This window comes from Paenibacillus piri (assembly GCF_004354045.1).
In the GTDB taxonomy this organism is placed as follows: domain Bacteria; phylum Bacillota; class Bacilli; order Paenibacillales; family NBRC-103111; genus Paenibacillus_S; species Paenibacillus_S piri.
In genome coordinates this window covers 115,343-173,013 of sequence record NZ_SMRT01000013.1, presented here as the reverse complement: position 1 = coordinate 173,013, position 57,671 = coordinate 115,343, and the positions used below count along the sequence as shown (strand labels likewise).

The 57,671-nt window shown below is 52.0% G+C and carries 52 protein-coding genes and 1 pseudogene (2 of these 53 running past the window's edge); 12 read left to right on the top strand and 41 right to left on the bottom strand.

All coding sequences use genetic code 11. From position 1 onward, the window contains the following. Window positions 1–355 carry the beginning of an ATP-dependent DNA helicase gene (locus E1757_RS24020; RefSeq protein ID WP_133232899.1) on the bottom strand. 2,066 nt of this gene lie to the left of the window's left edge, so 355 of the gene's 2,421 nt are visible here — the first part of the coding sequence; the start codon lies at window positions 353–355; the stop codon falls past the left edge of the window. 231 nt (window positions 356–586) lie between these two features. Between E1757_RS24020 and E1757_RS24015 the strand changes: the two genes are divergently transcribed. Beyond that, window positions 587–1,468, top strand: coding sequence for a serine/threonine protein kinase (locus E1757_RS24015; RefSeq protein ID WP_133232897.1), 882 nt, complete (start codon window positions 587–589; stop codon window positions 1,466–1,468). Window positions 1,469–1,481: 13 nt separating this feature from the next. Here E1757_RS24015 and E1757_RS24010 read toward each other — a convergent pair whose 3' ends face one another. From E1757_RS24010 to E1757_RS24000, 3 genes are all read right to left on the bottom strand, one after another. Further along, window positions 1,482–1,676 (bottom strand): hypothetical protein, encoded by a 195-nt coding sequence (locus E1757_RS24010; RefSeq protein ID WP_133232895.1) that lies wholly within the window; start codon window positions 1,674–1,676, stop codon window positions 1,482–1,484. A 191-nt stretch (window positions 1,677–1,867) separates the two neighbouring features. Beyond that, window positions 1,868–3,850 carry a rhamnogalacturonan lyase family protein gene (locus tag E1757_RS24005; protein WP_133232893.1) on the bottom strand — a complete coding sequence of 661 codons (1,983 nt, stop codon included), beginning with the start codon at window positions 3,848–3,850 and terminating at the stop codon, window positions 1,868–1,870. A 95-nt stretch (window positions 3,851–3,945) separates the two neighbouring features. After that, window positions 3,946–4,422: an Lrp/AsnC family transcriptional regulator gene (locus tag E1757_RS24000; RefSeq protein ID WP_133232891.1), complete on the bottom strand. Its 477-nt coding sequence runs from the start codon at window positions 4,420–4,422 to the stop codon at window positions 3,946–3,948. Window positions 4,423–5,043: 621 nt separating this feature from the next. On the opposite strand from E1757_RS24000, the gene E1757_RS23995 reads away from it, so the two are divergent. Beyond that, window positions 5,044–6,279 (top strand): amidase, encoded by a 1,236-nt coding sequence (locus E1757_RS23995; protein ID WP_342774593.1) that lies wholly within the window; start codon window positions 5,044–5,046, stop codon window positions 6,277–6,279. A gap of 61 nt (window positions 6,280–6,340) precedes the next feature. Here the strand turns inward: E1757_RS23995 and E1757_RS35955 are convergent, their stop codons facing one another. From E1757_RS35955 to E1757_RS23985, 3 genes are all read right to left on the bottom strand, one after another. Further along, window positions 6,341–6,496: a hypothetical protein gene (locus E1757_RS35955; RefSeq protein WP_165972259.1), complete on the bottom strand. Its 156-nt coding sequence runs from the start codon at window positions 6,494–6,496 to the stop codon at window positions 6,341–6,343. Window positions 6,497–6,636: 140 nt separating this feature from the next. Continuing rightward, window positions 6,637–7,113, bottom strand: a complete 477-nt coding sequence (locus tag E1757_RS23990; protein WP_133232887.1) for a GyrI-like domain-containing protein — start codon at window positions 7,111–7,113, stop codon at window positions 6,637–6,639. Between the two features lie 79 nt (window positions 7,114–7,192). After that, window positions 7,193–8,161, bottom strand: a complete 969-nt coding sequence (locus tag E1757_RS23985; RefSeq protein WP_133232885.1) for a phosphotransferase — start codon at window positions 8,159–8,161, stop codon at window positions 7,193–7,195. 188 nt (window positions 8,162–8,349) lie between these two features. Between E1757_RS23985 and E1757_RS23980 the strand changes: the two genes are divergently transcribed. After that, entirely contained in the window at window positions 8,350–8,634 is a 285-nt protein-coding gene (locus E1757_RS23980) for a hypothetical protein (RefSeq protein WP_133232883.1), read from the top strand. A 199-nt stretch (window positions 8,635–8,833) separates the two neighbouring features. Here E1757_RS23980 and desA read toward each other — a convergent pair whose 3' ends face one another. Further along, window positions 8,834–9,877, bottom strand: a complete 1,044-nt coding sequence (gene desA, locus E1757_RS23975; protein WP_133232881.1) for a Delta(5) desaturase DesA — start codon at window positions 9,875–9,877, stop codon at window positions 8,834–8,836. A gap of 239 nt (window positions 9,878–10,116) precedes the next feature. On the opposite strand from desA, the gene E1757_RS23970 reads away from it, so the two are divergent. Continuing rightward, window positions 10,117–10,848, top strand: coding sequence for a DsbA family oxidoreductase (locus E1757_RS23970; protein ID WP_133232879.1), 732 nt, complete (start codon window positions 10,117–10,119; stop codon window positions 10,846–10,848). A 140-nt stretch (window positions 10,849–10,988) separates the two neighbouring features. Here E1757_RS23970 and E1757_RS23965 read toward each other — a convergent pair whose 3' ends face one another. Beyond that, complete coding sequence (locus E1757_RS23965) at window positions 10,989–12,296, bottom strand: uracil/xanthine transporter (RefSeq protein ID WP_133232877.1); 1,308 nt, start codon at window positions 12,294–12,296, stop codon at window positions 10,989–10,991. Continuing rightward, window positions 12,296–12,523, bottom strand: a complete 228-nt coding sequence (locus E1757_RS23960) for a hypothetical protein (protein WP_133232875.1) — start codon at window positions 12,521–12,523, stop codon at window positions 12,296–12,298. The genes E1757_RS23965 and E1757_RS23960 overlap by 1 nt, the downstream gene beginning before the upstream one ends. A gap of 214 nt (window positions 12,524–12,737) precedes the next feature. Here E1757_RS23960 and E1757_RS23955 point away from each other — a divergent pair, with 214 nt between their 5' ends. Further along, the gene (locus E1757_RS23955; RefSeq protein WP_133232873.1) at window positions 12,738–13,613 is read left to right on the top strand and encodes a LysR family transcriptional regulator; all 876 of its coding nucleotides are present in this window, start codon (window positions 12,738–12,740) and stop codon (window positions 13,611–13,613) included. A 201-nt stretch (window positions 13,614–13,814) separates the two neighbouring features. On the opposite strand, the gene E1757_RS23950 is transcribed toward E1757_RS23955, so the two are convergent. From E1757_RS23950 to E1757_RS23930, 5 genes are all read right to left on the bottom strand, one after another. After that, window positions 13,815–15,320, bottom strand: coding sequence for a tripartite tricarboxylate transporter permease (locus E1757_RS23950; protein WP_133232871.1), 1,506 nt, complete (start codon window positions 15,318–15,320; stop codon window positions 13,815–13,817). Between the two features lie 9 nt (window positions 15,321–15,329). Then, window positions 15,330–15,791 (bottom strand): tripartite tricarboxylate transporter TctB family protein, encoded by a 462-nt coding sequence (locus tag E1757_RS23945; protein ID WP_133232869.1) that lies wholly within the window; start codon window positions 15,789–15,791, stop codon window positions 15,330–15,332. A 131-nt stretch (window positions 15,792–15,922) separates the two neighbouring features. Beyond that, window positions 15,923–16,939, bottom strand: coding sequence for a tripartite tricarboxylate transporter substrate binding protein (locus E1757_RS23940; RefSeq protein ID WP_246079444.1), 1,017 nt, complete (start codon window positions 16,937–16,939; stop codon window positions 15,923–15,925). A 29-nt stretch (window positions 16,940–16,968) separates the two neighbouring features. After that, a complete protein-coding gene (locus E1757_RS23935; RefSeq protein WP_133232867.1) occupies window positions 16,969–17,169 on the bottom strand; it encodes a hypothetical protein in 201 nt (66 codons plus the stop codon). Between the two features lie 35 nt (window positions 17,170–17,204). Next, a complete protein-coding gene (locus tag E1757_RS23930; protein WP_165972258.1) occupies window positions 17,205–19,487 on the bottom strand; it encodes a helix-turn-helix domain-containing protein in 2,283 nt (760 codons plus the stop codon). 279 nt (window positions 19,488–19,766) lie between these two features. Here E1757_RS23930 and E1757_RS23925 point away from each other — a divergent pair, with 279 nt between their 5' ends. Beyond that, window positions 19,767–20,813, top strand: coding sequence for an LLM class flavin-dependent oxidoreductase (locus tag E1757_RS23925; RefSeq protein ID WP_133232863.1), 1,047 nt, complete (start codon window positions 19,767–19,769; stop codon window positions 20,811–20,813). Window positions 20,814–20,967: 154 nt separating this feature from the next. Here E1757_RS23925 and E1757_RS23920 read toward each other — a convergent pair whose 3' ends face one another. The 6 genes and pseudogenes from E1757_RS23920 to rlmN form a co-directional block, all read right to left on the bottom strand. Then, window positions 20,968–21,333, bottom strand: a complete 366-nt coding sequence (locus E1757_RS23920) for a response regulator (RefSeq protein WP_133232861.1) — start codon at window positions 21,331–21,333, stop codon at window positions 20,968–20,970. Between the two features lie 99 nt (window positions 21,334–21,432). Next, window positions 21,433–22,494, bottom strand: coding sequence for an HD domain-containing phosphohydrolase (locus E1757_RS23915; RefSeq protein WP_133232859.1), 1,062 nt, complete (start codon window positions 22,492–22,494; stop codon window positions 21,433–21,435). A 556-nt stretch (window positions 22,495–23,050) separates the two neighbouring features. Then, window positions 23,051–23,506: a hypothetical protein gene (locus E1757_RS36620; protein WP_246079442.1), complete on the bottom strand. Its 456-nt coding sequence runs from the start codon at window positions 23,504–23,506 to the stop codon at window positions 23,051–23,053. Between the two features lie 42 nt (window positions 23,507–23,548). Beyond that, window positions 23,549–24,745 carry a ParM/StbA family protein gene (locus tag E1757_RS23905; protein WP_133232857.1) on the bottom strand — a complete coding sequence of 399 codons (1,197 nt, stop codon included), beginning with the start codon at window positions 24,743–24,745 and terminating at the stop codon, window positions 23,549–23,551. A 379-nt stretch (window positions 24,746–25,124) separates the two neighbouring features. Beyond that, window positions 25,125–25,210, bottom strand: a pseudogene (locus tag E1757_RS37295) (oxidoreductase); the annotation flags it as partial. Next, on the bottom strand, window positions 25,211–26,272 hold the full coding sequence (rlmN, locus tag E1757_RS23895; RefSeq protein ID WP_133232855.1) for a dual-specificity RNA methyltransferase RlmN: 1,062 nt from the start codon (window positions 26,270–26,272) through the stop codon (window positions 25,211–25,213). Window positions 26,273–26,774: 502 nt separating this feature from the next. On the opposite strand from rlmN, the gene E1757_RS23890 reads away from it, so the two are divergent. Continuing rightward, window positions 26,775–27,641: an AraC family transcriptional regulator gene (locus E1757_RS23890; protein WP_133232853.1), complete on the top strand. Its 867-nt coding sequence runs from the start codon at window positions 26,775–26,777 to the stop codon at window positions 27,639–27,641. Between the two features lie 176 nt (window positions 27,642–27,817). Here E1757_RS23890 and E1757_RS23885 read toward each other — a convergent pair whose 3' ends face one another. From E1757_RS23885 to ggt, 8 genes are all read right to left on the bottom strand, one after another. After that, the gene (locus E1757_RS23885; RefSeq protein WP_165972257.1) at window positions 27,818–28,456 is read right to left on the bottom strand and encodes a DUF2306 domain-containing protein; all 639 of its coding nucleotides are present in this window, start codon (window positions 28,454–28,456) and stop codon (window positions 27,818–27,820) included. Window positions 28,457–28,699: 243 nt separating this feature from the next. Then, window positions 28,700–29,257, bottom strand: a complete 558-nt coding sequence (locus E1757_RS23880) for a GNAT family N-acetyltransferase (protein WP_133232849.1) — start codon at window positions 29,255–29,257, stop codon at window positions 28,700–28,702. Between the two features lie 7 nt (window positions 29,258–29,264). Next, window positions 29,265–29,642: an MGMT family protein gene (locus E1757_RS23875; protein WP_133232847.1), complete on the bottom strand. Its 378-nt coding sequence runs from the start codon at window positions 29,640–29,642 to the stop codon at window positions 29,265–29,267. A gap of 150 nt (window positions 29,643–29,792) precedes the next feature. Beyond that, window positions 29,793–30,056 (bottom strand): TM2 domain-containing protein, encoded by a 264-nt coding sequence (locus tag E1757_RS36245; RefSeq protein ID WP_220446529.1) that lies wholly within the window; start codon window positions 30,054–30,056, stop codon window positions 29,793–29,795. 270 nt (window positions 30,057–30,326) lie between these two features. After that, window positions 30,327–31,061, bottom strand: coding sequence for a hypothetical protein (locus E1757_RS23865; RefSeq protein ID WP_133232843.1), 735 nt, complete (start codon window positions 31,059–31,061; stop codon window positions 30,327–30,329). Window positions 31,062–31,063: 2 nt separating this feature from the next. After that, the gene (locus E1757_RS23860; RefSeq protein WP_133232841.1) at window positions 31,064–32,209 is read right to left on the bottom strand and encodes an SPFH domain-containing protein; all 1,146 of its coding nucleotides are present in this window, start codon (window positions 32,207–32,209) and stop codon (window positions 31,064–31,066) included. A 197-nt stretch (window positions 32,210–32,406) separates the two neighbouring features. Continuing rightward, window positions 32,407–32,961, bottom strand: a complete 555-nt coding sequence (locus tag E1757_RS23855) for a chromate transporter (RefSeq protein WP_133232839.1) — start codon at window positions 32,959–32,961, stop codon at window positions 32,407–32,409. A 35-nt stretch (window positions 32,962–32,996) separates the two neighbouring features. Next, window positions 32,997–34,595 carry a gamma-glutamyltransferase gene (gene ggt / locus E1757_RS23850; protein ID WP_133232837.1) on the bottom strand — a complete coding sequence of 533 codons (1,599 nt, stop codon included), beginning with the start codon at window positions 34,593–34,595 and terminating at the stop codon, window positions 32,997–32,999. A gap of 213 nt (window positions 34,596–34,808) precedes the next feature. Between ggt and E1757_RS23845 the strand changes: the two genes are divergently transcribed. After that, the gene (locus E1757_RS23845) at window positions 34,809–36,449 is read left to right on the top strand and encodes a PucR family transcriptional regulator (protein ID WP_133232835.1); all 1,641 of its coding nucleotides are present in this window, start codon (window positions 34,809–34,811) and stop codon (window positions 36,447–36,449) included. A gap of 90 nt (window positions 36,450–36,539) precedes the next feature. Here the strand turns inward: E1757_RS23845 and E1757_RS23840 are convergent, their stop codons facing one another. Together E1757_RS23840 and E1757_RS23835 are read right to left on the bottom strand one after the other, a co-directional pair. Next, entirely contained in the window at window positions 36,540–37,055 is a 516-nt protein-coding gene (locus E1757_RS23840; protein ID WP_133232833.1) for a PadR family transcriptional regulator, read from the bottom strand. Window positions 37,056–37,178: 123 nt separating this feature from the next. After that, window positions 37,179–37,478, bottom strand: coding sequence for a hypothetical protein (locus E1757_RS23835; RefSeq protein ID WP_133232831.1), 300 nt, complete (start codon window positions 37,476–37,478; stop codon window positions 37,179–37,181). Window positions 37,479–37,732: 254 nt separating this feature from the next. On the opposite strand from E1757_RS23835, the gene E1757_RS23830 reads away from it, so the two are divergent. Next, window positions 37,733–39,490, top strand: a complete 1,758-nt coding sequence (locus E1757_RS23830; RefSeq protein ID WP_133232829.1) for a sulfatase family protein — start codon at window positions 37,733–37,735, stop codon at window positions 39,488–39,490. A 105-nt stretch (window positions 39,491–39,595) separates the two neighbouring features. On the opposite strand, the gene E1757_RS23825 is transcribed toward E1757_RS23830, so the two are convergent. The 8 genes from E1757_RS23825 to E1757_RS23790 all read right to left on the bottom strand — a co-directional run bounded on the left by E1757_RS23825 (window position 39,596) and on the right by E1757_RS23790 (window position 52,632). After that, the gene (locus tag E1757_RS23825) at window positions 39,596–46,768 is read right to left on the bottom strand and encodes an S-layer homology domain-containing protein (protein ID WP_133232827.1); all 7,173 of its coding nucleotides are present in this window, start codon (window positions 46,766–46,768) and stop codon (window positions 39,596–39,598) included. Between the two features lie 356 nt (window positions 46,769–47,124). After that, the gene (locus tag E1757_RS23820) at window positions 47,125–47,406 is read right to left on the bottom strand and encodes a hypothetical protein (RefSeq protein WP_133232825.1); all 282 of its coding nucleotides are present in this window, start codon (window positions 47,404–47,406) and stop codon (window positions 47,125–47,127) included. 82 nt (window positions 47,407–47,488) lie between these two features. Then, the gene (locus E1757_RS23815; protein ID WP_246079441.1) at window positions 47,489–48,277 is read right to left on the bottom strand and encodes a sugar phosphate isomerase/epimerase family protein; all 789 of its coding nucleotides are present in this window, start codon (window positions 48,275–48,277) and stop codon (window positions 47,489–47,491) included. 206 nt (window positions 48,278–48,483) lie between these two features. Continuing rightward, the gene (locus tag E1757_RS23810; protein WP_133232821.1) at window positions 48,484–49,296 is read right to left on the bottom strand and encodes an RnfABCDGE type electron transport complex subunit D; all 813 of its coding nucleotides are present in this window, start codon (window positions 49,294–49,296) and stop codon (window positions 48,484–48,486) included. Next, a complete protein-coding gene (locus E1757_RS23805) occupies window positions 49,297–50,178 on the bottom strand; it encodes an FAD:protein FMN transferase (RefSeq protein ID WP_133232819.1) in 882 nt (293 codons plus the stop codon). A 13-nt stretch (window positions 50,179–50,191) separates the two neighbouring features. Continuing rightward, window positions 50,192–50,608 carry an FMN-binding protein gene (locus tag E1757_RS23800; RefSeq protein ID WP_246079456.1) on the bottom strand — a complete coding sequence of 139 codons (417 nt, stop codon included), beginning with the start codon at window positions 50,606–50,608 and terminating at the stop codon, window positions 50,192–50,194. Window positions 50,609–50,696: 88 nt separating this feature from the next. Then, complete coding sequence (locus tag E1757_RS23795) at window positions 50,697–51,956, bottom strand: sensor histidine kinase (RefSeq protein ID WP_133232815.1); 1,260 nt, start codon at window positions 51,954–51,956, stop codon at window positions 50,697–50,699. Beyond that, window positions 51,946–52,632, bottom strand: coding sequence for a response regulator transcription factor (locus tag E1757_RS23790; protein ID WP_133232813.1), 687 nt, complete (start codon window positions 52,630–52,632; stop codon window positions 51,946–51,948). Before E1757_RS23790 ends, E1757_RS23795 begins: the two co-directional genes overlap by 11 nt. A 206-nt stretch (window positions 52,633–52,838) precedes the next feature. On the opposite strand from E1757_RS23790, the gene E1757_RS23785 reads away from it, so the two are divergent. Both E1757_RS23785 and E1757_RS23780 read left to right on the top strand, forming a co-directional pair. Beyond that, window positions 52,839–53,888, top strand: coding sequence for an LLM class flavin-dependent oxidoreductase (locus E1757_RS23785; protein WP_133233020.1), 1,050 nt, complete (start codon window positions 52,839–52,841; stop codon window positions 53,886–53,888). A gap of 185 nt (window positions 53,889–54,073) precedes the next feature. Further along, window positions 54,074–55,189: an N-acetylmuramoyl-L-alanine amidase gene (locus E1757_RS23780; RefSeq protein WP_246079439.1), complete on the top strand. Its 1,116-nt coding sequence runs from the start codon at window positions 54,074–54,076 to the stop codon at window positions 55,187–55,189. Between the two features lie 179 nt (window positions 55,190–55,368). Here E1757_RS23780 and E1757_RS23775 read toward each other — a convergent pair whose 3' ends face one another. Further along, entirely contained in the window at window positions 55,369–55,653 is a 285-nt protein-coding gene (locus E1757_RS23775) for a hypothetical protein (protein ID WP_133232811.1), read from the bottom strand. Between the two features lie 396 nt (window positions 55,654–56,049). Here E1757_RS23775 and E1757_RS23770 point away from each other — a divergent pair, with 396 nt between their 5' ends. Beyond that, entirely contained in the window at window positions 56,050–56,967 is a 918-nt protein-coding gene (locus tag E1757_RS23770; protein WP_133232809.1) for an aldo/keto reductase, read from the top strand. A gap of 232 nt (window positions 56,968–57,199) precedes the next feature. Here E1757_RS23770 and E1757_RS23765 read toward each other — a convergent pair whose 3' ends face one another. Further along, a protein-coding gene (locus E1757_RS23765) for a class I SAM-dependent methyltransferase (protein ID WP_133232807.1) crosses the window boundary here: on the bottom strand, window positions 57,200–57,671 show its 3' portion. Its footprint extends 284 nt past the window's final position; the window shows 472 of its 756 coding nt (coding positions 285–756); its start codon lies off the right edge, out of view; it ends in the stop codon at window positions 57,200–57,202.

Below are 57,671 nucleotides of genomic sequence, written 5' to 3'. Positions count from 1 at the left end.
GCGCATACATATAGGCATAGCATTTAGCCTGTGCCCAGTGAACCGGAAACGTCTCTTCGGCAATAAGTCCGATATCGGCCGCCGTCGACTTGATCTCATCGATCGTGACGCCATCCTTCGAGAACAGCACGCCGTCGCAGCGTCCGTCCAGCACGAACAAAAGCCCGTCCACCTCAAGCTCGGCGCTCATATATACTTCCTTTTGGTCGCGCTCGCCATAACGCTTCTGCACTTTCTGATGCGCCCTGGTTCCTTCCGTCAGCGCTCCGGCCGACTGAAAGCCGGAATCGATACTCCCGCTCCGGTACGCATATTCAACTAAATACCTCACTGCTATCGGTATCGTATCCGGCATTTTTATTCACCCGCCCTCAGCGCTAAGAGAACATATGTTTGATTGTATCACGAGCCGAGGACAAAGGAAACCGGCAGCTCCCGGACCCGGCTTAAAGCGGATCGGTTGGCTTATCAGGCGGTTGATGATTTACAATAGAAGTATCGCAATCGCAAAACGGTTTCCCTAGACCGCCGCTGACCCGCTGTTCCCGTCTCAACTAACATCCGTAAACAAAGGAGCTGGCAGCTCATGGCCATCCGGTATGCCGGAAAGCATCTTTGGCGCAGGCTGAACAAAAAAATCCGCGAAGCGTTCCGCTTGTGGGGCGATTTCCGGCGATTTCGCGAAGGCTCCGTGATCAACGGCCGGTATACGATTGTGCGCAAGCTCGGCGGAGGCAGCTACGGCGTCGCCTATTTATGCCGCGATGTCCGTTCCGGCAAGTCATGTGTGCTGAAACGAATTTCCCCTCTCCGGGGCGGAGCCAAGCGAGCGCGGCTGATCTACGCCAAAGAAACCGGCACGCTGGAACGTCTGAACCATCCCGCGCTGCCGGCGCTGTACAGCAAATTCGAGTATGACGGTCATCTATGTTTCATCATGGAATATATGGAGGGAACCAGCCTGGATGCGCTCTTATTTGCGGACAATGCCGTCTTTACCGAGCGCGATTCGCTTATTTTGATTAAAAAGCTGCTGCATGTTGTCGACTATATGCACGCGGCCGGCATGCTGCACCGCGATATTAGCATAGGCAATGTCATCGTGGACGGGGACGCCGTCAAACTGATCGATTTGGGACTGTCCCGGGAGCTCGCCGGCGGGAATGCCGCCACGGACGATCCTCATGATATCGAGGCGGACGACCCTTCGGAAAAAATATTGCGCAGAAACATCCACGTTACCAGCGACTATTACGCGGTCGGCCATCTGCTGCTGTTTCTGCTGTACAGTACTTTCCACGCCGACGATTCGGCGAGCGCCGGTGTCGATTCGGGCTGGGAGCAGGAGCTCACGCTTCATCCGGACACCAAAAAGCTGCTCCGCCGCTTGCTTTTGACGGAACAGCCTTATAAGAACGTACAGGAGATCATCGATGATGCCGACCGGATTTTGTCTGTTTTAACATAAGGCCATATCCGGTCTAGCTGCTGTAGGAGCTGGAGGAACGTTTCTTTTTATAGTGGGTATGACCGTATTGCTGAAGCCGATTGTGCGATGTACCGCCGCCATCGGACCGCTTGACGTAATCATCGCTGCTGCGGTACGGACGGTGGCGGGATCCGCGCGTCTTATCATGGCTGTTACCAAGAAGCTTGCCTAACCATTTTCGTAACATAGTCGTACCTCCTTGAACCTTGTGGATGAACCGTTTGCAATGCGTGCGCGCCGGCGCCTTGTTTCAGGCTGCCGTAACCATGCGCTTCACAAAAGCCGGATACCCGAATGAGCCCGGACTTTGTGGTTTACTACGTTGCAAAAGGAGACAGGTTTCATCCGCCATCGGCTGCGCATACCGGTTGACGGCAGTCAAGGCGCTTTCGGGTAATGGAATTCTCCGCGGTAATTGGAGGCATTGTACAGCGGATACTTATCGGGAACAACAACAGATTCGACAGCCGGAGGCTGGTCCTGCGTATAAATAAACATGCGCTCCTGATCCCACAGCAATATTTCGTCCCTGCCGTCTCCGGTTACATCCAGCACTTCCGCGCACAGATCCGGATGTCCGTCATCCGGGAAGACGACGACACGCCGCCCGCAGCCGTCCACGAGCCCGCCAAACCTGGTATTGCCGTTCAACAGCACCAGATCGCGGCCGTCGCCCGTCCAGTTAACCGGCGTAATCATGTTCCCGTTGCAGCCGGGCTCAAACTGGTGGAGCAGCTCGCCCTTGCAGTTGAACAAATAAAGGATGCCCTGATATCCCCAAAAGGTCGTTACCCACAGCTCCAGCCCCTCGAGATCGGGGCGGTAGTTCCCGATGCTGACGCGCTGCGCATGGCCGATCATATGCTTATGCAGCAGTTTGCCCTGCAGGTCGGCAATCATGAACCCTTCGTCGCCGGAGGCGATAGCAATCTGCGGCTCTTTCACTGCCGGGTCCCAGCGGCCGATAAGAATCTCGTCCGTATGATCGGTTTCCACAGGCAGCGTCCACAGCAGCGTTCCGTCATGATCGACCAGATGATAGCCGATAAACATCTCCTCCTTACCGTCGCCGTCAATATCGACCGTATAAGGGAAATGGCCCGTAATGCCTTCGTGGAACGTCCACAGCAGAGTTAAATTATGATCGTACACCCACACCCGGCTATACCGGTCTTTGATCAAAATATCCGTAGGCGCGGCATTTCCGCTGAAATTGCATATACGGATCGAGTCGACGTTGATACGGTCGAAGGCGAATTTTTTGAACGGCACGCTATACAGCCGGTCATCCGACTCGGAGCGCGGCGTCGGGATCGATTTCTTGACCTTGCCCGTTCGGCCGTCCAATATCATCAATTCAAAATTGCGCGCCACAATCACTTCGCCGAAGCCGTCCATGTCGATATCGCAAATTTGAACCGGCAGATCGGCCGAGAGCAAGGAATGGTCGGCCAGCGTGCTCGGCTCGCCGATTTGCCACAAAATATGCCCGTCCAAATCGATTGCCGTCAAACAGCTGATATGCGCATACGAGTCTTTATGCCCGCGCTTTTGATGCTGCGCCAGGACGATGTGCAGCTCGTCCGTACCGGTCAAGTGGCCGAAGCGGATTTCCCGCGCGGTTCCGAAGTTTTTCAGATCGATCGTCTTCCACAGCCGGGGCTGGGGATATTCCTGGCGCAGACCCTCCAGCGCGAGGGCAGCTTCTTTGGCGCCGGACATCCATTGCGCATGCTGTTCATCGTCCATGGAGACGTTTACATCCGTATACTGCGCAGGCATTCTGGAGGATAGACCGATTTTTCCGTGCGTATAAGAATCGTCGTTCACAAGCATCATCAGCTCGCCGTTTACGTAACCGCTTATATGGGAGCCGGAGCATATGAGCTTCAGCTTGTAGCTGTGGTCGCAATCGTAGGCGTAATCGACGGCGGCCAATTCCGATACCTCTTCCTGATCGCGCTTGAGCAGGACGGCTTTGCCGTTTTCCAAGCCGAGGAAATAGTAACGCCGTCCATGCTGGTAGCGGAATACGATGCCGGTGTGGGAATAAGTCGAGAGCGGACGTACCGTTGCCTCGAACGTGTAGTCCTGCCAGCTCACATCTCCTTTGACAAGCAGCGGCCAAAAATCGTTCATCGCCGCCTGTATGCGGGTCTGCTCCATATATTTCGTCCCGTTATGTTCGGTGACGATCCATGTCGGCCCAAGCCACCCATACCATACGACCGGATCATGCCAATCGCCATGGTACCCCTGCGACGGATAATAATGGTACTCCCCGATGGCGGAATGCTTAGGATCGAATGGAAAAGGGCCTATCGGAAAATGGCGAAACGAATCATGCATTACGTTAATCATGCTTTCCCCTCCGTGTCATTAAATTACTGTCCCCTTACAAATTATAGCATTTGTTTCCGTGCCTGCCGACTCGCAAAGGCCGCCCGTTTCACGGCCTAGGTCCACTCCAGATCCTTGAATTTGCGAATCAAGATTTGGCAATCGACGCTAATAATCCCCTGCAGCACGTACAGCTTCTCCTTCATGAACGTCTCCATTTCACGATTGTCGACGAACAAGGCGTGCATATGCAGCTTGCTCGGCCCCGTCATTTGATACACGCTCGTCACGCACGGTTCCTCGGACAGCAGTTCGGCAATGCGGATCAAATGCTGGGGCTCCACATCGATATTAAAAAAGGCGGATACGTGAATGCCTATTTTTTCGGGATTGATAATGAGCGTAAACCGTTCGAACGTGCCGTTCTCAATCAAGGTGTTGATCCGGGCTTGAACCCCGACCCGCGACAGACCGACTTCTTTGGCGATGTCGGTGTAGGACGCGCGCGAATTATTGCGCAAAATCGTAATAATGTGCCGGTCAATCGCATCCACCTTGGATAGCGGAATGTCATACTGCGGCTTCGTCTTCATAACGGAAAACCCCTTTTGTCTATTTTAGCAAATCGCAAGTAAAATCAACCCGTCGCTTACTTTATGTTTAAATATAAACGGATTTATTAGCTCGATCAAGCATATAAGACGGCGAACCGATTTAACTTCTTTCCGATTGCCCTTATCCCGGTGGAAAAGCCCGCCCCTTCTAAAGGTACAGGGTATTCACAATTAATATGTCAGATTTTCTTACATTAAATATTGACAGCTTATATCGACACACATATAATAAAATCACGCCGAATTCATTTTGATTGTTTTTTAACGATAATATAACCATAATGAAAAAATTTGATCATTTTATCCTTCGTTATGAATGTAACCAGCTGCAGGACGCCTTGACCCTGTCATGTAATTGACATCGAATGACGGGGTGATACCGCGTAAAAATGTGGGAAGTCGCAATGGCTCCACTTGCGAAAGGCACGTATTTTGTCGTCCGCCGCGCTGCAGGCACGAGGTGCGCAATCCAGGAAAACCGGCTCTATGTTTAAACGACAATGGTGCCGGACGAGCAATTTTCCGGCTTGAACCGCTCCTGACCGTGGCCGAGCTGGATGAGGAAGACATCCGGGCGCTCCGTCATAACCGTTCGATCCTATGAAAGGGAGCTGCATACATATGACCTATGCACATGAAAATCTCGACAGCTGGGGCGCCCTTATCGGCGGTAGCCCCGCGTTGGAGCCGACCCCCGCCGCAGCAGGCGGCGGCAAGCTGGCCGGGATGTCGTACGCCGTCAAGGACGTCTATGACATCCAGGGGCACATTGCCGGCGCCGGATGCCCGGATTGGCGGCGGACACACGGCCCCGCCGCTCGGACGGCCCCGGCGGTCCGACAGCTGCTTCAGGACGGCGCGCAGCTGGTCGGACTCGCGCACACCGACGAATTGATGTTCAGCTTAAACGGCGAGAACGAGCATTACGGCACGCCGATTAATCCGAAGGCGCACGGCCGCATTCCCGGCGGCTCCTCCAGCGGCTCGGCCGTTGCCGTCGCCGGCGGGCTGGCCGACTTTGCGCTCGGCACCGACACGGCCGGTTCAATCCGGATTCCCGCCTCCTACTGCGGTATCTACGGCTTTCGTCCGACCCACGGCGCCGTCTCTCTGGAGGGCGTCATTCCGCTCGCCCCCAGCTTCGACACGGTGGGCTGGATGGCAAACGACGCACCGACCCTGTTCCGAGTCGGACAGTCGCTCTTGGCCGGGGCAGCGCCGACCCGGCGCAGCTTTACCCGGCTGCTGCTGCCTGAAGACGCTTGGCAGCTGGCGGACATCCCGTGCCGGGAACAGCTGGCGGCGCTCATTCCCCGGCTGGACGGCTTGCTCGATCGGCGCGAGCCGATCATGTTGGCCGAGAACGGGCTTCAACAATGGCTGACATCATTCCGGACCGTTCAAGGCTTTGAAATTTGGCAGACCCACGGCCCATGGATCGAGCAGTATCAGCCGAAGCTGGGCAGCCAGACGGCGGCGCGGTTTGCCTGGACGCGCACCGTGACGGAGGAAGCCTACCGGGAGCATCTGCTGCAATTGGAAGGCATCCGCCAGACGCTGCGCAGCCTGCTCGGCGGCGACACGCTGCTCATGCTGCCCACCGCTCCCGGCGTCGCACCGCTGTGCGGTCTGAGCGGGGAACAGATGGAGCCCCGCCGGGTCAGCACGATGCAGTTGACCTGCATCGCCGGGCTTGGCGGACTGCCGCAGATCACACTGCCCTGGGCGGTACAGGACGGCATACCCCTCGGCTTATCGGTGATAGCCGGACCGGGACAGGATCTGCAGCTGCTTGCGTGGGTGCAGGAATGGTCCGAACGCATCGGGATCGCTTAATGGTTAGCGGTACATATTTGCTCATTCGCGCCTGCACACCATCGAACGAATGTTCCATTCATCAGTCTGCACCGACCCGTGCCGTAACGTTTCGCACGCCAAGGCAAACACGGTCGGCCGAATCGGCCGTCTCTCTACCGTTCGATGCTTCATGTCCCGCCTGGCATAAGCTTTTCAACGAACCGCCGCTTTCCCGCTTCATTCTGCATGTCGACATGTTCCAATCGGCCTTACTTTTCTATCATCCGACAAGCTTCTGACATGACCTGATTCGCTATCATTTGTCCTTATATACAAAAAACCTCACTCTGCCTTAAGGTAGAATGAGGTGTTCGATCATTCACATCCTATTCGAGCTTACGCCTGTACCGGGATCATGATCGTAAATGCCGGCTCTTCCATGTAAAGGGTGTTACTCATCGGATATTGCTCAAAATGGGTGACAGGTCCTTTATGCAGCTCCAGGCCTTGCTCCTTGATCCATGCATATATGTTTTTGTAGGACGCATCGATATTTTGACCCCGCTTGTGTTCGTACATCGCGTAAGTCAGCTCAGGGATCGTCACGGCGATCATCCCCTCGGGAACTTCTTCCACCCTGCTCACTTCAAGCACCGCATCATGCGTGAACCTGCCTTCCGCCAGATGATGGGAAAGTCCAAGCAATAGCTCCGGGTCCGGCACATGCTTGATTTCATGCAGCCGATTCTTCACCTCGGCATGGACCGCTTGTATGTCACCGGCTGCCGCTTCGGCAAAGGTGCCCTCCCAACGAATGCCCACCGCCTGAAAAGACCGCTTCGTCACCAACGTTGCCTCATTGAATTGTCCCATTCCGCTACCCTCCGGATTACTCGAATTCGTACAACCTTAGTTTACACGATATCGATTGAAAAATCTTCCATATCTTCTGTCACGGGTAGTTCAAAGCCAGCCGCAGGCTGTCCTGGGCGGCTTCCACCAACGCAGCGTCCTGCCGGTCATTCCCGTACAGCAGCAAAAACAAGGTCGTATGAACCGCTCTGAACCTGGCAAGCATCCGGGTCTGCACATCGACTTCGCCATAGTCGGCGAAAAACAGCTTTCTGCCTTCCGGAGGCAAATAGCTGTAGACCAGCGCCAAATCAGCCGCCGGATTGCCGGTATGCACATCGCCCCAATCGACGATGCCTGTAATAATCCGCTCTTCGTTCACCAATATATTGCGGATGTGAAGATCGCCGTGCACAAGCGCTTCCGTAAAAGCACCGCCGTTTCCGACTCCGCCTTCAATACCGTCACCGCTTCCGTTACCGCTCTTCTTGGCTCTTTCGTCCAACCATGCGATAAGCTCGTCCCAGTCGTGCCGGTCCGACCATAGCCCCCGCTCGATCGCCTTGCTCATATTGCTGTCGGCTTGGTTCAGCCGGATCGACAAATCCAACCGGCCGATCCGGTCATTCGGCACGCCCAGCCGCTTCGCTTGCTCCACCGGAAACCCGTGCAGCCGACGCAAAAACGCGGCCAATGGCCGGGACGAGCGGATGCGCTCCTCGGCCGTAACCCGACCCGGCAAAGCGCCGGCGACATAGCGGTAGCCCGCGAACGGCCATGGATATTCAGCCGTGGGCTTCCCTTCAAAGACGGGCTCGGACACCTGCAGCGGGAGCTGCAAGCGGGCCAGATGCGGCAGCAGCGCGCACTCTACCCTCAACAGCTCAACGGCGATCGAGCGCCGCGGAAAACGAAACACATATCGCCCGTTGACGCGATAAACCGTATTGTCAAATCCTTCGCCGAGAAGCGTAATGGTCAAAGGCAGCAGCTCGGGAAATTGGCCGCCGATCAGCTCGGCAGCCCATACGAGCGATACCGTTCTTTCCGCCGTCCAAAGCTCACTCATTCGCTCCAGCTCCATTCTGCTTATCATTTCGCAGCTTTACGTCTGAAAAATAGTAAAAATTGCCGAATATTCGTCATACGCATCGTACTATTTTCGTATACATATAGCAATCACCCATTCAAATCACAGCCGAAAACCATGTTTTCCGTGCAACGGAAAGTCCAAATTCAAACAAGGCGGTGTTTTTCATGGTAATTTTGGTATTGGTGCTGATTGTCGCAGCGCTCATCCTATGGTGGGTTATCCGCAGCAACGCAAAGTGGAAAACCATTGAGACGGGCACCGGCCGCGCGGCGGCCGAGATTGAAGCCAAGCACGCTTTCCTCAAGTCGCATCAAATTAAAAGCCGGGTGCGTTCATCCGATACGATGGGCGCCGCGCAGGGAGCTGCGCACGGCTCGGTGAAGCTCGAGGTTCCGGAAAAATACGTCGAGCAAGCAACTGCGCTGCTTGCCAACGACTTTAAAGGATAACGGCAGAAGCCTCCGCAGGGGCAATCCCGCGGAGGCTTTTTTTTATAATGAAAGTATAAGTTTTCAGCGGAGCTGAAGCTTTCTATCATTTCAAGAAAACCTACATTTGAATCGCGGTCGCTCATCTTGGAATGGCCTCGATAGAGGTTTTCTTTTCGTATTAACCCAATCGCCGAGCTTGCTTGCCAATCACATGCTGTTAAATAACGCCTGGAGCTTCCGTCTTCCCCGCTGCCGCTGCGGCCGCAGCCTTGAATTTAGGAATATCCCTAAACCCGACAAACGTCTTGCTATGCTCGTTCCACACCCGAAAGCGAAGCGACTTCAAGCTCGATAATAGCGTAACGGTCGGTACATTTTGCAGCATCGGATGCTCGTTATGAACCGTTTCCAAATAATAGTTAGGAACCCGCGGACTCAAGTGGTGAATATGATGAAATCCGATATTTCCGGTAATCCAATGCAGCAGCTTCGGCAGCTTATAGAACGAGCTCCCTTGCAGCGCCGCCTTCATATAATCCCACTGCTCGTCCTGTTCGAAATACGTTCCCTCAAACTGATGCTGCACATAAAAAAGCCAAATGCCGGCCATCCCTGAAATGAAAAAGATCGGCCCCTGCACAAGCAGATACTCCTTCCACCCCAACGTCCAGCACAACAAGGCCGCAATGCCCGCAATGCCAATATTGGTGATATAGGTGTTGATCCGCTCCTTGAACGAAGCGCGCTTGCGGTTAAAACGATAGTCAATCAGAAAAATATAAACCGGGCCGAGACAAAACATGAGCAACGGGTTACGGTACAGCCTGTAAAAGAACCGCCGGACGGTTGAAGATGCCACATACTCCTCAACGGTCAAGGTCCAAATATCGCCTACTCCCCGCTTGTCCAAATTGCCGCTGGTCGCATGATGGACGGTGTGGCTGTACCGCCACTGGTAATACGGACAGCAGGTCAAAATACCTGTCAGCGTTCCGACAACATCATTGGCCATCCGGCTTTTGAAAAACGATTTGTGGCAGCAGTCATGAAAAATGATAAAGATACGAACCAAAAATCCGCCGGCCGCCACGGTAATCGGCAGCGTAATCCAATATGAAACCGATAAGCTCCAATAAGCGGCATACCAAAGCATAATAAAAGGGACAACGGTATTGATGATCTGCCACACACTGTGCTTCATATGTGGTCTTTCGTAGGGCGCGATATCTTTCCGCCAACCGCTGTGCTCCTCATGTAACATTCAGGTCTGATCTTCCTCTCCGCAAATAACATAGTAAGTAAAATAAATAGCAACTACGGTAATACGCCGGGAATCGCAAAAGGTTCCTCAAACGGCAATATTCTTTTTTTAATTGCCTGAAAGTGGATGATATGGCCGCGAAAGCAAGTTGACTTCTTCGCTTATATGTAACTATAATGATTACATTAAACGAGCGGCGAAGCGGCGGCTTCGGCGAAAAGCTCATGTGGAGGTGCTTTATGAAGGTTGAAATATGGTCTGATTTTATGTGTCCCTTCTGTTATATCGGCAAACGCCGTTTTGAGGCGGCATTGGAGCAGTTTGCCAACAACCAGCAGGTGGAGGTCATTTACCGCAGCTTCGAGCTCGATCCGCAGGCGCAGCGCGATGTCGGCCATGACGTTCACGACATGTTGGCTCACAAGTACGGGATGAGCCGGGAGCAGGCCAAATCGATGAACGATAACCTGACCGCCCAAGCCGAGTCGGTCGGGCTAACTTATCATTTTGATACAATGATCCTTACCAATACGTTCGATGCGCACCGTCTGGCTCATTTCGCCGCCAAGTACGGCCGCATGCATGAGATGACGGAGCGGCTGCTTCTCGCCTATTTTACCGAATCGAAGCATATCGGCGACCATGCGGCACTAACCGATTTGGCGGCGGAGATCGGGCTTGACCGCGATGAGACGGCCCGCATGCTGGCAGGTACGGACTATACGGAGGAAGTGCGCGCGGACGAACAGGAAGCGGCAGGGCTCGGGATCCGCGGTGTCCCCTACTTCGTCATCAACCGCAAATATGCGGTGTCCGGCGCACAACAGAGCGAGCTATTTCTCGAGGCGCTGCAAAAGGCCTGGGAGGAAGACCGGCCGCTCACCGTCCTGAACGAAACCGGGAACGGAGGCAGCCCGTCAGACGAAGCATGCGCCGACGGCACCTGCGCCGCGCCAACCCCGAAATCGTAAGCCGGCAGCGAGGCGCCTTTGAAATACTTCGTATAAACAACAGCTCCTATAGAAAAGACAAAGAACCTTCAGTTCTCCACACTTGCCGTGAGGTTGAAGGTTCTTTGTGCCGATTGCGGACATTTCCGGATGAAGCTCCTTCAGGACGAGCCGCTCTTCGATTCCTTCTCCAGCCGCGACCAATTGACGGCCAGCTCCAGGAAGACGGACACGAGAATGCCGACGACCAAGCCGTTGCTTGCCAATGGCCGGATGGAAACCGGCAGCCCCATAAACGCCAGCGCCGGCGTATTCATAATGCTGATGCCAAGCAAGATCGGCAGCGCGATGCGGTAAATCGTCTTGGAATCAAAGACAGTTCCCCGAATGGAGCGTACGGCGGTGCCGAACATTTGCAGGTAAGCGATGAATAATACGGCGCTTCCGACGCTGACGGGCAGCTGGGAGAACAGCGTGCCGAGCGGCGGAATTAACCCGAGCGTCAGAAAGAGCGCGCCGCCGATAACAAGCGCGGAGCGCTGCAATATTTTCGTGCTTTCCAGCAATCCGAGCGAGGACGCGAACGTCCCGAACGGGAGCAGCCCGAAGACAGGCGCGATCATCGTAAACAGCCCCGTAATAAGGAACGCCCGCTTGTACTGACTCTCCGTCGACTTTTGCCCGTACAGCTTTTCTGCGGCGTTCAAAGCGGTTACCGTACTCGACATATTAATGAAGCCGATGACCAGCGAAGTCAGCGCAATACCGATATCGAGCTTCGGCCGCCCCCATGGAAACAGCACCGCCTCGGCGCCAGCCTGCAGCTGGAGCCCGCCTGCCGAAGGAAACAGCAGCGCATAAGCGATCCAGCCGGCCATAATGCCGAACAGCATGGCGAAGTTGCTGACCCACCCGCGTCCTTTCAAATAAACAACGCCGACAAACAGCGCAATAAGAATGGATAGCCCTGCGACCGGCGGATTCAGAAGGCCGTCCTCTTGAATGTCGAGCATGCCGACAAAAAAATTTTTCATCAGCTGGGCCGCCAGCAAAAATAACGAAACGCTGATGACCAACGGATTAAACAGCTTCCTCAATACTCTGATAAAGCCCAGGCTGCCAAGCACAATCATCATGAGCCCGGATAGCAGAAACCCGGCCGCCAGTCCGCCGCCGACGGATGCCGGGTCCGTTCCTCCGAGCGCGGCCGAGGAAGCCAGACTAAGCGTGCACCCCCACCAGACGCCCGACGGGCCGTCCATCAGCGCGTAACGGTGTCCGAACAACGCCTGCAGCATGCAGACCGCGCCGGTCAGCAGAAACGAGATTTGCAGCGTGAACGCGATTTGCTCCGTAGGCATATGAAAAACATGGCCCAGAGTCAGCGGCACGACGACCGTATTCGTAAGTATAAAAAACATCCACTGGACACCGGCCAGCCCAATTTTCGGCGAAAGATCCATACGCATTAAGTTTGACATTCCTTCCATACGGTATATGGATGGTTCCGCGCCATAACCTCGGGAATCACGCGGACCAGCCTTACATCCCTCCGCTCGGCCGGCAGCGCCGCCTGCTCGTATACGTACCGGGTACTCATTCCGATCGCAGCGGCCTCCACCTCGCCTTGATGAAGCTCCGTATTCACGCAAGCCATTCGCACGGCATGCCGGATAAACAAATCGGTTGGTTTCATGATGATATCGCACCTCTCTATATACAGCGGTATGGATCTTCTTATGCTTGTTCGCAGCCAATGCGCATCGGGGAGCTGATTTGGAACATCCCGGCACTGTTGCGCGAACGCCTTACCATGGTATCATGAGAGAACATATATGAATAATATTAAAAATATTGGTTTACCATATGATTTTCATATGTATGTTACATTCCCGAAAGGATGATCTTCTATGGATTTGAAGCAGCTGCGTTATTTTATCGCTATTGCCGAGGAAGGTCAAATTACCGCGGCGGCCAAAAAGCTGCACATTGCCCAGCCGCCGTTAAGCCAGCAGCTCAAAGCAATGGAAGCCGAACTGGGCGTACCTCTCGTTGAGCGGGAAGGCCGCGGGGTCGTGCTGACAGAGGAAGGCCGGGCGCTTTACAAGCATGCGGTCAAGCTAATAGCGTCCGCGGAGGAAGCGCGGGAGGAAATACATGCTATCCGCAACGGCTGGACCGGCAAGCTGTCCATCGGGGTCAATACGATTTCGGACGCGCGGCTGCCGCGCATTCTTCAGGCGTTTCGCCGTGAGCACCCCAAATTTACGTTCAAGATTCAACAAAATGAAACCGCCCAGCTCTGCCATCTACTGAAGGAGCGGGCTATCGATCTGGCCATCGTGCGCATGCCGCTTGAGCTGGACGACTTTTCGGTCCATGCGCTCAAATCGGAGCCTTACTGTTTCGTGACCTCGGCCGACAACCGGGAGGAGCGTGACCCGATTGCCTTCGATCGCATCCGGCATTACCCGTTAATTGTGCCAAGCACTGAAGGATTGGGATTGTATCACATGATCCAGGAGGAATTTGCCAAGAACCGGCTCGAGCCGAACATCGTTTGCGAATGCTCCGATATCGCCACGCTCATCCGCCTTGTCGCATCGGGCTTCGGCGCTGCGATCGTGCCGGAAACTTTGCTGAAGCTTCATCCGGATGTGCCGGTGCGCAGGCTTTCAATCGTCGAGGAGCCGTCACCCGCCCTCTCCGGCTTGATCGGGCTGCGCAACGGCTGGCTTTCCAAAGCGTCCCAATTGTTCATCGAAGCTTATAAGGCCGGCAAATAGCGGGTACAGCTGCCGATTAGGCTCATGTCGATCTTGACGGCTATAAATCGCGGAAACTCACCAGAAAAGAAAATGGACTTGATTACTAAGATAAGTAAAATCAAGTCCATAGGATATACAATTCAATATCAGGATAACCAAAGCCGCTTTATTTATAAAAAGCTTGATGAGTTCGGGCAGGCGGCCTTTTTATACTGCCCGTTACATCTCTACATCGGCCGCAAAGCCGCTGTTTTTTTTACGAAGCCCGGAGATCAGACCCAGGACAATAATGACAAGCGCGATGCTGAGCAGCGTGCCCGAGATCGGGCGCTGAAACAACCCAAGGAACGATCCGTCCAGCAGCTTGAGCGACTGAAGCAGGGAGCTTTCCAACATTTTGCCCAATACAAATGTCAGCACAATCGGCGCCATCGGAATATCCGCTTTTTTCATCACATAACCGAGGATACCGAATACGAACATGACGCCGACATCGAACAAATTGTTGTTGGTCGTGTACGCACCGAGCGCCGCAATAATGAGAATGAGCGGATACAGCAGCTTCGGCGGGATCATCGCGATTTTCGCCCACCAGCCAGCCATCGGCAGATTCATTATCAGGAGCGCGAAGTTGCCGATGAACATACTGGCGATAACGCCCCATACAAATACCGGATTTTGCTGGAACAGCATCGGGCCCGGTGTCAGGCCGTGCATCATGAATGCGCCGAGAATGATGGCAATCGTCGGCGAGCTCGGAATGCCGAGCGTAAACAGCGGAATTAACGCGCCGCCGCAGTACGAGTTGTTCGCCGTCTCCGGCCCGGCCACGCCTTCAATGGCGCCTTTGCCGAAACGGGACGGATCTTTCGCCAACTTTTTTTCCACCGAATACGAAAGTATCGCCGGAATAACGGAATTGGTTCCCGGAATGAGGCCGATAATAAAACCGAGCACGGTTCCACGGCTTATCGCTTTCATGCTCGGGCCCCATTCATCCTTGTTCGGCAAAAAGCCTTTCACCTTCGGCGGTTTTTCGGCGTTCGCCATATTTTCGATGCCGAGCAAAATTTCCGACAAACCGAACAAACCCATCGCGACAATGACAAAATCGATCCCGTTCATCATATTCGGCTGGCCGAATGTAAACCGTACCGCACCCGATACGGGGTCCATGCCGATCATCGCCAGATTGAGGCCGAGGAAAGCGGAAATCAAACCTCGGATGATTGATTTGCCCATTAGTCCGATAACGGTGGACAAGCCAAGCACCATCAAAGCGAAAAACTCCGGCGGTCCAAAACGGAGCGCCCATTCCGCGAGCGGCGGTCCGACAAAGATCAGTCCGAGAATCGAGATCGTTCCGCCGATAAAGGAACCGATTCCGGCAATGCCGAGCGCGGCCCCCGCCCTTCCCTGCTTCGCCATCGGACTGCCGTCCAGACAGGTGATGACGGAAGCGGCTTCGCCGGGCGTATTAATGAGCACGGAAGTGATCGTACCCCCGTACATCGCGCCGTAATAAATACCGCACAGCATAATAATCGCGGATACCGGTTCCATGCCGAACGTGATCGGCAGCAGGACGGCTACGCCGGTTGTCGGACCAAGTCCGGGAAGCACCCCGACTAACATGCCAATAACTACGCCGATTAAACAATACAATAAATTATACAAACTGAACGCCGTTGCAAACCCTTGTGCGATTACATCAAACGCAGGCATACGCTGTCATCACCCCATCCAATCCCAAATATCGCCGGTCGGCAGCGGAACGTCCAATCCTATACTAAAAGCAATATACAGGATGGCGCAGGTCCCTACCGCTATAATTGCAGCCTTGTACCATACGTACGAGCGCATCAGCATTAACATCAGCATCGCGGCGCCAGCCACGATAAATCCGGCCGCATCCAGCAGCAGCATAAACACGAGCACAGCGATCAGCACTAAGATTACGTTCCACAAATCCTTGCTCTTCGGCAGCACTTCGCTCCACTTGATCTGCGCGCCTCGGAGCGCCCCGCCGATATACAGCAGCGACAGCACGATAAGCGCGGCGCTCAGCCAACGCGGAAACAAGCCCGGGCCCGGGCCAAGGTCGCTGTAATAATCGAAGGAGAACGATTGCCAAAAAATGATACCGGAGACGATTAAGAAAAATCCCCCCAGGCCGACGCCTACCTTGTTAAACATACGTATCCTCCCCATTCGAACAAGAAAGGCCGGAAACCCAGCCTGTTATTCATAAGCAAATATACTTTGCTTCGCTTTGACAAACAGCCTGCCCTCCGAGGGACGGCGATGGCGTTTTTTCCTTGGAATCGTTATTTTTTACCGAGTCCCAGCTCCGGGATCAGCTTGCCGAATTGATCGTGATTATTTTTCAAATGCTGCCCGAACGATTTGGCATCCTTGATTTCAATGCCAAGTCCGTTTTTCCCCATGTAATCCTTGAACTCCTGATCGCTTGCCCCTTTAGTGAACGCATCGGTCAATATGCTGACAATCTCATCCGGCGTATCTTTCGGTACGGCGATTCCTCTCCAGGTACCCGGAACCTCAACCGTCAAGCCTGTTTCTTCCTTCAACGTCTTCACACCCGGCAATGCGGCCGAAGGCTTGCTGTCGTTAATCGCCAGCGCCCGCAGCTTGCCTGTATCCACCTGGGCTTTAACCTCCGCCGCGCTTACCGGAACTGCATCCACGTGTCCGCCAAGCAATGCGGTAATCGCAGGACCCGCGCCTTCGAAAGGAATGTGATTGAACTTTACGCCCGCGCCTTTTTCCAACGTAACCGCGCCCAAATGCCAGATCGCTCCCGTACCGGAATTGCCCAGCTTCAGCTCGCCCGGATGCGCCTTGGCATAATCCAGAAACTCTTTCATCGTTTTCCATTGACTGTCGGCCCGTACGGTAATAGCGGCAGGATCATAATTGACGAGCGCCACCGGCTTGAAATTTTCATAAGTAATAGGCGAAAGTCCGAGATGCGGCAATGTGGTCAATTCCACAGTCGCCATCGTTACCGTGTAACCGTCCGGCTTGGAATTAGCGCCCTCCGTCATCCCTACCGAGCCGCCTCCGCCCGTTTTGTTTACAACGGTAACGGCTTGGCCCAAATGCTTCTCGGCCGCTTTCGCCAAAGCCCGCGCCGTCGAGTCCGTGCCGCCGCCCGCAGCGTAAGGCACAATCAGTGTGACCGCTTTCTTAGGAAAATCCACTTTTTTACTTGCTGAAGCCGAAGATTTATCGGTAGCCGCTTTTCCTCCGCAGGCAGTTAATGCTGCTATAGTGAAAATCATCGAGACGGCCAATAATGAACGCAATCCTTTCTTTTTCAAAACAATTCCCCATTTCTGTTTTTGTGTAGTCATGACGATATGTGCGGCCTCTGCGGCCGGCTTTTCACAGTATAGGGTACCCTGGTGCCGCCGACAATCATCCGTTCCGCTAAATCATCCACACATTCAACAAAACTGCCGATTTTGGCCGATCTGCATACCGCTTGTCCGATTCGTGTATACGCATCTGCAGGCGCCATTTTCGCGCGGCGGGATTCCGGATCAAACATAAAAAAGCTTCTCCTCGATGGGAGAAACCTTGTGCTCAATACGACTTATTCGCTTCTCTGTATTTGCCCGGAGTGACCGATTTGATTTTGCGGAAGCTGCGGATGAAGCTGTTTTCGTTCTGGTAGCCGACGCGGGCGGCAATGTCTGCAATCTTCAAATCGCTCGTCGACAACAATGCGCAAGCTCGATCGATTCTCATTTTGGTCAAATATTCATACACGGTGTTCCCGGTTTCCAGCTTAAACATGCTGCTGACTGATGATGTGCTCAGATTCATATAATCGGCGATTTCCTGAAGGCCGATCTGCTCGTGCAGATGCTCCTCCATAAACCCGATGATGCGCTGTGCCGCAAGATATTCCTTCGTCGTTTTGTGATGCCGGATGCCGCTGACAATCGCTTCGGCCACTTGCTGCAGCAGCTGCCGCAAATCGGCCAAATCCATCATCCGGAGCTGGTGCTCCGTATAATTCTCGAGCACGGGCAGCCTGTCGATGCCCCGCATGGCGATGATGCGCGAGCAGTCGCCGATCACCTCGTTCACGAAAGCGTAGACGGATTCCGGGGCGACCGGATGCTCGCGCACCCGCTCCTCCCAACGTGCAAGCGCCTGACTCCACGAACCGGCATCGGCGGCTTCTAGACTTCCCAGCAGATCCGTCTTCCAGGCTTGGGCCTCCGCATCTGTCAATCGGTCGCGCTCCTTGATCCCGGAATATGCAATGGTCCGCTCATAGCCCTCATACAGCCGGAAGGACAGTGCTTCTTTCGCTTCTTCAAACGACTGGGGAAGCTCCGGTACCGATCCGAACACCTGCCCGATGCCGATGGACAAGCTCATATGCAAATAATTCATGACCGTTCTCGTTATAGCGATCGTCGCTTCCTGCAGCGCCGGTTCCATCGCGGGCACGTCGTATTTCCTGGCCTGAACGACAAGCAGCAAATTTTCTTTGTCCAGCTGCACGCAGTGTACACGCCAATTCGGCTCAAGCAGCTCCGTCATAATATTGGTCAGCGCATAGTTGAGCAGCAGCTGATCCTCCTCGCTGTAACCGGCAGCTGCGGCCCAGTCGGCATAACGGTTGATGGATACCGCAGCCGCCAGCAGCGGTTCCTGCGTCCAGGAGGCGAAGTAAGTGCTCCATTTGGTGTACAGCTCCTTGGAGCCGATCCGGCGCATGAGCACATCCTGGATGTACTTGGACCGCAGCTCGGGCAAGCTTCGTTCGGCAACCGAGGATCTCGTGTCGAATTCCTCCAGCAGCTTGCGGACAACCGCCTCCAAATCATGCATATCGGAGCTGGAGGAAACCGCGCGATTGGACGCGAGCAGCTCCCGGATCCGGCGGACCGGCTTCAATGCTGCAAAATTATAGAAGAAAATAGCGGCACAGCCGGCGGCAATCGAAACGAGCGAGAGCAGGAGCACCATATCCCGGACTTTACGTACGTTTTTCAGCAGCTCATCCAGCGGAATTAACGAAACCCAGCGCCAGCCGGTCATGTCCGAGAAGCCTTGCACAGCCAGATACGATTGCCCCTCCAGCTTCAGCTCGCCGAATGGCCGCACCCCCAGCGCCTCAATACCTTTATTCAGTTCCTCGGTCGGCACCTGCTCCGTCAGTTTAGGATATATCAACTCGCCATCCAGATTGTAAATGTACTGGGGCGCTTCGGTTTGAGGATATATTTTGGAAAAAAACCGGTCATAATCGACGTTAACGATGACAAGGCCGATCAGCTCCCTGTCGGCTATGATGGGCCGAAATAAGGAAATGAGCTCCACCGTCCCATCCTGATTGGCCGCTCCAAAGCTCCGTCTTTTGATCAGCAGCGGCTTTTTGTTCATCAGTTCCACCCAGGGAACCCAGGTCCGGTCGGGAAACTCATCCCACGTCACGCTTGCCGCCGATTGATCGGATACAAGCGTCTTGCGTTTCAAATCGAGCACATAAACCGAATGAATATCTTCGTGGAAGGCAATTGTATTTAAAATAGAGGAGAGCTGGGCCGCGCTTGACTGCCTGGTTTCGGGACCGCCTTGAATATAGGCGAGCGTGTTGGCGTGAAACGATATTTTTACCGCCTGGTCATCCGATTCTCGAAAGGCCCTGTTGGTGACGCCCAAATTAATTTGCAGCAGTTCCGTATAAGGCTCGTTCAGCTCTTTATCGAGAATGTCCTTATAATTTTCATATAAAAATACGCCTACTCCCGTAATAAACAGCGAGACAAATAACGTTAAATAGACGATCAATTTCGTCTGCTTATTGGAAAACAATATTTTGGCTTTCATCCAAAACCATTTATTCATGAATTCACCCGGTTTTATAGTTGGCTGGTTAATCTGCAATAGAAAGAATACCATAAAATAAGATGAAAATGAAAAAAATGGTTTGCCTGTACCGCCATGTTATCAGATCTTTATGAAAGGTTACTTACTTACTAAAAAGTTGACGCTTGTTTTTCATTACAAAATAACGAATAATAAAAAGTATGGCATTCGCGTAATAATCCGTTCTCCCATGCCACTTTTGTTTGCCAAGGCTTCATCCGCATTCAGACATTATATATTCAGGAGGCTGATGTTTAGATGAATCAAGATCATGCCGCACGTCCACATAAGCAAAGCAAAGGCATTCATGAAATCGCCATTTCCGTTCTGGATCTCGTTCCTGTCGTCACCGGCGGCACAGCGGCCGAATCTTTGCGCCATACGATCGACCTTGCGCAGCATGCCGAGAGATGGGGCTACCGCCGCTATTGGCTGGCCGAGCATCATAATATGCCTGGCATCGCCAGCTCGGCGACATCTCTGATCATCGCTCACGTAGCCGCGAGCACTTCAACGATCCGGGTAGGCTCCGGAGGCATCATGCTGCCGAATCACGCACCCTTGGTGATTGCCGAGCAGTTCGGTACGCTTGAGACGCTGTACCCGGGCCGCATCGACCTCGGCCTCGGCCGTGCGCCGGGTTCCGACCAGCCGGCGATGCGCGCTCTGCGCCGCGGCTTGGGCAGCGACGGCAGCGATTTCCCGGAGCAGCTGAGCGAGCTCCGCTCCTATTTCGACCCGGCGCTGGGCTCCCGCCCGATGGGCGTGCGGGCCGTTCCCGGGGAAGGGCTGCGCATCCCGATCTGGCTGCTCGGCTCTAGCGGCTTCAGCGCCCAACTGGCCGGCCAGCTTGGACTTCCGTTCGCGTTCGCCAGCCATTTCGCACCGGACTATTTGCTGCCGGCGCTTGAGCTGTACCGCAGCTATTTCCGACCTTCGGATGTGCTGCAGGAGCCCTACGTCATGGTCGGCGTCAATGCCGTCACAGCCGATACTGATGAAGAAGCCCGCAGGCTGGCGACATCCCAGCAGCAGGCGTTCCTGAATTTGATCCGCGGCCGGACGGGTATGCTTAATCCGCCGGTGGATAGCATGGATGAGCTCTGGAGCCCGCATGAGCAGGCCATCGTGCTGAAACAGCTAAGCTATGCGGTGGCGGGGAATAAGGATACTGTCCGCGATAAAATCAAAAGCATCCTGAAAGAAACAGGCGCAGACGAACTGATCGTCACGTCCCAGATTTACGATCATCAAGCCCGCCTGCGGTCGTACGAGCTGCTGGCCGAAGTCGTAAAAGGTTCGTAATGTAATACATTTACCCTCCGGGCTTTTCTCTGACGACAGAAATGAAATGACCGGTATATCGGGATTCCGGCAGGCAGTATTTTTCCCTACGACTGAACGGCCTATCGGCCCGCAAATAAAAGCGCCGCAGCTTGTAGAAGAGCGGCGCTATCCGTTATTTATTCAGCAAAGCCTCCATCTTGCCAAGCAGCCGGTCCAGCTCCACGGGCTTCGTGTCGAAATCGTCGCAGCCGGCCTCATACGCCCGGTCTCTGTCTTGCGCCATCGCATGCGCAGTCAGAGCAATGATCGGGATCGGCTTTGTCTCCGGAGACTGCTTCAGCAGACGGATCGCCTCCCAGCCGTCGAGTACGGGCAGACTCAAATCCATCAGGATAAGATCCGGCTTCTCCGCTTTGGCCACGGCGACCCCTTTCTCTCCATCCTCGGCCAAGGCTACCGCATAGCCTTTTCGTTGGAGCCGCCGCGATAGCATATCGCGGTTCAATTCGTTATCTTCAACCAAAAGTATAGTATGCATGCTCGTGACCCCTTCGTCGTATTTCCGAATGCCGCCGATCCACCCGGATTTACTTGCCGCACGAATCCGCCGGTGTCATCGCGGCTCATTCCGTTCGTTTTACATGGACCGGGAAACTGAATCGGCAACTCCGTTCAGCTGCATAATGCGGTAAAAAGCATCCACAACCTGCGGATCAAAGTGGCGACCGCGCTGCTGTTCAATTTCCGCAAGCGCTTCAGACTGTGTCCATGCCCGTTTGTACGGCCGTTCATGGGTCAGCGCATCATAAAAGTCGGCCAGTGCTACGATTCGCGCCACATAAGGGATTTCCTCCCCCTTCAATCCCTTCGGATATCCCGTGCCATCCCATTTCTCATGATGGGCCAGCGCAATATCCGCGGCCGTCTTCAACACCGGGAAAAAGCTGCCCTCCAATATGCCGGCTCCGATAGATGTGTGCGATTTCATGTACTCGAACTCCTCGGCGCTAAACCGGCCGGGCTTAAGCAAAATCTCGTCGGGAATGCCGATTTTCCCCAGGTCATGTAGAGGCGCAGCGAGCCGGACTGACTCCACCTCTTGCTCGGACAGCCCGAGCGTCTGCGCAATCATTCCCGCCAATTGGCCTACACGCTGCGTATGCTGCCCGGTCATATCGTCGCGGTACTCGGATGCGCGGGCCAACAGCTGCAATATTTCGAATTTGGCCTTCTCCAAATCCGCTGTACGCGCCCTCACCCGTTCCTCCAAATGAATGTTTTGATGCTGCAGCTGCAGGTAGAGGTAACGCGTTTTCAACAAATTGTTGATGCGCAATATGACTTCCGTTTTATCGAAAGGCTTGGTCAAAAAATCGTTGGCGCCTTCCTGCAGCGCCTTCTGTCTGGCCTCCGGCGTCACGTCGGCCGTCAGCACCAGGATCGGCAAGTAACTGCCTTCCATGTCCAATGCACGGAGCCGCTTCAACGCCTCGAACCCATCCATGCCCGGCATATGGAGATCCAGTAAAATAATATCCGGATCGATTTCACGGTACAGCGGCTCGATCTGCTGCGGGTCTGTAGAGCTGGTAAGGTTTGTAAACCCGGCGCGTCTCAATATCCGTTCCAATAAGCTAATGTTGTATTCCTGATCGTCGACGATCAGGAATTTTGCAAGTTTTGACCATTGTTCATCCATGGCTCAAGCCCCAATCTATCAAGGATAAGCGGCTTCGCCGTCCTTATAGTGCGAGCACGTTTATCAAGGTTGTGCGAAGCAAAGTTTAAAATCTTATACTAACTGAATTTTAGCTATAGTTGCAGAATATTGTCAATAATTGTTTATTGCGCTCCGTCTGCCATTTCCGGCAAAAAGAAAAGCCGAACCCCTGTGTGGGAACGGCTCTGATTTCGGATTAAGCTATCGAGCTGCCTGGATTCAACAGCAATCGGTATGATTTGGCATAACTTCACAATGCAATGTAACGTTAAATGATTCCAAGTGTTACTAAGTATTACTTTATGATGCCCGGAATCACTGAAAATCACTCGGTCATATTACAATTGTGACGCGATTCGCACCCGTATTCCCAAGATCAACCGGTGAAAAACGGCGGATTTAAGCACGACTTCGTCACTCCCGGCATTACTTTATATCACCCGGAATTACTTTATCACATTTGGTATTACTTTATCGTACCGGAATTCCAAATATTTTTGGACTTCGGCTTGTTTCGGGTCTTTGCCTAAGCTTGCTAAATCCACGCTTCAATGTCATCGTCATCGATTTCATCATCGGATTCCGCCGGTTCGGGAGGCTCTATCCGCGCTTCAGCCGGTTCGGGCGTCATCGCGGCAGTCATGCCCGCCGTCGGCTGCGTCACTGAAGATGGTGCCGGCTCAGCCCCGGCCGCGGCTATCTCGCCCTTCGCGGCTGCAAGCACCGCCGGCGATTCCCGGTCCAATACCTCATGCTGATTGTTCGTCGCGGCTTGAACCGGACTGGCCGGAACGGCAGCGAACGCATTGCGCTCCATCGGAATATACATTTGCAAATTGCGAACGCCATTTTGCAAAATTTCATTTTCGATCAAATACCGCAGTGAATCCATCAAATTCGTTTGCGCATTGAGCCAGTTCATGACGGCCGGATCTTCCGTTTTCTTCGTTTTCAAGCTGATGTTATCACCGGGTTGTTTCGTTTTTTTCACGCGTGCCACCTTCCGCAACCTTGATCAACAATAAAGCTGCCTTTAAGCGGGTTGAGCCGCTTTATTTTTCAAGGCTTCATAGATTTTCCCGCGGACAAACGCATCGAGTCCCATCGCGTTCATCTGAACCGCATAACCGGCCGGTATGTACAGCAGCTGCATTTCCCGTTCGATGCACAGCTCCTTCAATAGCGGGTAAAGAATCGGGCGCATCAGAATGCTGCCCCCGCCGTAAACGCAGATCAGGTCGATCTCATTGCGCGCTTTGGTCAACTGCCGCTTCACATTTTGCACAATTTGCCTCACTTGGCTGTCGAGCGGTCTTTTTAATGTTTTGATCGCGCGGGCATGATATTTGTGTTTGGCATTTTTGATCACATCGCTGAAAAATTGGCGCGGGCTGTCAGGCAAATGAATCAACCGGTTAAATTCGCTCAGCGCCTCCTCGATTGCATAGCCAGTCCCATGATGGCTGCCGTGAACGAACTGGCGCAAAAACTTGTTCCCTTCGGTAATCGGGTATTCCGTCGAACCGTCGCCGATATCTATATGCAGGATGCGCTTATCTTTAAAATAATTGCCGTTGAACTTTTTTTCAATTTCATAGTTTTGCGTGAACTCCTCGAAAATGTCGCCTTCTCTCCAATTGCCTTCTGCATCTTTTTGCAGTGTAAAAATGACAGGCGTCGCTTCCGGAACCACCTTGGTAAACGGGAATACGATCTTGACCGCTACCCGGTGAATACCAAGATGCACCGTCACATGATGCGAGCCGGAAGTAAATCGCTTCTCGAATTTGGCCGACGTTTCATCGGTGTGCTGGGTAACCGGCAGCGCGGTAGCCATATCGACTTCGACCTCGATTTGTTCCGGTACTTTTTTCTCATCCTCGTACGCTTTTTGCACGGCGACTGCCGCAATTTGGGCCAACGTATTGACGACCGGCAGATCCATATCGCATTTCAGGTCGATGCCGATCTGCAAATTATCCAGTATTTCTCCGCTTTCCAACGCAAACTTGCCGACATAATACATGCCCGGGCGGGCTGCCGGAGAATCGACGGTCACGACCAATTGTTCCTGCAGGTTTTTGATAAAACTCTCGGGTGCCTGCTCTTCGCTCCACGGAAGCTCGTCCACCGTGCAATTGACATTCGGCTGCTGAATCAGCCTGCCATCCACGATCAGATCATGTTCGCTGTTTCCGTTATCATTGCCGACAAAAAAATGGTAATTCATGAGGTCTTCCTCCTTTTATATGAAACTGGCGACATGGTAATACTTTGCCATACATAGTGTTATAGCACAACCCGCTGATGGACCCAGTTGCCATGTTAATATATTCCAGCCACGCTGTCGGAAATTGTTTAAGCTTCAACAACCCGGTCGCTTTGAGGTCCCGGGACATAGGACGCAGGATGATGCAAATGTGCTAAAATACGGTTTCCCCAAGCAAAACAAGCGTTCCTTGCAGCTTTATTCGACAGAGATATTCCAGCGTTCGAACCAAGCCAACTAAAAACCGCCCATCATTGTCGACAATGAGGGCGGCTCTGCTTGCTGCGTAACATCCGATCTTTTGTACGGTAAACGTCCACGGGGCGTCATCCATCTGCTCCTAATGGGTAATCGAATGATCTGCATCGGGGCCGCCCAACGAGGAATGCTTTCGGTCGCTTGCGTACAATCGAAATCGCTCACCAGCTAGCCGGATGCTTTCATCTGCTTGCTCCGCAGCTGTCCGCACGCGGCATCGATGTCGGCCCCATGCTCCAGACGGACGCTGCAGCTGACGCCTTGCTTTTTCAGCGTGTCGTAAAAAGCCCTCACCGCTTCCTGCTCGCTTCGCCGGTATTGACTGTGCTCGTCCACAGGGTTATACGGAATCAAGTTGACGTTGACGAGCGGACGCCGGTCGCCGACGAGGGCGGCAAGCTCCAACGCATGCTCCTCGCGGTCGTTCACATCTTTCAGCAAAATATACTCCAGCGTAATACGCCGGTTCGATTTCTGCAAATAATAATCGATTGCCTGGATTAACGTCTCGATAGGAATGGCGCGGTTGATCTTCATAATCCGCGTCCGCAGCTCGTTATTGGGCGCATGCAAGGAAACCGCCAAGTTAACCTGCAGATCGGAATCGGTGAATTCCACGATTTTATCGGCGAGGCCGCTGGTCGATACCGTTATATGTCTCGGGCCGATAGCCAGTCCTTTCGGGTCTTTAATAATCCGGATAAAATCCGACATATGGGCAAAGTTATCGAACGGCTCGCCAATCCCCATTACAACCACGTGGCTCACTTTCTCGTCCCGTCCCGCCTGATCCAGGTGCAGCTGCACCTTCATAATCTGCCCGACAATTTCACCGCCGTTTAGATCGCGACTTTTGGCCAGCAACCCGCTCGCGCAGAAGCTGCAGCCGATATTGCAGCCTACCTGCGTCGTAACGCATACCGATAAGCCGAATTTATGCCGCATCAAAACAGTTTCAATCAAGTTGCCGTCCTGCAGCCTGAACAAAAACTTAACTGTTCCGTCCGCCGCTTCCTGCTTGAAATACTCGCTTAACGTTTCTATAACAAAATGCTCCTGCAACAATTGGATGCAGGCGGAGGGCACATCGGCCATCCCGGAAAAGTCCGTTACCCGCTTTCTATACAGCCAATCCCACACCTGGGAAGCCCGAAACCGTTTATGTCCGTGCTCCAAAAGCCAATCCGCCAGCTGATCCAATGTCAATCCATAGATGGATGCTTTATTCATTTCCGCTATCCTCATTTCACTGCTTTAAAGTTCAAACCGCTCTCGCTTATCCAGCCAAAGCTTTTAATCCATCTATATAAGTTGAACCCATGTTTTGAAAGTCCGTTCCATTCCGAAAGGGATTATCTTGCCCTCTTCAGACATCTTGTTTTGAATTCCTTTTATGGAATGGGCCTGCGGTTCGTGGGAATTCAAAGCCAAAACTCGCTGGCAAGACAATTCCCTTCCTCCACTGCACTCTGCTCTTCCCGGAAGTTCTTTTGTTCAACTTATCTAGTATTGTCCCAAAATTTTTTGGTTAATACAAGAGGAGGCAGGCATGATTTGCATAGAACATGGCAAAAGTTATCCGTATGCGCTTGCGCAGACACGCCCCTGGACTTAGACATACCTATCCTTTTTTGTATAATAGAGATTGTCCAAGAACAGAAACCTGTTCTTTAAAAGCACGGAATGACAGGATCACCCGGCAAGCCGATGATATGATTGGGATAGGGAGGTAATGCGGTTGGATTGGTTGGTTCGAATGAAGGACGCCCTCGATCTGATGGAGACCAGGATGGAGGAGCCGCTGGATATCGCCGAAATTGCAAAAGCTTCTTATACGTCCCCGTTTCATTTTCAACGCATGTTCCACATGCTAACGGGGATGACCGTTGCCGAATATATCCGCAAACGCAAATTGACGCTGGCCGCTCAGGAATTGGCCACATCCTCGAGCAGAGTATTGGATATCGCGCTTAAATACGGATACGATTCGCCCGAATCGTTTTCCAAGGCATTCCGCAAAATTCACGGCATCCCGCCTTCGGATGCGCGCGCTCCCGGAGCCGTTCTCAAAGCTTTTCCCCGCATTTCCTTTCATTTATCGCTGAAGGGAGACAAGGATATGGATTACACAATGGTCGAAAAGCCCGCGTTCAACGCGGCAGGCAAAGCCATTCAAATGAAAATGAAAGGCGGTGAAAACAACTGGAAAATCCCCCAGTTTTGGGGGCAGTGTCATGAAGACGGTACCTGTGCGAGGCTCGCTTCTATCGGGGCTGCCGGCAATCTGCTGGGCATCTGCATGGACATGCGGCACGATCAGGAGCAGCTCACCTATTTAATTGCCGCTGAAACGAAACCGGATGCCGACACGGAAGGACTCGAGATCCGGACAATTCCTGCAGCTGCTTGGGCCGTGTTTACAGCGGTCGGTCCCGTACCGGGAGCGATTCAGGATGTATGGCGGCGAATTTTTCAGGAGTGGTTCCCGTCCACCGGTTACGAGCATTCGGGCGGACCCGAGCTGGAAGTATATCCGCCGGGAAATACAACCGCCGACGATTACCGCTGCGAAATCTGGATTCCCGTTGTGAAAAAATAAAAACCGGGGACTTTCCCCAAAGTCATTTTTATATTCTCAGCCCCCCACTCTGATACGAATTTGCATGTAAAAAGCCGCTTCCATCCCTGCATATAGTAGTGTTGGAGGCGGCATTGCATATTTTTGGAATTGTCTCACCCACCCATTGATACCCTATTGTTACAGCCCCATTTTGGCTACTTGCCGCGGCGTCGCATCAGCACCCATTCCACCACGATCAAATTGAGGACTAATCCCGTCCATATGTTGACTTCCAGCACATGCCCCAGCGCATCTAAAATACCATTGGAACCGGGGTGACCCGCCACATATATGAGCAGCAATATAGGTGTAATGATCCGTGCGCTCGCCGCGACTAATGTCACCGCATAATTTCGCATCATCCACTGGCCATGGGACTCTATTCTTTTAGAGCGTACCGCACGGTATCCCTTCCAGCCGGTGACCAGCCATAACACGGCCAGCGCCCAAAAAGCCGTTTGCCGGATGAAGCTTGCCGTATGCAGTCCGACCACAAATCCGGTGATGCCCCCGACCGCTATCCCTCCCATATAGACAATTCCGATCCGGCGGTGCAGTCGAGGGTATTTTTTGCGCAGGCCGGGAATAAACTGAACCCAGCCAATGACAAGCGCTATAAACGACGCGAAAATGTGGACGAGCAGCAGCGGGAAATGCAGCGTAAACGAAGGATCAAGCTGAACGCGGCTGTTGGCCGGGTCAAGTAAAAAATAAGGCGCGGCAGCTAACCCCGCGGCCGTCACTGTAACCAGGGCCATTACGCTCCAACCAAGCTGTCTTCCTTGCAGTCTCACCAATCTCCCACCCCTATCCTGCGAATCTGCGCCGCTCTTATGGTAACCGGCATATGACGTGTACTTCATATGTTAACCCATAATCCTCTCGAATTTATGCGTCAACCTGTCACAATACAGTCACCAAGCAGAGGATTCGATTTCTGCACAAGTCGCCGGCGCAAAATACCGATACCCGATACGCCGCATTTGTCGATCCATTCGGCAATGTCCACGAAATAAATGAACGCATCCACAAGGATGTTAGTCGAGCGACGCAGAAGCCGCCGAGCTGGGCGAATCGGCGTATTTATAATAAAGAATCGTTGCGTGCAGCTCGCCGTTGGCGGATAACGCATAGTTCGGGATACGGCCGGCTTGAATAAAGCCGAGCGACGCATACAGCCGATTGGAAGGGTCGCCTTCTCTCGTATCCAGAACCAATAACGATCTGCCCTCCTGCAGCGCCCTTTCTTCAACCGTGTGCATAAGCGAACGGCCGATACCACTGCGCCGGTAGTCCGGATGGGTCATTAATTTGGCGATTTCGGCCCGATGACTGCCGTTTGGCTTTATACACAGCTGCAGCTGGACCGTGCCAACGATCCGGTGATGGAGCCGTGCGACATACAGAACCACTTCCGGCTGCAGCACGTTCTCCCAATAGCTGTTCGCTTCAGCCGCGTGCAGTGGGGGCAAAAATCCGATCGATGCCCCGTCTTCTACGACCCGGATCAGAAGCTTCGACAGCTCCTCCTTATGCTCGCCAATCGATGATAACTGTTCGATATGCATCCCTCGATCAACTTCAACTACCTCCATTCGATTATCATCTGTTTCGCCTGCTGCTTGTTTTACCCGACAACGGTGGATGCGAATAGTACAGGTCGTCATCCTCCCTCGAACGCATGAAGCGGTACGTGTCCAGATCAATTCGTCCGTCGCCGTTCAACAGCACGCCCTCCTGCTCCAAATAGAGCATTTGCAATGACCGGGACTCTTCGTCCTTGATCGCGATTTCGCCCCTGGCGTTGACGACTCTGTGCCAGGGCAGCTCATGGATATGACTGAGCGAATGCAAAATCCGCACAACCTGTCTGGCTCCCCGCTTGCTCCCGGCCAGCTCGGCGATTTGCCCGTAAGTCATGACGTATCCTTCAGGAATGCTTTGTATGATTTGTACGACTCTCATCGTAAACGGCTTCATCGAATCCCGGCCTTTCATGATCAAGCAAGTAGTTTCGGTAGGGAGAAGCAATTATTCCCCGCCATTAGTTGCGTATACAAAAAGACGCCATTTCCTCCATAAACGAAAGGACCGGCGTCTCGGCCTTACAGCATTGTACAGCCTATGTCATCAATAAGTCCTCGTTTTCCCGTACTTCATGTTAAACGATTGATCGCTCGACGCAAGATAAATAATGCCCTCGATGAAGCCGACGATCGACGGGATGTAGGTCCAGCAAAACAGCAAGTAGACGATCCCCCAGCCTACCCTGCCTAAATAAAATTTGTGGATGCCGAAGCCGCCGAGAAAAATGGCCAGCAAGCCTGCAGCCGTCTTGCTTTTAGTGGAAACATAGACGTTGGTGTAGGCGTTCGGCGGGTTGTTATTATACATGTCGTTAGTCATGTGCATATTATTGGGAATATTGTTCATGCCAGAATTTACAATGGTCATAGTTTCCTGAGAAGACGACTGGGAGTTCACCGTCGTGTGCACGGTCGTTTGTACGAATGAATTGGGCCCTTGCGACTGATTGACAGGGTTGACACGATTAACAGGAAGCGCCTCCCCGCAATATTTACATTCCGTAATGTTAGGCGCAACCGGCGCTCCGCAAGCCGGACAGTTGTTTGTACTCATAAAAACATCCCCCTCGTCTATAAGTTACCTCACATTCAAGGCTTCCCTGCTTATGATAAGCCTTCGGGTTTCCTCGATCAGATTTTGAATATCTTTTAAATTTTTGTCAATCGTATTGGATCGGACATGCAGCTGCAAAAACTCCAAATTGTCCCTTATCGTATTTTCCAGCTCGTATACGGCGCTGTTTCCGGTAATTCTTCCAAAAGGGGTCGAAGCTTGAATCCGTTCCTTCAAAGCTTTGAACGATTGGATGATAGGCGCCAGCGTCTCATCGTTCTGCTTGGAAATGAGCGACTGTTCGATGAGCATAAGCTGCATGCTGATCGTTGTCTTTTCCGTGTTCTCAAGCCTGTCCGCATCATTATCTTCACGGCTTGCAAAAAAGCCGAATACAGACAAAGTACCTGCCGTTCCCGCAAAAATCAAAAGCTCCCAGCATAAATACCAAATCGTACTCCCGGTTAAAAAGACGACCGAAATAAAATTGGACACGGCTATGTAGACGAGCGATAAAATAACGACGGCAATCGGATAAGCAATGCCGCTCCTGCCCAACAAAAGTCTTGGAGAAAGAACGGATACGTTAAAAAACAGCAGCCCCGTCAGCAAAATAATTGTCATAAACGCGAACTTCACAGGCGCTGCAAGCAGCAGCACGGAGAAAAGTTTAAAGAAAGCCAGAACGACAGCCGCGTCGAACACAAAAATGGCTAGCAGCCTCAACACTTTGAATATGGAAAAATTGAAATGTCTCATTCTCATTCCTCCATTTTGGTGCCGCAATCCGAGCAAAACTTCGTTCCGGGCTTGTTCTCTTTATGACATCCGGGACATATTTGCTTCATCATCGAACTGCCGCAATTCGAACAAAACTTGGCATGTTCATCCACCAAGGCGCGGCAGGAATAACATTCGATCTGTGCAACGATCAGCTTTTCTCCGCAGTTGCGGCAAAACTTGGAATCCGGCTCGTTCGACTCGCCGCATTTCTTACACGGATGTCCTTGGGGCGGGGTGTTGAACGCTCTGCCTGCCGTATTCGCAAATGTATTCCCGACAGCGAGACCCGCTCCGGCACCGAGGCCCAGGCCGACACCGGCCGCCGCAATGCTGCCCCCGCTTTCATTCCCGGCGGCGGTTTCCATGACATCGAAGGAACGCTTCACCTGATAACGGTTGTCTCCAATAATGTCGAATACGGCTTTTTCCCCTAATATTTTATTGATCATTTCAAAATCCTCATCGGGAAAATTGATCGACGACAAGTAGAAATTAACGATTTCAATGCCGAAACGCTCAAATTCGCCGGACAGACTTCGCTGCGAGATCTCCGATATTTCCTCCAGCCGGGGGGTTATCTCAAGCACGGAAATCTTTTGATTTATGATAATACCCGAGATAATGGTTTTCACCTTGGTTACGGTTACGCCTTTGAAATAGTTCATAACCGTCTCGTATTTCACGATCTGATCGTCGCCTACGGCGCCTATAAGCTCCGTTAAAAATACGCGGTAATCCGTAATTCGAATTCCAAATTGCCCGAACGCGCGCACCCTCAGTCTGACCGCATATTTGGGATCGATCAAGCTGATCGGATCGTTCGTCCCCCATAAAACATCCAGCTTGACGGTTTTGTTGATAAAAAAGATTTCGGCCGTGAACGGGGTTCGCCCGCCAAAGGGGAGGTTAATGAACGATTGCAAAAGAGGAATGTTTTTGGCGTTAAGCGTATGCGTTCCGGCGGAAAAATAATCGAGCGCTTTGCCGCCCTTAACGAAAACGGCGATTTGACCTTCGCCTACAATAAGCTGCGTCCCGTAAACGAAGCTATCTCCCGGATACCGATAAACCAACCAATTCCGGTTGGCTATTCCATTAAATTTGATTACGTCGATAATAGCCAAGCCTATCCCACTCCCACTCTACCTTTTCCAATCATTGTCTATTAATTGTATTACACCTCGTCTTGTTTAATCAATTATTATTTCTGATTTTGTCAGATTGTAGCGAATCCGCCGAACGCTTCTTCAAGGCTGGAAAAAAAATCCCCATTCCTACTCTTATAGAGCGCAGGAACGGGGAGCATGAAATTGCAGCTTCGTCAGGTTGAGCCCTGCATAAAAAGCGCACCGATAATCAGGGAGCCGATAATACCCCATACCGCATTCATTCCCAAGTACTGGACCGATATGAAAAACACGGCCGCAATGAGGAACGGCAGGAACGGGAGCGAGCCGCCGCCCCGCTGAAAGGCGTATTTCGCAAAATCAAACGCCAGCATCGCCAGCATGACGAAAATAACCGGCTGCACGCCCTTAATCATGCCTTGGATATACGGATTTTTTTGCAGCTTGTGCATGATAAACACCAGCAGCACCATCAGCAGCGCCGTCGGCACAACAACCGCCCCCAGCGCTACGGCAGCACCGAGCCAGCCCGCCACTTTGTATCCGATATAAGCGGCCAGCTTGGTCGCGATCGGTCCGGGAAGCGCATTGCCGAATGCCAGCGCCTGACCGAATTCTTCCTTTCCCATCCATCCGTAATTGTCCACAACTTCGTTCTGATACAATGGAATGATGGACGGACCGCCGCCGTACCCGAGCAAGGTCGAACGGCCGAACCCGACAAATAAATCCCAAAGGTTCTTCAACAAGCCCGATCACTTTCCTTTCCGTCTTCCTGACGCCATTACCAGCCGATCGCCGCCCCGTCGCCGCGGGGGTCGGCCGCGCCGCTGATCAGACCGTCCGAAGAAATCATAATGCCCTGCGCTTGACCGGCCACCCCATCCCAAGGGGACAGCAGCTCCACTTCATGGCCCCATTCCCGAAGCCGGTCGTCCGCTCCATGATCCAGCCCGCGGTTTTCCAGCTTCAGCGAATCGCTGTCTTCTCCCCATGTGCGCCCATATACCCAGCGCGGAAGTCCGATTGCCTCCTGTATGGTGCAGCCGTAATCGAGCACGCCGGTTAATAAGGAGAGATTGGTTTGCGGCTGTCCCTCTCCGCCCTGCGTACCGATCAGCAGATAAGGACAGCCATCACGCAAAACCATACCCGGCATCAAGGTGTGGAACGTCCGCTTTTTCGGGGCAAGCTCGTTCGGGTGCCCCTGCTTCAACGAAAAAAACGAGCCGCGGTTTTGCATAATAATGCCCGTGTCGCCAGCTACGACGCCCGAGCCGAAATCGTAGTACAAGCTTTGAATGAAGGAAGCGGCGTTGCCTTCGTCGTCCACGACTGCCGCATATGCGGTATCCTGCCCCATAATGGCCGACTCGAAACGCGAAGCCCGGAATGAGGAGAACGCCGATTCGGCATGCAATTTCTCAGCCAGTGTCTTGCTGGTCAGCTCGGCCAGCGGGATGTTTACAAATTCCGGATCGGACAAGTATTTGTCGCGGTATACGAACGCCTTTTTTACCGCTTCCGTTACAAGATGATAGAAAGCGGCGGAACCGCGGGGAATATCGCCGAGCGGCTCGCGCTCCAATATATTCAGCATCATGAGGAGTGAAAAGCCTTGGGAGTTAGGCGGCATTTGGTATACCTCCGAACCCCGGTAGCTCGTGGAGACCGGCTCCACCCAATCGCTTTCATGCCCGATGAAATCTTCCTCGGTCAGTACCGCTCCCGCTTCTCTCAGCGAACGGACCAGCACTTTCATAAACGGCCCCGTATAAAAGCCGTCTCTTCCATTTTTCATAATATGACGGAATGTTTCGGCAAGCTCACGCTGAATGAGACGATCGCCTTCCTTCAGAAGCTTCCCGTTCCGGAAATAAACCGTCTTCAGCGTATCGTCTTTGAGTAACAAGGATTCATCCTTGACCATCCACCGGTGCAAATCTCTCGATATCGGAAAGCCCTGCTCGGCATACTCGGCGGCGGGTGCCAGCACTTCGCTCCACTCCAGCCGTCCGTAACGGCTCCAAACGCGCCACCACGCATCGATCATGCCAGGAACGGTTACTATGCTGCGGATGCCGCGATCGGGTATGCTGTCCATGCCTTGTTCCAAATACAATTCCGGCTTGGCAGCCACTCCCGCCCGTCCGCTGCCGTTCAAGCCGACGACCCGCTTCTCCTGGGCTGAATACAGCAGAAAGAAGCTGTCTCCTCCAAGCCCCGTCATGTGAGGATATACAACCGAGAGAGCGGCGCTCACCGCTACCGCCGCGTCAAAAGCGTTGCCGCCCTTCTGCAAAACAGAGCTCCCTACCAAGCTGGCCATATAATGAGGAGATACGACCATTGCACGATAACCTGACGGCATAATATTGTTCAAGGCTGGTGCTCCCCTTTCCCTGGTCAGCGACCGATATTTATGTCATTTTTTATAACATAAAAGTGCGGTTTGTAATTACATACTAGTCGATAATGATCGCAATGTCATTGGTCATCCTGCATATGAATTGGAAATTTCATTGGTTAAATTGCATAAAACGTATATTTACATCTGAAACGCCCGTGATGTATTATTAATGTAAGATTAATTTACATGGCGGTGAGGTTAACGATGAAGCTGCTCGACTTGCTGAACATACCGGTTTTCGCACAATGCAAAGTTCTCGCCGGTACATCGGGCCTGGAACGGAGCGTACACTCGGTCAATATTATGGATGCCCCCGATATTATTCATTTCCTGAAGCCGAACGAGCTGCTTCTGACTACCGCTTATGTACTGAAAGACCGGCCCGATGCCTTGGAGACGCTCGTGTCCAATATGCATGAGGTCGGGTGCGCCGGGCTTGCCGTTAAAACCAAACGGTTTTTACGGGAAATTCCGCAGCAGGCTCTCGATGCGGCGGAGCGGCTCCAATTTCCTATCATCGAGCTGCCGCTGGAGCATACGCTGGGCGAGCTGGTTCACCAATCGGTGAGCTACATTTTGGAGAAAACGACCGAGGATTTAAAATATGCGCTGGAGAGCCATCGCCGGTTCTCCGATATTGTCATGTCCGGCAAAGGACTTCCGGAAATTATCGGCGCGCTGTCCGAGCTTCTTGGCGAGCCGGTCCTCCTGCTCAGCTCCAAGCTCGAGCCGATCGCTCGCTCCTTTCATTTTAAACGGCAGCCGCAGTACCGCGAGCTGTCCGCAAGGCTTCCCGGCGCGCTGCCCTCGCCGCTGTTCACGGCTGACGCCCCTTATCAGCTGTCTCTGCTGGAGCCCGTTTTCTTCCGGGGACAGCGCATGCGCGTTTACCCGATCTTTTCCTATCAGACTCACGGCGCCTTGATTACGCTCGGACCATCGCACGAAAACTTGAGGCTGTCCAAGCTGGCCATCGAACAAGCGATTAATGTCATCCGGTTCGAAATGCTCAAAACGCAGGCGGTCAAAGAAAAATCATGGCGCTACAAAAACGAATTTTTCTCGGATTTGGCGGAAGGCTTGTTCAGAACCGATGAAGACGTTGTTCATAGAGGGCGCCGATACGGTCTTAACGGGAATCAGCCGATCGTTTGCGTCGTAGGGCGGAAGGACCCGCCGCCCGGATCGAACTGGACATCCGCCCAGGTACAGAAGCTGTCCGAAAGGGATCGGCTGTATGATTGGTTGAAGATGGCGTTTCAAAAGCATGATTTGACCTGCTGTCTGTTCATGAAAAACGATTCCATCGTCCTGCTGCTGAAAAATCCGCCGACAACCGGCTTGCCGAAGAAGCTTTCCAGCATCATTGAAAATATTTATCAGCAGCATGGCGTCTCGCTGTCGTTCGGCGTCGGCAAGCAGGTAGAGAAGCTGACCGACATTCCGCTCACCTTCAAAGAAGCGGCAGAGGCGCTGGAATTCGGCGGCAACTGCCAAAAACGGCAGTTTGTCCAGCTGTTTCACGGCCGCGAGCTGAGCGATCTGTTTCGTCTTTTAAATGTTCAGGATTTGCAGGCGTTTTACAAAGATACGTTTCTTCCTTTGGAATCTTTGGAGGATAAAGAACGGGAGGATCTGCTTCAAACGCTGCATGTATACTACGATCACCATTGCAGCATCGCGGAAACAGCGAAACGGCTGTATATTCACCGCAACACCGTTATTTACCGGCTGGATAAATGCAGGCAGCTGTTCGGCCATGAGATGACTTCCCCCAGTGCCAGCCTGCGGATCCGCACGGCTTTTCTCATCAAGCCGATGTTGTAAAGACGGCTAAAAAGCGGGCTCCGCGTATCTCACGCAAAACCCGCTTATTCGTAAGTAGCGATCGAAATTGGTCCGCGCAGCGGGCATTTTTCACCGGACCTTTAAATCCTCTATGATGGACAGCAGCCAAGTACGTTCGGCTTGCTTACAAACGAGGTGATGCTCGATCGACAGGTCGATCCCCCGGGAAAACGAATGCTTCGGCGTCTTTTGCAAATCTTCAATTTGCTCGGTTAGCCCGTTTAGACGGCGCATCAGGCAGTCGATCGTTTCCTCATTGGTGAGATGGTCCAGAAACATAAGCCCGATATCGCCTTTGAAGGGCATATGGTCCTGTTCCGACAAATTGTCGCGGAGCAGCCCATGAAATTCCCGGTCCCCTTCCGGCGTGATAGAATACACCTTACGCGGAGGGCGGTTCCCTTCCTGATCCTCGCGCACGCTAATCAACCCGGCCTCCTTCAGCTTGTCCAATATTGCGTAGGCCGTAGCTTTTTTCATGGAGGTAATCCGGCTCAAGTTTTTATCGATGAATTCATTGATTTGATAGCCGTGCAGGCTTTGCGACTTTAAGATTCCAAGCAAAAGCAGCGCACGTTCGTCCATATGCTTCCCCTCTCGTTTCTTAACAGCGGCAAGTTTTTCCTGTGGGACGGTACGAATCCCCCTGGTATGTACAGTTTATATTACCGCAATTTGACCGTTTTATAAAGCGGGCGGCCGGGCGGCTCACTTCGACGTAATCTGTTGACAAATCAGGTTTCCGCCATCAATTTCGATCGCATCCACCGACAACCCCCTCTGAGCTAAAAAATGGGCCACTGCACCTGTTCCGCAATCGTACTCGAAAGCCAGACGTTCAGATGCGCTAAGCCTAATCATTCCCAGCGCCTTTTCCAAAAAGGGGCGCATCATAAAATGTTCGTAGCTGTAATGGGCCGGGTCATGAAATTCATCCCAAGCGGATATATTGCCGATTTTCATTTTTTGATACGTATGCTCATGCTCGTCGTAATAATATTTTTTCATGAATGAAACCTCCGTGACTCGTATGTTCCTAGATATTCCATTCACCTGTGCCAAATCCTCCTTTGAACCTGTAATTCGGTCCACCTCGCATAAATCGCATACTGTCCAAGCGCCGCAGCATATTATACCTTTATCCGATTTCGTTTAAGGTGGTTGCCTCGGCCCAATTGGGAAGCACCGGCTCCGGAAAATTTCGGGATTGGATAAGGCCGCAGGGCTGATGTAGGAGTGATATTTTTAGGAGGATGCGCGCTATGAATGAACAGCCTTTTTCACACCGGCATGAAAAACCTAATTTTCTCGTCTTCCTCGTTGATGAGGAGCGGTATCCCCCCGTTTATGAGGATGCGGAGCTGGCAGAATGGCGCAAACAAAATTTTATCGCACATGAACTGTTGAAATCGAACGGGATGGAATTCCACAGGCATTATATCGGGAGTGCCGCATGCTGCCCGAGTCGGGCTACTTTATTGACCGGACATTACCCTTCGCTTCACGGCGTCACCCAAACAAACGGGATTGCCAAAGGAAGCTTCGACTCCGATATGTTTTGGTTGGGGAGAAACACGGTGCCTACAATGGGAAATTATTTCCGCGAGGCTGGATACCAGACCTACTATAAAGGAAAGTGGCATATTTCCTATGAGGATATTGTAATTCCCGGCACGCACCAAGGCGTCCCCAGTTACGATCCCGTGACCGGTATTCCCGACAGACAGCAGGAGCAGCTGTACCTTCATGCGGATCGCCTGGACAGCTTCGGCTTTTCCGGTTGGGTCGGTCCCGAGCCCCATGGCAAAAACCCGCGAAACTCCGCATCTTCCGCTGCATTCGGAGTAAGCGGTAGAGATGTGGTCTATGCTGCCGAAGCGGTTGAGCTTATAGAGTCTCTCGATCATGAGAAACAGCTCGATGCCCATGCGAAACCGTGGCTGCTCGTAGCTTCTTTCGTGGACCCGCACGATATTGTCTTATACGGCGCGCTTACCGCGCATCTGCCCGTCTTTAATTTCGATGTGGAACCGATGCCTTCGGTTAACCCTCCGCCTACCCTTAGCGAATCTTTACATACGAAACCGCGCTGTCAATCCAGCTATCAGCGTATATATCCCAACGCATTGCAGCCCATCATCAACGAGCCTCATTATCGTAAACTATATTATCAATTGCAAAAAAGAGCCGATCAGCAAATGTTGAAAGTGTTTGAAGCACTTACCCGTTCTTCCTTTTATGACAACACGATTGTTATTTTTACATCCGATCACGGGGAGCTGCTCGGCGCTCACGGCAACCTTCATCAAAAATGGTACTGCGCTTACGAAGAAATGCTGCATGTTCCATTTCTCATACATAACCGGAAGCTATTTCCGCAGCGCAGGCAGGTCAGCACGGTTACAAGCCATGTCGATCTGCTGCCTACCATGCTGGGACTGGCCCATGTCAATGCAGCTGTCATCCAAAATCGTCTGCGGCGAAATTTCAGCGAAGTGCATCCTCTTACAGGCCGCGATCTTTCCCCCTTCATTGTAGGACAGAGCTTATCCGAGCCGGTTGAAGAACCGATTTATTTTATGATCGACGACGACGTTACGCGCGGTCAGCATCAAATCAATCTTTTGGGCAGACCGTACCCGTCCGTGATTCAGCCTAACCATATCGAAACCGTCATCGCCTCCATATACAGGGATAATGTGAAAGAGCTGTGGAAATATTCCCGCTACTTTGATAACGATCAATTTTGGAGCCATCCCGGCGATAAGGACGTCACGGCCCAGCCGGTAGAAGCTTCCCATGCAGGATTGCAACTTTCCGAGTTTACCTATGCTGCCGAGGTCAAAACGGAGCCGGTTCCGGACGAATACGAGCTGTATAATTTGACCGCGGACCCGCTTGAGACGCGCAATCTTGCAGACCCCGCCTTCGCTTCGACGGAAACGCAGCCGGTTCAAGAGCTAATGGCGTATTTGTTGGAGCAGCAGCGGAAGCAAAAACGGCTGGTGCCGGTCCGTTGAGGAGAAACCCTGAAAAAAGAGGTTGAACAGGGAATCACCCTGATCAACCTCTTTTTTAGTACCGCCATATTATACAGCAGGACAAACTAACACTTATAAACCAGCCTAGTTTGTTTTTTCGAGGCCGATTAAATCGAACGATTGGCCGGTTGCTTTATCGACAAGTATAAATTTGAACGTATGGCTGCCTGCGGTCAAATTAATGCTTCCGACATTGGTCAAGTACATCCCTTGAAGATCCGACGATCCCACAGTCTCATTGATTGCCGGGCCGACATTGCTTTCATCGACCGTCAGCTGCATCAGCGTTCTGCCCGTATTGCTTTTCTTGGAGCCGAACAGTACATTGTAGGTACCGTCTACAACAACATTCATCTGAAACTCGATGGTCGCATTCGTTCCGCCAAAATTGACCTGCATATGAGAGGCATTGAGCGCGCTGTTCCGGTCGTAATTGGCACCCGTATCGTCAAGTCCGACGGATTTGGTAGAGTTGTCGGACAGCTGGTAACTATTTGCAAGGTCAAAATCGTGAATCAAGTCGACCAAGTTAATCGTATAATAGACGTCCGCCTTCGCGTCCTGCGAAGTTACATGCAGCAGATCGCCGGTCCGAAGCTGGGTGTTGCCGGTCTTAGCGGCGTAGACTGCATCCGTGACGGAATAAGCTTGGTTCGTCGCATCCGACGACTCTACTTCCGCCAGCAGGTTATCGGCGGTGAGGCCGCGATAGGCTATGACCGAACGATCTTTATTGTATATGGTCGCGACGTGAGGGTGCACGGCTCTTACTCGAACATTCGTACTTGCAGCCTGTGCTGCAATGGCAATCGTATAAGTCGCCGTTGCCGTTCTGTCTGCAGCCGTAACGATTAACTTATCCCCGTTGGCGGCGTTGCCGGAAGTCTTGGCAGCGCCGGCCGCATTGGTGAAGGAATACGTTTGTGTCGTTCCATCTGTTGATTTCAACTGTCCTGCCAGCGACGTAATAGCGGGTGTTGCCGCCACCGCAATTCTGCGATCCGTATTGTTGGCTGCAATTACTATAGCACTGCCGCTATTCGGCTGCACATTCGTCGTAGGGAAAGCGATCAAGTAATTTTTAATCGCTACCCCGTCGGCTGCCGTGACCTTTAAGATATCGCCGACAACAAGCACATCCGCCGGCAATTTTGGCGTATTTCCCGAATTCATAACCGCATAATCCTGCTGCGAATCATCTGCAGATACAATTTGAGCCAGCAGGTCGGCTACGGTCGTACCTGCGACAATGACAACGAAAGTCGCATTCACGGCTTTCACATTCGGATGCGATGCTTTCACAGCTACACTCGCATTATTGCTTATATCAGATGCAGCTAGGATTGTATAAGCAATCTGAGTTGCACCGTCCGCAGCCTTGACGACCAAGCGGTCGCCGGTAACAAGCGTGCCCGATTGTTTATCAGCGTTGCCGGCATCCGTGACGGAATACGTTTGCGCCGAACCGTCCGTCGATGTGATTTGAGATATGATATCGGCTACCGTTGCATTGGAAGTAACACTCACGGTTTTTGCCGCATTATCGACAGCCGTCACACTCGGATGATTCGAATTCAACTGTATCCCCGTATTGCTGCTGGCTGGAGCCGATGCTCCAGCCTTTTCAAATTTCACATAATCGACGACGATCGAGCCTGCGCTGGTTGCTGCGAATCTGACAGGGTAGCTGCCCGCCGCCGCGAATGTGATCTGGCCCAAATCGACCGGAATATACAAGTTGGCCGTCGTATTATTTTGATTGACCGGCGAGCCCTTGGCCTCTCCGTTGACATAAGCCTGCACGGTCGCTCTTCCCGACGCGTTCGTTTTATATTGATACGACACGTTATACGTACCCGCCAACGGAATCGTTACGTTAAATTCGATCCATTCTCCGGCAGGAACCCCGTTAGCCTGCAGATAAGCGATGCCATTGGTTGTCGAGGTGGTTAGGGAAATCGCCGATGAACTTTTCGTGACTGCGTTGGCATTAAATAGCGCATCTCCTTTCAATACAATTTCGGCCGGGACGTTAATCGTATAATTTTTCTTCGTCGTCCCGTCTTGCGCGGTTACGACGAGAATATCGCCCGTCTCAAGAGCTCCCGAGCTCTTCGGTGCATTGGTCGAATCGGTGACCGAATACGTCTGTACCGTACCGTCAGTTGATTCCAATTGGCTAGTAATATCACCTACCGTCGATCCCAAGAGTGCCGTAACCGAATTGGCGGTTCTATCCAGGTTCGTTAAATTCGGATGTCCGGCCTGTTTCAATTGAATCGACGTGTTATGCGGGTCCTGTGCAATCGGCGGGTAAGCCTGCTTGCCCGGCACCGTTACATCGATCATATCTGCCAAAACCGTCGGCTCGTTGCCCCAGGTATCATTGTAGAAAGAAGAATTTGTCACGGTAATATGAGCCGCATTTTTCAGCTGAATGACATTGGAAGCGCCCGCCCCTTTGACCATTTTCATATGATCTATGTTGGCATTTTTAACGTCGTCCAGCACGACTGCATACCTGTCGTCATTTTTCTCGAATCTCGTATTGACGTTTTTAAAAGTAAGCCCGTCAACATGTCTGGCCCAGAAGCCGTAGGATGGCTGCTCCCCGATGTCCGCAATGTTGTACTTGCCGACCCCCAGTTCCGGTGGGCTAATTTCCGAATCAGCCAGCTTGTTCCCGCCTTTTACTAAAACATCGACATTTTCAAAGCTCAGATTTTCGATATAACCGACGCTGCGTCCGTCCGGAAGGGTCGGTCCGCCGTCGCCAACCTTGTAACCCGCGATGATCGGCGTAGCCTTATTCTGATTCGTGTATTTGACCCATCTCTTGGAAGGATCGCTATATTGACTTCCTCCATAAACCTCCTCGATGTTCACGTCTTTAATGAAAATATTTCTTACATGACCGATATTGACGTTCGTGCTTAACAGCTCGTCTCGCTGCACGCCGTTTTCCATAAATTTCATTCGTTTTGCTTGGCCGCCGATCACGCGTCCGCGATTCGAAATCGAAATAAAGAATGGTGCCCGCGTACGTCTCATTTCCGACTTATGGTGAATTGGACCCGTCTTGCCGGAATTTAAATAAATATTTTCGATATGACCGCCATCATTCGTTGAAATCGAGAAGCCCGCTTTATTTCCCGCCAGCACATAAATGTTGTCGACATACGCATTTTTGATATCGTCTACAGTTTCGCTGCCGATTTGGAACAGATTGCAGTTCGTGTCGCCGATAATGTTGCGAACGTAGAACGTTGTTGCCGGTCTTGTAAAGCCTAACGAAGAATCGCTGCCCGGCTTGACGATATCGTCGGACGTTCCTTTGGCATAAATGTTTTTAGCAGTAACATAGCTGCTTTGCATATAGTCGAAAACGTCTCTGGCGCCGCCGCCTTTATCCTTGTCGTAATAAAAATCATGCGTATTGATATAATCCGTGCCGGTGGCCAGCAGCGCAAAATGTCCTGCGCCATCCACTTTGAGCATATTGCTGATGTTGGTCTGCCGGACTTCATTTGTACCGTCTGCGTCAATGCTTTGAATATAGTACGGTTCGTCCGTGGTAGGCGAATCGGTTTCTTCGTACCACAGATCAAGCCCGTTATCCAGGCCTCCGAATTCAAAGTTCGTACACAGCTTGACCGTAACCATCTTATCCGTACGATTGTCAGGGGCATTATTCATAACACCGTCACCGGTTACAAGGTTGCCGTTGCCTGTTATTTTGCCGTTGCCTATAATTTTAAAGTTATCGATACGTTCGCCAAAAAACATGCTGTTTCTAAAGAACGTGTGGCCTACATCCTGCTTGGTCAAATAATTTTCCGGATCTCTGTAAGGTCCGGTGTCCGTCGCGGAGGTGCCGGAGCGATAAGCTTTGTCCGAGAAATACGTCGTTTCCGGAGCATCGCCGCCTTTTAACGCCGATAGGGTCGCATCTTTGTTGACATACAGGTATACATTGCTTTGAAGATGAACGGTTCTCACATTAAACGTGCCGTTTTCGAACAGCAGCGTACCGCCGCCTAATGAGTTCAGATACAGGATGGCGTCATTAATCGCCTGGGTATCGTCCGTTTTGCCGTCACCCTTTGCGCCCATCAGCTTGACATTGTATTTGCCGGTGTAGAATTTGGCGATATTGGAGTCTCCCCTATTCTCGCCGCCAGCAACGGCAAGCTTAAAGTAATACTCTTTATTCGGAGCAAGGTTCGCAACCGTCACTTCTCCGCTTTGCGCACCGACGGCAGCATCGCTTTCCGTCCATGTGGCTCCTTTATCCGTTGATTGCAGCAATTTGATGGAGTCGGCATTTTTGGCGGCGCTCCAGCTGAACTTAGCCTTTGTATACGTATCGCCGGTTTCCTTATAGGTCAGACTCTTATCCAAATCGCGACTAAAGCTGCTTATCGTATGGACCGCTTGCAAGCTTACCGCACTCCAGGGGCTTGTCAAAACTTCCGGCTCCGAAGTTGTGTAGGAAGCTTCGAACGGATAGCTGCCCGCTTCTAAGCTCACACCTTCGAAAGTAATTTGCAGATCGGCACCATTCGCCGGTCTCAGGTCAAGTCCCTTAAATAGAATAACCTGACTTCCGTCATCCTTGTTGTCGATCGTAACCGTACCGACCTGCTGGAACCTGTAGCCTGCGCCCACTCTGCCAACGGATTGCGTCGCAAGTCCCGATAGCTTCACCTCGCCTCGGCCAATTACATTTACTTTCGTGTTATCCATCGTTGCACCGATTCCTTTCGGAACCTTAAGTACAACTTCGGTTGCCGGACTTCTCATGCCAGCAAAAAATTTCAAAACGACGTCGGACCGGGTATTTGCCGTGATGACGTTATTTATAAGCTCCATCCTGCTCCGTACTGCGCCTTTGACCACATTTACCGTATAATCGCGAGATTCTTGTCCTGCGCTTACGGTTAACGTGTCGCCCTGTGCGATCGGATCGGTCATTTTTTTGGTTCCCTTCGTACCTTTGACCGCATAGGTCTGAGGAGTGGACGTCTTGGAAGCAATTTGCTTGAGCAGCTCTTCGACCGTTTTGATTTCCATCGTAGTAAGGCCTGCGCCTTCCGCTGTATCGACCGTATAGACATAGGTGCTGCCCGATGTGATATTAAGAACATCTCCCGAAGTATCGCCGATATTTACGCCTTGTTCGGACGGTTTGATCGAAAGCTTATCCGCTGCCGGGTCAACCGTTAAAATTTTATACTCCTTGGACGCCTTTCCATTTTCCGCCGTTACGCTTAAACTATCATTCGTTTTAAGGATATAGGAGGCAGCGGACGAGTTGTTTATTTTATACGTTTGCGTTGAGCCGTCTCCCGATTTAAGATCTCCGACCAATTGACCGAACGTTGTCCCTGTCCATACGGCAACCGTCTCCTCCGTAATATAGATGACCTGTGCCGCGTTATTTGTTTTTACAATGGCTGTATTGCTGCTTCCGTTGCCGTTTCCGTTGTCGCCTCCGTTACCGTTTCCGTTGTCGCCTCCGTTGCCGTTTCCGTTGTCGCCTCCGTTGCCGTTTCCGTTGTCGCCTCCGTTGCCGTTTCCGTTGTCGCCTCCGTTGCCGTTTCCGTTGTCGCCTCCGTTGCCGTTTCCGTTGTCGCCTCCGTTGCCGTTTCCGTTGTCGCCTCCGTTGCCGTTTCCATTGTCGCCTCCGTTGCCGTTTCCGTTGTCGCCTCCGTTGCCGTTTCCGTTGTCGCCTCCGTTGCCGTTTCCGTTGTCGTCTCCGTTGCCGTTTCCGTTGTCGCCTCCGTTGCCGTTTCCGTTGTCGCCTCCGTTGCCGTTTCCRTTGTCGCCTCCGTTGCCGTTGCCATTGTCGCCTCCGTTGCCGTTGCCACCGCTGTTACCGCCGCGACTGCTGCTGCGACTGCCGGTGCTGCCCGGTACCGGTGTGGTTTCCGATGTCATGGATTGGCCTCCGGCCGTGACCGTTACGCCGTCCGCAACCGTTACATTCGTCGGTTTTTTCTCAAAGACAGCCCCGTCCGCTTTAATATCCGCGTTCACAATTTGGCCCGTTCCTTTGACATCTACTTTCGCTTCAGCTATAAAATCGGTAATGACTGCAGCTTCACCCAACTGAATCGTCGTACCGGCCGCTGTTGGATGTATATCCATTTTGCCTATGGAACCGTTTGCCACTTGAACGCTGACATTAGATGCTTCAATGGAAACCATAGAAAAGTTTCCGTCCAGCTTGATTTCCTGTCCCGCGACTACTTGCACGATATGGACTGTGCCAAAACCATTACCTGCAGCGTGTTCGCCTACCAGGATCGCGCCTGAATTCAATTGAACCTGTCCGATTTGCGTAGTGCCTTGCGATACGATTCTGATTTTGCCGTCACCCTTATTAATAATAAGAGTACCGATCAGCGATGAATTTTTAATTACAATACTATGCTCGCCGCCGCCCCTGACTAGGGTTCTGCCTTTAACCGTTACGCCGTCCAGGATAACGTTGCCATCGCCGATACCTTGTGTCAAATATAGATTTCCGTTTATTGTCATATCCTTCAACGTAACATCTCGTGTATTGATTACAAGATTTCCTGGTACACTGCCCGAATACGTATTGGGCGTATTTTTGAGTTCGCCCATGGCGTTATCCATCATCTTGATCGATTCCGCACGGGTAATGTTGTCGAGAGGCGCGAAGCTTCCATCCGGACGCCCTTGGATAAATCCGCTCTCGGCCATAGCGCTAACCGCCGGCTTGCTCCATGAAGCTATTTGGGCGGCATCGGCAAACTTGCCGTTAGCATTGTCGTTTTGCGCCTGCAGCTCGAACGCTCTGGCAATAACGACAGCCGCTTCCTGCCGTGTAATCAAATCGTTAGGCTTGGCATTGCCGTTGTCATCGCCCTTGACGATCCCCGCCGCTGTCGCTTTTGAAATATCGTCGGCATACCAGGCATCACTTTGAATATCTGGAAAAGTAACGCTTGCTCTATCGACCAATTGGAACACTCTATTCACAAACGCAAAAAATTCAGCTCTTGAAATAGGATGATCGGGCTTGAATGTCCCGTCGGGATTGCCTTGCACAAGTCCCAGAGACGCCCAATGGCCGATCTCCTTTGATGCCCAGTGATTTGACACATCGCTTGGAGCAGCAGTCGCTGCCGATTCCGCAGCGTTGGCTCCTAAAGCAGCTGATACCGTCGAAAACAACATAATAAAAGCAACAATGATCGATATTGCTTTTTTAACGCTGTTTGCCATTTTTTATCGCTCCTTTTTGAAAATATGTATGGTGCGCAGCATCCATAACTGATCGTACCGCCCCTGCCATCCTCCCTTGTTCGATCTCACCTGTGAGGCATCTCCGATAGCGTGCTTCCCGTTCTGCCTCTTGTTCGCAATTCCCCCTTACTCGTATGAAAACGGATACAAATATCATATATAAACAAGGTCTTTTAAACTATCAAATATCTTTATGACTTTTTATATTATCTTTATATGTTTGATCCGCAGTTTGAAAATAATAGAGCAATTGGAGGGTTAAAAAAACCTTAGCCTGAATCAGTATATAAATACCGTCCGGCTAAGGAAATGTTTATTGAGTATTAACGTTAATATTAAATACGCGTTTTTATACCTGTGCGCTTAATTGCGACAACGGGCCTATGGCATTCCTCGATAACGGCAATTCGCTGCCTTACTTGCTCCAGTGTAGCCTCCAATGGCGCATGATGCACCATCGTTTGATACAGCATCGTATAATACTTTTCCGTCATCGCTAACATCAAGTTCTTTCCCTGCTCCTCCGGTACGTCCCAGCTTTCTTCATGCCAAGCAAGCTGTTCCCGGCAAATCTTCAATCTTTCCGGCAGCCAGGTCGGCGATCGCCACAATTTCATACAGCTCTTTCATCCGAAACAACGATTTCGTGTGAATGTCCAGACCGCTGCGGCCTTGGCCGATACTACCGACTTATTTGACTCATCGGATTTCCTCTTGCGCCTTTCTCATGTACTGCACATATTGCGGGAAGGCAATTTCAGGTTCTTCCAATTCATCAGGGTACCACGCTTTTTCCCACTCATACACGTAATAGCCTTGGTAGCCGTTCTTTTGCAGCAGCTTGAACATCTCTTTCAATGGGATATCCCCTTGGCCGTTCAATACATATTTATGCGGATGCCTGCGGCCTGTACCGTCTACTTTGAGCGAATCCTTGACGTGCACGTATTGAATCCATTGGCCCAACGCGCTCCAGGTATCCTCCGGCTGCTCGCCGATCGTGCGGTACGGGTGGTGCAAGTCCCATAGAACGCCTGCCCCTTCATGGTTCACCTGCTCCATGACCGGCTGCAAATAACGGCAATCCGTCCAATCGTCATGCGTTTCTACCAGTACTTTGGCTCCGGAGGCAGCTGCGATCGAGGCCATTTCCTTTAAATGCTTGATCATCAGGCGGGTAGCTTCCGCCCGGTCGAGATCATCGATTTTACCGCCGAATACGCGTATGTACGGCGTCTCGAAAATTTCGCAGAGCCGGGCATATTCCTTGACTTCGTTCAAGTTCTGCTCATACTTCTCCGCAGATACGGCATGTACGGAGCTCGAAAAGCAAGATACCTTCAATCCCGCGTTTGCGATGCGGGCATGCGATTGCTTGGCATCCCCCGAAAATTCAGGCAGCTTCCAAATGTTCATCTCACCCTGCAGGCCTCTAAAATCAATCGCGTCAAATCCGTATTCCGATGCATGCCGAATGATTTTGTCCAAGGGCCATGCCGGACACCCGAGCGTAGTAAAAGATAATAACAAATTCGGTCACCCCTTATCAAAATTTGCGTCGATGCTGACTGACCATCAGTCACGGCGCTAAAACTAATGTAACATGTTTGGACAGTTGTATAAACATTCAAAGCTCAAATCGCATACAAAAATAAACGGATCAGAGCTTCGATTCGAGATCTTCTTCATTACTATCAAGCTTTATGATAGCTGCGATTTTGAAGCTTGGCTGCGCGTAAAGCCGGGTTTTTCAATAAGTGGTACAGGTTGCCGACGAGCAGCCCGATAAACAAATACATCAAGCCTCCGAATAAACTATACACGACGGCTCCCGCGGCAGCGCCCAGGACGCCAAAAATGACTTGATCCTTTTCTTTGGCCGGTGAGGTAGGCGGGTCTGTGAGCATAAACAACGCAAAGAAAAGCGATGCGTTGATGAAAGGCGGCCGAAGCGCGTCAGCGGCGTCTCCGACATGAAGTATTCCCATAATCAATAACAGGATAAAGTACGTTCCAAGAAATGAAAAGACCTGGGGGAATTTATTCACCCGATTCGTGACCGTATAACCGCCGATCAAAAGAAACACGATAGTCCATGAAGGAAGATCCCCGAAGGCCCCCCACCAGCTTTGTCCTGTCCGAAACAAAAGGATGGATAAAAGCAAGCCAAAAGCTGCCGGATTGAAAATCGGTTTCTTCTTATAAACGAATATATATTTGGACAAAATGGCGATCATCGATGTCGCGGCAACAATATACCATGGGGCAGTCGTACTTAGGATCAGCGCAATAATCAAGCCGGTGATGACCGCGCCATCCGGCAAACCCCGTTTCTTTTTGACAACGTGGGAGCAAGTGAAATCGGCGGCTAATGAAGCGGCGACGGCAATGAAGCCATTGTAGATGCCGCTGATATCCTCTGACCCGATGGCCGCTATTACCAGCAAGACAGCCATGGTTATGGTGACGTATCCTTTAGGTGTACGGATCCATTTATGAGCTGCCATTTATATCTCTCCTATTCGGTAGATGTTCAGACCGGATGTAATCAGAATTCCTTTAAAACCAAGCTGTTCAATTAATGTTCTCCCGCGCTCCACTCCGCATAAGAAGGAAGCCGTCGAGAAAGCATCCGCTATCATCGCGTAAGGGGCGACGACACTGCAGCTGACCCATGCGTCCGGCGATTGCCCGGTTGCAGGATCGATCATGTGATGCACGCCGGGTTTTACCGGACTTCTGCGCTCATAGCTCCCCGAAGTGCAGACCGCCTCATTCGAAAGTTCAATCTCTTGTATGATTTGATCCTTGTACACAGGGTGCTGAATGCCGATTTTCCACTTGCCTCCGCTTTCATCCGCTCCGCCTGCATAAAGGTCTCCGCCTGCATTAACGACAAAGCCCTCGAATTGGGTCAGCTCGCGTGCAGCCAAATCGATAGCAAACCCTTTTGCGACCGCCCCCAAATCGATCACCAGCGGTCTTCGTAAATACAAGGTACGGTCTTGCTCATTTAAGACAATATCCCGATAGGTGACCGCATCAGCCGAATGGCTTTGAATCGTCTCTCCGGTTAAATAATGCCGATTGAACCCGTGATCCTCCATGATCTTTCCTATCGCGGGATCGAATCGGCCATTCGTCCATTGCGCTACCTCCCAAGCAAACTTCAGCGGCTCAAATAAAAACGGGCTTAACGGTACTACGGTCTTGACCCGGCGGCATGCTTCCATCAACTCGCTATCGGAGCTGAAGCGGCTGCAGGCATGTTCGACTTTCCGAAAAGCTTCAAAAGCCCGCTGAATTGCTGCTTCCGCAGCATCGTCCGACTTTCGCGTAACCACCTGAATATCTACGGCGGTGTCCATAAACAATTTCGTCTTTTTCATGATTGTTCCCGGCCTAAGTATTTCGTGCCTTGGAAAGCGCATCTTGTACGGCATCTTGAAACGCTCGTGTGCTATACGTTGCGCCTGATACATTGCGTACCTGCGCGCTCTGTTTTTGTACAACTTCCTGCGGCAATCCCACTACGTCATCCTCCGAGTAATGCATGGCAAAATGACTTATTTCAACATCCGTTATTTTATCGTTCTTAATGGTTACGGCTGCCTGAATGGACCCGCGGCGATTGCTTCCCGTTCCGTTGAAAGTCCCGTTTTTATATTGGCCTTTGGATGGGCTGCTGTCTGCTTGAATGCCCGCTTGACTGATTGGCGCAGGCTGCTGTACCGATGCTTGAGATTCAGTTGCCAAGTATCCGGCTGTGTATATCGCTCCAATAGCCGCCGCACAAAGGACGACCCATTTATTGTTCATTTTAGCCACGTCGATCCCTCCAATGTTATGCTTCACCGACAGTTTCATTATAAAGAACGAACATTTAAATTTTATTAAAGCTGCGTGCTTACGGTTTTCTTGGGAACATCATCTGAAATTCGGTTCCGACGGAAACCCTGGATGCGACGCGAATGGTTCCCTTATGCGCATGCACAATCCATTCGGCGATCGAAAGTCCAAGCCCGGTCCCGCCTTCGTCGCGGGAGCGAACCTTGTCTCCCCTATAAAACCGTTCAAAAATATGAGGGAGATCGGCTTCTGCAATCCCGCAGCCGCTGTCTTTCACTACAATCTTGACGGAATGCGGCAAATTGTGGCAGGTGAACTCAATGGTACCGTGGGGTGGGGTAAACTTCAGGGCATTATCCAATAAAATGACGAACAATTGCCGGAGACGGCTTTCATCCCCCCAGATTATAGAAGGCTGGAATTGGGAATGAATGCGAATCGACTTCGTTTCGGCCAGCAGCTGGAATTGCTCGGCGATTTCTTCAAGAATGGGATGCAGCGGTATTGCCGCGGCCTGAATTTGAAGCTGGTTGGAATCGGTTCGCGCCAATGTCAGCAAATCGTCGATCAGCTTTCCCATTCGTTTGCTTTCCTTCGCGATGACGGCAATGTTCTGGCTTTCCTGCTCGATCGTATGCTGCGGGTGACGAAACAAGAGCTCGGCACGGGTCCGGATCACGGAGGTTGGGGTGCGCAGCTCATGGGAGGCATCCGCGACGAATTGCTGTTGCTTGGTCCATGACCGACGAATCGGCACCAGAGAACGCCCGGCCAGGTAGAAACCGGCCAGGACGGAAAAAATCAGCCCTGCCGCTCCACCCAGGGCAAGATCCGTGCGAAGCGTCCGAAGCATTCTGCGTTCAGCCTCCAGGCTTCTGATGGCAACCACATCAAAAACATGGGGCAGCGGCGATGCACCCACCGCTTCACGCATCGGATTGCGGAATCCCAACACCTTGTAATCACGCCCGCCTGCAGACATATTTAGCAAAGAGCCCTCGGCACTCATATTTTTAAATCGGAGCGCATCATTCAGGGAGAACGATTGCTTCGGATATTGGGCGATTAATTGTCCCTGCTCATCCCAGAAAAAGTAGGACACTCTCCGGTCCGCGTCAGGCTCCGGATGATCGTCCCGCAGCATTTGATCGATAGAGCCGGTTTGCATGGTCCTCGCAATATCAAGGAGCGCTTCGTCAGCTTGATGGTATAACCGGTAGCCCAGATGCACGTATAAAACAATACCGGATACAAGCAGCACCAGCACAAATACCACCGAATTTAACAAAACCAATTGAGTACGGGTTTTATTGAACATTGGAATCCCCTTTAAATAAGTAACCTACGCCGCGGATCGTCTTTAAATAAAGGTCCCCGCCGTACGGCGCAAGCTTTTTGCGCAAATGATGAACATATACATCAACGGCGGTTGAAGCCGCATCCGAATCGAATCCCCATATCCGTTCAAAGATCTGATCTCTGGATAAAATTTGTTCCTTATTGCACAGGAAAAATTCCAGCAGCTCGTATTCTTTGGGACTTAGTCTCAAGGGCTGTTCACCGGCATACGCGTCCCTTAAATTAGGCGCAAGATGAATTTGCCCGCAGGACAATTCCCCATCGGAATCGATCGTCCCTCGTCTTCTTAATACGGCCCTTGCTCTGGCAAGCAGCACGGTTACGGCAAACGGCTTCGTTACATAATCGTCCGCACCGGCATCGAGCCCCCTGACGCAATCCTCGACGCTGTCTTTTGCGGTCAGCATGATGACCGGCGTTAAAACTTGGCGGGTCCGCAAATGTTTGACAACGTCCAATCCGTTCATGCCCGGCAGCATTACATCCAGAACGATAAGATCGTAGCTTCCTTGCTCGGCTAAGAAGCATCCTTCGTCGCCCGCCGAAGCTCCTGTCGTATCGAAGGCCTCGTTTTCGAATATTTCCTTAATCGCTTCAAGCAGCGGAAGATCGTCTTCGACAATCAATATTTTCACTGAATCAACCCCGGCGTCGTATTGGCTTTAGCTTAACCAAAAGCGTGTAATTATTTATGCTCCCAGTATAGCAAACAATCATTGAAACTTTATTAAAAGGATTTCGCCGTTTGTTTCAACTTACTAAATTTGAGAATCGATAAAAAAATAAGTAAACTAATAGGTAATGAAGGAGGCGAATCAACATGGGCGATTCGACAATAAATATGGAAATAGGAATCAGTACATTTCTGGAGGCTACGCCGGACCCGGCGACAGGAGAAGTCATCAGCCACGCCGAACGGCTGCGCCATGCGGTTGAGGAGATCGTGCTGGCCGACCAGGTCGGTCTGGACGTCTATGGAATCGGGGAACATCATCGACCCGATTACGCCGGGGCTTCGCCCGCTGTTGTATTAGCGGCAGCAGCTGCCATGACCAAGCGGATACGGCTCACGAGCGCCGTTACCGTACTGTCCTCAGACGATCCGGTTCGCGTATATCAAGCTTTCTCCACGCTTGACGGCATCTCCAACGGCCGGGCCGAGATTATGGCGGGCAGGGGCTCGTTCATCGAATCGTTCCCGCTTTTCGGATACAGCCTCGATGATTACGATGAATTGTTCGAAGAGAAGCTGGAGCTGCTGTTGGCCATCCGTTCCTCGGAGAAGGTGACTTGGCGCGGCGGACATCGTCCCGCGATCCGTAACATGGGCGTATATCCGCGGTCCGTTCAGAATCCGCTGCCGGTGTGGATCGCAAGCGGCGGAAATCCCGAATCAGCCGTAAGGGCAGGCATGCTCGGCCTTCCGATCGCCTTTGCCATCATCGGCGGAATGCCCGAGAAGTTCGCCCCGTTAGTGGAACTCTATAAGAAGGCTGCCGCACAGGCCGGGCACGATCCCGACTCGCTTCCGATCGCGACGCACTCGCACGGATTTGTCGGGGAAACGACCGAACAGGCTGCCGATCTATTTTTCCCTTCAACGCAAGCCCAAATGAACGTCATCGGACGTGAACGGGGCTGGCCGCCATACAGCCGCGCGGCCTTTGATGCGGCACGGAGCCTTCAGGGCGCTCTCTATGTCGGCGATCCTGAATTTGTGGCGGAAAAAATTATTTTGCTGCGCAAAAATTTGGGAGTAACCCGCTTCTTCCTGCATGTGAATGTCGGCACGATGCCGCATCGTGAAATTTTGCGCACCATTGAATTGCTCGGAACCAAAGTCGCGCCAATGGTGCGCAAGGAGCTGGCCCGCATGGAGCCAGAGGAATGAAGCAAGGCTATGACCCGATGAAGCGGATTATAGCCCGCTCTGTACGAAAAGACCGAAATCCCGTTGGACAAATGCGAATTTCCGACTCCGCCTGTTGTCCCAGGGGACCATTGAACAGGCAGCATACTCGGGCAAGGGATCCCATTATATGGGTTGAGGTTAAATAAGACGAAGGGGGAAAAGCAATGGCATTCGTTCGCCGGGGCTATACTTGTTCTATCATATTGGTGGCCGTTCTGCTGCTCGGCCTGTTCCCGGCACCGGCCGGCGCCAAAACGCAGGATGAACAGCTTGTTTGTCTGGATCCCGGACATCAGCTGCACGGGAATAACGGACTGGAGCCTGTCGCGCCGGATTCGAAGGAAATGAAGGCGAAGGTGACATCGGGGACAAGAGGAGTTGTCACGAAAAAACCGGAATATGTTCTCACTTTGGAAGCCTCGCTGCTGCTCAAGGAAAAGCTGGAGGCGTTCGGATATAAGACAGTCATGACTAGAGAGTCCCATGATGTCGATATGTCCAATATAGAAAGAGCACAGCTTTGCAATGAGGTCCAAGCCGATCTGGCCGTGCGAATACACGCAGATGGAGATAACTCCCCCAAGTCGCAAGGAATTTCATTGCTTTACCCGGCATGGATCAAGGGGGCACAGGCGGGCTTCTCCGAAAGCAAAGCGGCGGCGGAGACCATTCTGCGCGAAGCGGTCTTGGCCACCGGAGCTGTCTCCAGAGGCGCAGTGCCACGCTCCGATCTTACCGGCTTCAACTGGTCGAAGGTGCCTTCCGTTTTGGTGGAAATGGGCTTTATGACCAATCCGGATGAAGATAAACGGCTGTCCGATCCGGAATATTTGAACAAATTAACCGACGGGATCGCAGCAGGCATCAACTTGGCTTTGGCCGCTCAAACCGATGAGCCGGAATTGGAGACAACGTCTCAGGCCTACCTGCCAATTCCGACCCCGTTATACGATTATTCGAATGGCAAGATGACCCGCACCCGGACAGCGCTGTCGCCACAACTTGTCCATGTTTCGGCCACACGAGGCGGTTGGGGGAAAGTAACCACATGGGTTGGAGAGCAGTGGCTGCCGCTCGGGCATGCCGTATTCCCGGTTAAGTCCGTGGACGTACAAATTGAACTGCCGCAAGACACGCCAATCTACAAAAGTCCCTATGATACGAAGCCTGCTGCACGTCTTTCCTCACAAAAGATACGCGTTCACGAGCAGTGGAATGACTGGTATTTGATCGATTCCTGGTTGGGGAAAGTATGGGTTGCCGATGGGCAACCCTTATAGAAGACCATCTCCACGGGTATGGGATAAACGACATCCGTGGGTGCCGTCTTCCTCTGCTTGAGAATTTGCCGGCACAACCAATTCTCAATATCGCAAAGAAGGACTCTCCCATCATGCCTCACGATACTTCCCTGTTCCGTTCCCTCAGGTACTGGAGGAAAACGCTGCCGGCGCCGCCTCTAAGACTCGGATTTGTACTTGATTTCACTCCTTGCGCCGGCGGTTCCGGGGGTAGCGAGTTCGCCCGGCTCCCAGTTTTGAGCATTGGATGCCGTGCGATCCCGCCGCTCGGACAAGGTGCCGATCCACCATCCAACCATCGCATTCACCACTGCCATCGCGGCGAATAATAGGAAGTCTCCCCATGGCTCCGGAAGCAGCAGGTCAGCTAGCAACCACCCGCCTGTGGCCCCAACTCCCATAAACGCACCCTTAATAGCCTTTACATTCCGATTTACACTCATTTGCACAACCTCCTGTGTTGGTTTGCTTGAGTTTTGCAGCAGCACGGGATATCCCTTCTGCCGGCAGCCGCAGCCGTACATCAGAAGCTGATATGGATTACCTACTGCCAGGTTTCGCCTAAATGCACGTTTCACCCCCCTTAGTTGACATCAACTATAGCAGGGACAGCCCGTGGAGGGTCTTATGATCCCTCTCCCATTTATTGTATGTCAATCGGATTCGCGAATATGCTTATGTCACCGGCGGACAAAACTCCTTAATTTTCAACTAAACATTACTTGGTGATGTCGGGTTTTAGCGAGCACTAACTCTTGAAACCGCTATATGAATGTGTCACAATCAATAAGGGATGCGCCCAATTAAAACCCCCATCGCCAAAAAGGAGGGCATTGAGCATGAGAACAATGAAACTTGGAACCAGCACACTGGAGGTACCTGTGGTCGCGGTCGGCTGCATGCGCATTAACTCACTGGAAAAAGCAGCGGCGGAACGTTTTGTCCAGACGGCATTGGAAATAGGTGCGAACTTCTTCGATCATGCGGATATTTACGGCGGCGGCACCTGCGAGGAAATTTTTTCGGATGCCATCCGCATGAACGATAATGTTCGCGAAAAGATCATCCTTCAATCCAAGTGCGGTATTCGAAAAGGCGCGTTCGACTTTTCCAAGGAACATATTTTAACGTCGGTAGACGGCATCCTGCGGCGGCTGAAAACCGATTATTTGGACATTCTGCTGCTTCACCGTCCGGATGCATTGGTAGAGCCAGAAGAAGTAGCGGAAGCTTTCGATCTTCTTGAAAGCTCGGGTAAAGTGCGCCATTTCGGCGTTTCCAATCAAAATCCGATGCAGATCCAGCTGCTGAAAAAGGCTGTGAAGCAGCCGATTGTCGCCAACCAACTGCAATTGAGCATCACGAACTCCACCATGATTTCCAATGGAATCAATGTCAATATGGAAAATGATTCGGCTGTAAATCGGGATGGCAGCATACTTGATTATTGCAGACTGAACGATATCACAATACAGCCGTGGTCACCGTTCCAATACGGCTTTTTTGAAGGCGTTTTCCTCGGAAACGACAAGTTCCCGGAATTGAATCAGAAGATCGACGAAATCGCGAAGAAATATGAGGTCAGCAGCACGACCATCGCCATCGCGTGGCTTTTGCGACATCCCGCACACATGCAGCCCGTTACCGGTACGATGAATATAAACAGGCTAATTGATTGCTGCAAGGCAGGCGATGTCCATTTGACGCGCGAAGAATGGTATGAAATTTATCGTGCAGCAGGCAATAAGCTTCCTTAACATGCAGATTATCCCCATCGATCGTGGAGAGCTCAGTTCCAACAACGGAAATAGGGCACCCTGCCGGGTGCCCCAATCTAACTCGGACCTGCGCCCGCCTAATGCCGACGCCATTCAATAGGGCAGGCCACCGTTTACTTGAATGACGAAATTGCTGCAGACAATTGCACCCCAAAAGTCGATCCTCTACCCACATCTGTTGCATCTTCTAAACAACCGATCTTCCACTTTTCTAAACCTCGCCCCAAAACACCTCGGTCTCATAATCAAAGGATACTTTGCCATCCTGATTCGTCCGTTCAAATAGGCTGCGCAGTTCATTCATCATGATTTCGTGTTTCGGATCTCCGGGCATCGGACTGTAAGAAGACGAAAGCAGCCGGCCGCTCAGACCTTCATAATCAAACGCTTGCTGATTCGTAAACCGCGCCACTCGCATTTCCCCCGGGTTGAAAAAGAGCGCCAAATCGTCGGGCAAAATGTTTTTTTGACTTACATTTTTGTAGTCTGCGCCGAAAGTGTGTAGCAGTTGATCGTAGCCTTCCCGAAACGGGGTGCCATGAGTGAGCCGGGAATTCCAAATCAAAACCACCTTCCCGCCTGACTTCAAAATTCTTCTGAACTCAGCTCGCGCCGCGATGCGATCGAACCAGTGAAACGATTGAGCGCAAACGATAAAATCTACGGACTGGTCCGGCAGTCCT

Excerpts from the sequence above, each read along its gene's own strand:
- E1757_RS23965 (WP_133232877.1), bottom strand. The coding sequence starts at position 12,296 with ATGCGTATGGATCTTTCGCCGAAAATTGGGCTGGCCGGTGTCCAGTGG.
- E1757_RS23960 (WP_133232875.1), bottom strand. The coding sequence starts at position 12,523 with ATGAAACCAACCGATTTGTTTATCCGGCATGCCGTGCGAATGGCTTGC.
- E1757_RS23950 (WP_133232871.1), bottom strand. The coding sequence starts at position 15,320 with ATGCCTGCGTTTGATGTAATCGCACAAGGGTTTGCAACGGCGTTCAGT.
- E1757_RS23795 (WP_133232815.1), bottom strand. The coding sequence starts at position 51,956 with ATGTTCAATAAAACCCGTACTCAATTGGTTTTGTTAAATTCGGTGGTA.
- E1757_RS23775 (WP_133232811.1), bottom strand. The coding sequence starts at position 55,653 with ATGAGTGTAAATCGGAATGTAAAGGCTATTAAGGGTGCGTTTATGGGA.
- E1757_RS23840 (WP_133232833.1), bottom strand. The coding sequence starts at position 37,055 with ATGGACGAACGTGCGCTGCTTTTGCTTGGAATCTTAAAGTCGCAAAGC.
- E1757_RS23820 (WP_133232825.1), bottom strand. The coding sequence starts at position 47,406 with ATGAAATTGTGGCGATCGCCGACCTGGCTGCCGGAAAGATTGAAGATT.
- E1757_RS23905 (WP_133232857.1), bottom strand. The coding sequence starts at position 24,745 with ATGAATTACCATTTTTTTGTCGGCAATGATAACGGAAACAGCGAACAT.
- E1757_RS23810 (WP_133232821.1), bottom strand. The coding sequence starts at position 49,296 with ATGGCAGCTCATAAATGGATCCGTACACCTAAAGGATACGTCACCATA.
- E1757_RS23935 (WP_133232867.1), bottom strand. The coding sequence starts at position 17,169 with ATGTTTGATCCGGAATCCCGCCGCGCGAAAATGGCGCCTGCAGATGCG.
- E1757_RS23955 (WP_133232873.1), top strand. The coding sequence starts at position 12,738 with ATGGATTTGAAGCAGCTGCGTTATTTTATCGCTATTGCCGAGGAAGGT.
- E1757_RS23875 (WP_133232847.1), bottom strand. The coding sequence starts at position 29,642 with ATGAAGCCGTTTACGATGAGAGTCGTACAAATCATACAAAGCATTCCT.
- E1757_RS23865 (WP_133232843.1), bottom strand. The coding sequence starts at position 31,061 with ATGAGACATTTCAATTTTTCCATATTCAAAGTGTTGAGGCTGCTAGCC.
- E1757_RS24005 (WP_133232893.1), bottom strand. The coding sequence starts at position 3,850 with ATGATTAACGTAATGCATGATTCGTTTCGCCATTTTCCGATAGGCCCT.
- E1757_RS23990 (WP_133232887.1), bottom strand. The coding sequence starts at position 7,113 with ATGGGACAATTCAATGAGGCAACGTTGGTGACGAAGCGGTCTTTTCAG.
- E1757_RS24000 (WP_133232891.1), bottom strand. The coding sequence starts at position 4,422 with ATGAAGACGAAGCCGCAGTATGACATTCCGCTATCCAAGGTGGATGCG.
- E1757_RS23780 (WP_246079439.1), top strand. The coding sequence starts at position 54,074 with ATGGCATTCGTTCGCCGGGGCTATACTTGTTCTATCATATTGGTGGCC.
- E1757_RS23945 (WP_133232869.1), bottom strand. The coding sequence starts at position 15,791 with ATGTTTAACAAGGTAGGCGTCGGCCTGGGGGGATTTTTCTTAATCGTC.
- E1757_RS23970 (WP_133232879.1), top strand. The coding sequence starts at position 10,117 with ATGAAGGTTGAAATATGGTCTGATTTTATGTGTCCCTTCTGTTATATC.
- E1757_RS23995 (WP_342774593.1), top strand. The coding sequence starts at position 5,044 with ATGAAAGGGAGCTGCATACATATGACCTATGCACATGAAAATCTCGAC.
- E1757_RS23880 (WP_133232849.1), bottom strand. The coding sequence starts at position 29,257 with ATGGAGGTAGTTGAAGTTGATCGAGGGATGCATATCGAACAGTTATCA.
- E1757_RS23800 (WP_246079456.1), bottom strand. The coding sequence starts at position 50,608 with ATGAACAATAAATGGGTCGTCCTTTGTGCGGCGGCTATTGGAGCGATA.
- E1757_RS23785 (WP_133233020.1), top strand. The coding sequence starts at position 52,839 with ATGGAAATAGGAATCAGTACATTTCTGGAGGCTACGCCGGACCCGGCG.
- E1757_RS23830 (WP_133232829.1), top strand. The coding sequence starts at position 37,733 with ATGAATGAACAGCCTTTTTCACACCGGCATGAAAAACCTAATTTTCTC.
- E1757_RS23845 (WP_133232835.1), top strand. The coding sequence starts at position 34,809 with ATGGCGGTGAGGTTAACGATGAAGCTGCTCGACTTGCTGAACATACCG.
- E1757_RS35955 (WP_165972259.1), bottom strand. The coding sequence starts at position 6,496 with ATGTCGACATGCAGAATGAAGCGGGAAAGCGGCGGTTCGTTGAAAAGC.
- desA (WP_133232881.1), bottom strand. The coding sequence starts at position 9,877 with ATGTTACATGAGGAGCACAGCGGTTGGCGGAAAGATATCGCGCCCTAC.
- E1757_RS23915 (WP_133232859.1), bottom strand. The coding sequence starts at position 22,494 with ATGGATGAACAATGGTCAAAACTTGCAAAATTCCTGATCGTCGACGAT.
- E1757_RS23985 (WP_133232885.1), bottom strand. The coding sequence starts at position 8,161 with ATGAGTGAGCTTTGGACGGCGGAAAGAACGGTATCGCTCGTATGGGCT.
- E1757_RS23805 (WP_133232819.1), bottom strand. The coding sequence starts at position 50,178 with ATGAAAAAGACGAAATTGTTTATGGACACCGCCGTAGATATTCAGGTG.
- E1757_RS23835 (WP_133232831.1), bottom strand. The coding sequence starts at position 37,478 with ATGAAAAAATATTATTACGACGAGCATGAGCATACGTATCAAAAAATG.
- E1757_RS23890 (WP_133232853.1), top strand. The coding sequence starts at position 26,775 with ATGCGGTTGGATTGGTTGGTTCGAATGAAGGACGCCCTCGATCTGATG.
- E1757_RS23925 (WP_133232863.1), top strand. The coding sequence starts at position 19,767 with ATGAATCAAGATCATGCCGCACGTCCACATAAGCAAAGCAAAGGCATT.
- rlmN (WP_133232855.1), bottom strand. The coding sequence starts at position 26,272 with ATGAATAAAGCATCCATCTATGGATTGACATTGGATCAGCTGGCGGAT.
- E1757_RS24010 (WP_133232895.1), bottom strand. The coding sequence starts at position 1,676 with ATGTTACGAAAATGGTTAGGCAAGCTTCTTGGTAACAGCCATGATAAG.
- E1757_RS23980 (WP_133232883.1), top strand. The coding sequence starts at position 8,350 with ATGGTAATTTTGGTATTGGTGCTGATTGTCGCAGCGCTCATCCTATGG.
- E1757_RS23930 (WP_165972258.1), bottom strand. The coding sequence starts at position 19,487 with ATGAATAAATGGTTTTGGATGAAAGCCAAAATATTGTTTTCCAATAAG.
- E1757_RS23770 (WP_133232809.1), top strand. The coding sequence starts at position 56,050 with ATGAGAACAATGAAACTTGGAACCAGCACACTGGAGGTACCTGTGGTC.
- E1757_RS23920 (WP_133232861.1), bottom strand. The coding sequence starts at position 21,333 with ATGCATACTATACTTTTGGTTGAAGATAACGAATTGAACCGCGATATG.
- E1757_RS24015 (WP_133232897.1), top strand. The coding sequence starts at position 587 with ATGGCCATCCGGTATGCCGGAAAGCATCTTTGGCGCAGGCTGAACAAA.
- E1757_RS36245 (WP_220446529.1), bottom strand. The coding sequence starts at position 30,056 with ATGTATAATAACAACCCGCCGAACGCCTACACCAACGTCTATGTTTCC.